This window comes from Pantoea sp. SGAir0183 (genome assembly GCF_043545505.1).
In genome coordinates, this window is the sequence record NZ_CP028053.1 from 2641378 (window position 1) to 2699048 (window position 57671).

Here is a 57671-nt window from a genome sequence, read left to right on the forward strand (position 1 = left end):
AAAATTACAGCTAATTATTACATAGCAATGTAACGCCCTTTTCTTCTTTTGGACCTTTTATGTCAGTCCGCTCCTCGCTCATATGGGACAACCATAATCACATCTCCTAACCAAAGGAGATTGAGCATGACAACATCCCCCTGGAACAAGGGCCGTATTATTGGCCAGAAACGGCCTCTTCAGATCTCTCATATCTGGGGTATCCGTATCAGACTTGAGCTGGAAGGAAAAGTACGCGATTTAGTTCTGTTTAACATGGCTCTGGACAGTAAACTTCGGGGCTGTGATCTGGTAAAGCTAAAAGTTTCTGATGTAGCCTATGGGCACTCTGTTTCGAGCAGAGCGACAGTGCTGCAGCAAAAAACTGGAAGTCCTGTACAGTTTGAACTTACTAAAGGAACAAGAGAGGCTGTAGCAGCCTGGATCAAAATGGCTCATCTACATAGTAGCGACTATCTATTCCAGTCCCGCGTCGGTTCTTCACGACATATCTCAACCAGGCAATATAACCGTATTTTTCATGGATGGATTGATAAGCTGGGTCTCGACGAGACTCTGTACAGTACGCATTCTATGCGAAGAACCAAGCCATGTCTGATCTATAAAAAAACGAAGAATCTTCGAGTGAACCAGCTACTTTTAGGTCACAAAAATCTCGAAAGTACCGTCCGTTATCTCGGTATTGAAGTGGATGATGCCCTGGAGATATCTGAGTCTATTGAAGTTTGATTTAGGAGGGCTGCAACAGCAGCCCGGTGCCAAAAGGAGACATCATTCGAGGAATATACAAATTAAAAAATGAAAGCACGGTTAGATATGCTTTCATGCAATCCAACTGGCAACGATTTTAATCAACCTTACCAGCAATCCGGTCAAATAAGACCTCAGGATCTATAGTTTGAGTTCTGGTGCGCATCAGTGACAGTTGTCTGAAATGCGGGCTGCCATGAGCTATTACGGGCAAAAGCGCAGCGCCAATTGCAGGGGCCATAGCTCCAAGACGCGCACTTTCTAACCGCGACGTGTCTCTTGTTTTTCGGGCAGAGACAGAAGGAAGTAATGGATAGGTGCGATCAACCAGCGAGGAAAACAGCGCTGAAGGAAGATAGCCCCCAATCAAAATTTTCTGCGGATCGAACATGTTTTCAATGACTGAAATAAGGATACGTAACCGCTTACTGTTGCATTCCAGCCATGACATCAGCTGACTGTCTCGTTGAACGTACAATTTTTCAAGATAGCCGGGCTTTTCAACCGCATCCAGGTCAACGTTCAACGTGGTTGCCAGCTCCTCTAATGAGAAAGGGGGAATATCGCGGGGGCACTTCGTTAACTCAGGTGGCCAGCAGATCATCCCAATCTCACCCGCATTGTTAAACGCCCCCTGAAACGGCAGACCGTCGACAATGATTCCGGCACCCAGTCCGTGACCGACAAAGATATAGACGTAATGCGTCATTCCACTGGCTGCCCCCGCATGGCGTTCTGCTATCGCAGCGGCAGTCGCATCATTCTCAACAATAACCGGTACCCCACAGCGCGCTTCAAGCCTGTCGGCGACGGGAATCTGGCTCCACGACTGCCAACCCGGTGCACCGACGTACTCCTCGTATCCGGCCTCCTGCAGGGTCGGCATCGCGATGCCGGTTCCCCACACAGGTATCCCCTCACACTTCAGCGTCAGATCGGCAATGACGTGGGCGATGGTGTCGAGGCTCGCTTCAGGATTATTCCACTCCATTGGCGCGTGCAGGCTGGCTAACGCATTTGCGGCAAGGTCACAGGCGACAGCAGTAATCCCTTTCCGATCAAGATGTATTCCTAAAGCACAACCTGCGCGATGATTAAGCCGCAACAACTTTTGCGGGGCACCGCGTCGGTGTTGCAGGCGCCCTTCCTCACTGACCAGCCCACGCTCAAGCAAATCCTTTGTGATGTTAGTAATCGTTTGAGGCTGGAGTCCTGTTGCGTTGACCAGGTCCGATCGCGATAGCACACCAGCCGTACGGATCAGATCAAAAACCAGCCTGCGATTATAGCGGCCTGAAAAGGCATGGTTATTACCCGGGTATGCCACAGTGCTTTCGCCTTTTTTAAATCCATTAAATGGATAATAGAATGGAGAGCCTAATCACGTCCAGCGCTCAATTTTTAAAAAAATCGATTTTTGTCATAAAAAAATCATAAAAGCCCCGTTTAATTGCCCACATTCACCATTTAATTAAACCATTAACTGGATTTAAATGCAGGAGTGTGCCGACAATGAGTAAGGTGTTTTATTCCCTGGTCGCGTTGACCGTCAGCGCGTTATTAATGACGGGCACCGCCAGTTCTTCTGAGTTGGTGATTTACACGGCTCACGGTGAAACGACGACATCACCTGTCCTTGAGATGTTTAAAAAAGTGCATCCGGAAATTAACGTCACACTGGTAAGAGGCGGTACTGGCGAAGTGGTCGAAAGGCTGCGCGCCGAGGCAGGCAACCCTTCAGCGGATCTCATGTGGGGAGGCCCCACACAGATTTATGATGAAAATGCGGCTCTGTTCCAGCCTTATGAGAGCAAAACAGACAGTGCAATGGTCACCGCAGATCCACGTCATATCTGGCATCCTTTTACCCTTCTTCTGCAACCCATCATCGTGAGTACGAAGCGTGTCCCTTCAACAGAAATGCCGTCCTCGCAGGCCGATATGGTAACAGGAAAATGGCGAAAACAGGGGACATTGATCATCCCCGATCCGGCCCGTTCGGGAACCGGTTATACCCTGATATCGGCGCTTGCCGGACAGTTTGGTTGGCCGTTTATCTGCAATCTGGTCAAAGGTGCACGGATCGCAGCAGGCTCCGATGATGCCTTCAACGCCGTCCGTGATGGCGAAGCCGCGGCAGGCTGGATAAACGAAGATTTGGGCGCTAAATGGAAAGCCAACGGACTGCCGGTCAGCATTGTTTATCCCACTGATGCGGTGACCGGTCAGATTGATGCACAGGCTGTCGTTCAGGGCGCTCCTCATCCCAATCAGGCCAAACTGTTTATCGACTTTCTCGGACAGAAAGACACGCATGAAAAAGTCAGGGATCTCACGATACGTCGTTCAGCCCGCTCAGATATCGCGCCTCCCGCTGCGCTTCCCGATCTGAGCACGCTCAATATTATCTCGCCACAGGACCCTAAACAGGTTGTCGTCGCACGTTTTCAGGCGGCGTTACCAAAATGAAAGGGCTTCGTGATTCATGGCGCTGGTTCACCGTCCTTATGCTGCTGTTCTGTGGAATAACCATCCTCTGGCCTCAGGCTCGCCTGCTCAGCGCATCATTGCTGAGCGACAGTGGCAAATTTACCCTTGTAAGTCGGGCTGGAGGGCTTGACGCCGTTCCGGAAATGACTCGCGACTATACGCTGAAAACAGATAAGGATGGCGTGACGGTGACAAAACGTGGCGATGAACCACTGCGTTTTGTCGCCTCGGGCACAAATAAAATAGTGATTCACAGTACATCGCCGCTCAGCGTTACCTCTGCAAGCCGCGGAGAAATGCATTTAGGCGTGGGCAGCGACACTTTACTCCTGACTCAGCAAGCGCCGCGAAGCCTTTTCAGTCGAACAGCGGCAAAATCGCTAACGGCTACCTTGCAGCCAGACGGAACAGTCATTCTCGGGCACGCGACGAATGCATTTATCACAGCAGAAAATCCGACGCTGACCTATACGCTCAGCCATTATTTTGCCTTTATTGCCACCAGTGAAACGCTGCACGCTACCCTGAACAGCCTGATGATTTCCTTTTTTGCCACGACGCTCGCCGCGTTAATTGGCGTTTCGCTGGCCTATATGATCGCGCGCTTCAGAATTGCAGGCGCCAACGCGCTTGTTTTCATGGTGACAATGGCATCGGTTTCTCCCCCTTTCCTTGGTGCCTATGCCTGGCGGCTTCTGCTGGGACGCAACGGGATTGTGACGACGTTGCTGGACTTGCAGACGTCAATTGTGGGCATTTATGGGGTCACTTGGGTCATCACCTGGCTGGTTTTTCCGGTTATATTTTTGCTCAGTTACAGCGCCTTTCGGCAACTGGATGCGTCCCATATTGAGGCAGCAGAGTCTCTGGGCGCATCCCCCTTACGTGCCCGTCTGACAGTGGAGATTCCGTTAGCCATGCCGGGAATCGTGACAGGGCTCTATCTGGCGATGATGGCGGCCCTGTCAGACTTCGGCACACCGCGCATCATTGGTCTTGATTTGAATGTCTTACCTGTACTGATCTATAACGCGTTTCTGAGTGAAGCGGGAAGAAACCCTGCACTGGCGGCCACGGGTTCAGTGGTTCTGGTCGCGATTTCCAGCCTTTTTCTTATGATGCAGCAGCTCTATCTTTCACGTCGTGGCTATGCTGCCGTTTCATCACGGCGTCCCGAACAACGCGAACTTTCCCGTGCAGGTCACTGCCTGACCCTTATCCTGAGCGGCTGTGTTCTGCTGCTGGCCTTTGTCCCGCACATCACTGTGCTGGTTACCAGCTTTGTTAAATGGCGTGTGGGCCTGCCAACGCTGACTCCCACGTTGGCTAACTATGTAACCATGTGGAAAAACGGGTTGATGCCCGCATGGGTCACGCTGTCACTGGGTCTTTCGGGCACGCTGGTTGCCTTTGCCGGGGGACTGGGCGTGGCTTACGTTCTGGTGCGTAAACGCTACACATTCCTTGCGCCTTCGCTTAGCGGTCTTGTCATGTTGCCTTATGTTATTCCTGGAACCGTGCTGGGCATCGGGCTGATCCTGATTTTCAATCAGGCACCTCTGCAGCTCACCGGGACGTGGTTTATTCTGGCACTGGCTTACGTCGTCCGAAACCTGCCCTTTACCGTTAAAGCGTCTGAAGCCGCACTTCGCCAGGTTCATCCTGCTCTCGACGAAGCCGCCATCAGCTTAGGTGCCAGACCCGCTCGCGTTTTTCTGACCATCACGGCCCCGCTAATGCTGGCCGGGGCACTCACCGGTGCGACGCTGACGTTTTTACATATCGTCACTGAACTGTCTTCGACAATCGTCCTCTATCGTCCGCCCTGGAAGCCCATGACGGCCGTGATATTTGAAAACACGCTGGTCGATGCCGATTTTGGCATTTCTGCAGCCCAGACGATTTTGCTGATGCTGATTATCTATGTGCCACTTTATGCCGTTGTCCGTTACGGGCAGTCGGAGAGGAACAATTATGTCTGACATTCATCACGACGCAGCATCGCGGCGAGGCTGTGAGGTGACTATTCAGTCTGTGTCAAAACGCTATAGCACGCATCTTGTTCTGGATGATGTCTCAATGACGATCCGACCGGGCGAGTTCTTTACGTTGCTGGGCCCGTCAGGCTGCGGTAAAACGACCTTACTTCGTTCAGTGGCAGGCTTTCACGCGATTAACAGCGGTCACATCTTATTTGACGGCGTCGACGTGTCAACACGCGCCCCCTGGGACAGAAATATCGGTTTTGTCTTCCAGAACTACGCGCTGTGGCCCAATAAAACCATTTTCGATAACGTGGCTTACGGGCTTAAGTTACGGAAAATCAGCAGGGAAGACATTCAAAAACGGGTTCGCCTTGCACTGGCTCAGGTGCAGCTTCGCCATGTGGAAGAACGCTATCCGGCTGAAATGAGCGGCGGCATGCAACAGCGCATCGCAATGGCCCGCGCACTTGTTATCGATCCGCCACTGTTGTTACTGGATGAGCCGATGTCCAACCTTGACGCAAAACTCCGCGTCTCGTTAAGGCAGGAACTGCGCGAATTGCAGCAGCGCATCGGTGTGACCGCTATTTATGTCACACACGATCAGGAAGAGGCGTTGGCGCTGTCTGACCGCATTGCCGTAATGAGGGGGGGAAAAGTCGATCAACTCGCCTGCCCGGAAGCGGTCTATTCCCGTCCCGAAACGCGCTTTGTGGCAGACTTTGTCGGTCAGGCCAACTTTATCGACGGCGTGCTGGAAGACCAGGGCTTCAGACCGGATGAAGGTCCTTTTTTAAACATCATCGTTCCGTCACGAAGAGGACGAGCAACCTTTTTCGTGCGCCCCGAAAGCGTTCACTTTTGTGAGCCGGGCACTGGCGCCTGCGACGTGACCGTCACGGATGTACGTTACATTGGCCGCGCATGGGTTCACATCTTGTCATTCAGCCCCAAGCACAGCCTCTCGGCTGAAGCCAGCGCCCCTCTGCCGCGCGGCAAGCGTGTAGGCATTACGTTTGATAACCCACGTTTTATGAAGGAGGAGGCATGACAAAAAATGACCTAGACAGACCTCGCCTTCTTCTGGCGGCGAAGCGCGCAGCCCGGGCAGGCGGTGCTGAGCTGATTAAGCGCTTTGGCAGCCTGGAAGACACCGACATCTGTAAGAAAGGCACCGCAGATTATGCTTCTGCCGCCGATCTGGCTGCAGAAAGCATCATCTTTTCGCGTCTTAACGAAGACGCGCCGGGTTTTGGTTTCCTGGGGGAAGAAACGGGGTTTACCCGCGGCCATCATTCGCAATACTGGGTCGTCGACCCGCTGGATGGCACCAGCAATTTTATCTGGGGTATCCCTTACTTTGCGGTCAGTATTGCGCTCTGCGATGACGAGGGGGAAATACTGGGCGTTGTATACGATCCGCTTCGGGAAGAGTGCTTTACCGCCATCAGAGGTCAAGGTGCCCGCCTGGATGGTCTGCCGCTTCCGGATTTGACGGCGAAAACACCGGCTGAAGCACTGTGCTCGGTCTCGCTGCCTGTTCCTGGACAGTTAAAGGTAATTGACCAGACGGTACTTTTTAACGGCCTGGCGCGGCTTATGGCTGAAAGCGCAGGCGTCCGGCGACTGGGTTCGGCGGCGCTCGATCTTGCCTATGTCGCATCAGGCAGACTGGACGCGTTTTTTGAGGACGGGTTGAGTTATTACGATATCGCCGCAGGAAAATTGATTGCCCAGGAAAACGGCATTCAGGTCAGGCAATTTTCTGGCGAAGAAGCCCATGAAGGTTCGGTGGTAGCAGCGCGTCCTGAACTTTATGACTGGTTCCATCAACGCTTTTCATAACCCCTCAGTGAGCTATATCTACATGCATATATGAAATGCGCACAGGCCAGATGTGTCAGCACATAGCTTTTAAAACTATTGAGCACCACAGACCTCAAGTATGCATGTCAGTAGGGTTCGTTTTAACTTCTGACCCGACTTTGACCGGTGTCGCACATAACGGACTCAGGTATTCTTTAATGTCCGCTTGGTGCCAAGAGCGGACATTGCAGAAGCTATGTCTCGCGAGGTCAAATATCAAAAAGCGTATTGTCTGCTGTCATTAACTTTTATGCCTTTTTTGACCTCATGTTTTTTAACGTTTTATATGCCTTACCAACGAAGTATCATCCTGATAAATTTATTCTTTTCTTGCTGCGTGAACTTTGGATTAAACTCACAATCAAGAAACTCGCCCTCATCATCTCCAAACTCGTTCTCAAACCCGCAGACGATAAATTTATTGCTAAAGTGTTCAAAAAGATAAACATGATAGCTAATGAAGAAGTTTGTAAAGTTAATGTTATAAAAACATTCAGACAAACGACCAGATTCCGAGTGACTCGCTCGGTTTGAAGTACCATCTACATTATCAAATACGCGTTCTAGATATTACAATGCGCTTCGTTCAATTTTTTCAACCTCGGTTTTCGTAAGATCATCTCGACATTTAAAAGCACAAAACAAATAATAGTTAGGATTGGCAGAACTATATGATCGACTTGAAAGGTCACCCATGGTCAAACCTACCTTAGCAAATCCGCTGTCTTTAATATCAGCTCCAAGGTATAACCATTTTGTTAATGACTCGAAATTTTTTTATCTCTTTCATGAAGCCACTCCATCTTATAATCTGCATTTGGTTCAAGTTCTAAACCATATTCAACCTTTTGTTTTTTCATATTTCCCTCTGAAAAATTGATCTAGAATCGGTATCAATAGGTGGTAAAATAGCTTGAGACTGAGATTTTCAAGACTACCCGGCTAGTTACGATGCAACAGAACGACATCGACTGCAATTCAATTTTGAAAATAACCGGTCTGGCTGAAGGCTAGTTGGTCAGATCCGTTGATTAACACGCGGAAATATTAGTAATGCCCCTTGGTGGTGAGAACAACAATTTCGTACTTCCGCTTCTCGCTCAAAGCGGACCTTCAGCACCGACCGTCCGCCTTGTGCCACAAGCGGACGTTTAGAAATGGACTTTGCTTAGCCATGCAACAAATCCGTATAAGACTGAATCCTGTTCCGCCTGTTAATCCTTAAAAAAGGAAACGATGATTTCCATTATTTGTTGCAGAATCACCGTCTTCTGCCGATAGTGATAATAGTGGATGCGGAGAAGCCGGATATGCCAACACCAGGGCAGAACGATCCGGTTTCCCTGCGGTGCATTAATAATGCTGGCTACCACGTTGAACAGGCGACTGCCAGGCGGTTTTTTTATGTTCTTTTCTGTTGTTCGGTGAAATGCCCACTCTGCGGAAATGAAACGTTATCTCGTGCCTCCCTGTCGCTGAAGCGGCTTTGTACAAACTGAACATCAGGTTGTTCTACAAAATTTTGTTGCGCTTCATATGGTATTTCACCTGGTATTCACTGGGATTCATGTACATGACCGAAAAATCAAGATATTCCCCTTCAGTTGAAAGCGCCAGAGACGTAAGCTGCAGCAGTAGCGCGCCCTTTTTAAGATTCAAATGATAAGCATACGGCTCTGTAGCCAGCGCAGGCGCAAAGGTTTCGATACAGTAGTCAATCACGATGCCGCACTGGTTCTCTATGTAGTCAAATTTTGAACCGCGCATGTAGTGTAAAGAAAGCGTGGGATACAGCCGAACTGGCATATAACTGTCTTCCACCATATACGGTTTGCCGTCTATATAGCGGATGCGCTGAAAAAAATACACCTGGTCGTTCGTCTTGATGCGTAGCTGGCGCGCGATGGCCGGTGGTGCCAGCCTGATGCAAAACTGCACGACTTCATTCCTCAGCTCTCTTTTAATTTCCTTCATATGCTCGGCAAAACTGTTTAGCGCGTAGGTATCGTGCTGCAAATCCTTTTGGACTATATATGTTCCGCTGCCGTGCCTGCGTTCGAGCATGCCTTCTTCAACCAGAATAGTGATCGCTTTACGCAGCGTACTGCGCGAAACACCGGTTTCCTGCGCCAGTACCTGCTCACCGGGCAGCGCATCACCCTGCTTAAACTCATCTGAGTTGATGCGCTCACGTAGCCTCTGTGCTGTCAGCCTAAAAATCACTTTTATACCTCTTGTATGATCGAGGTTGTTAAAACCCGGAAAAGAAAGGACAAAATAAATAACTGATTAAAAATACTATTTTTTTACACAATGATAAATAGCCCAGTAAATCTATACAACTTACACATTTAAAAGACATCTCATCAGCAGTTTTTTTTAGAGCTTGCTCTCAAAATTTCTATCTGACCTGCGCCTTTAAAAAGCCGGGGATTACCTTTCCGTCGGGACATACATTCGCCATCCCCCTTACCCAACGCGATAAAGACGCGAAGGAAAACTTCAATTCAGCCAGTCGCTTGCGGCGGCATCAGATGTTTTGGCGCTATTAATGAGATTGCAAAATGAACACGTTAATCAAGAAAACGGCAACATTACGTATGGGTTGGTTATCTGCGGCGCTGATGGCGGCATTACTGAGCCAGCAGGCAATTGCATCGGAAACGGAGAAGACAATGCCAAAAAACACAGCGGCTCAATCAGTTCCGGGTGAGAATAAATGGTGGAAAGAGGCAGTGGTTTACCAGGTTTACCCACGTTCATTTAACGATACCAATGGCGATGGCATCGGCGATCTGAATGGCATTACCGAAAAACTTGATTACCTGAAAACGCTGGGCGTTAACGTTATCTGGCTGAGTCCACATTTTGATTCACCCAATGCCGATAACGGCTATGACATTCGTGACTACAGAAAGGTCATGAAAGAGTTCGGCACGATGGCAGACTTCGATCGCATGATGGCAGAAATGAAAAAACGTCATATGCGGCTGATTATCGATCTGGTGGTCAATCATACGAGTGATGAGAATCAGTGGTTTGTGGAAAGCCGCAAATCCAAAGACAACCCGTACCGTGATTTTTATATCTGGCGCGACGGTCACAATGGCAAAGAGCCAAATAACTATCCGTCATTCTTTGGTGGTTCGGCCTGGAAACTGGATCCGCAAACCGGCCAGTACTATCTGCACTATTTTGCCAGCAAACAGCCGGATCTTAACTGGGATAACCCGAAGGTGCGGGCTGATGTGTATGACATCATGCGCTTCTGGCTGGATAAAGGCGTATCAGGCTTTCGCATGGACGTCATTCCTTTTATTTCCAAGCAGCCAGGGCTTCCGGATCTGCCTCCCGCTGCGCTGGCTCACCCTGAGTTCGTTTTTGCTAACGGACCTTACGTCCATCAGTATCTGCAGGAAATGAACCGGGAAGTCCTCTCACATTATGACACGATGACCGTAGGCGAGGCGTTTGGAGTGACACCAGAACAGGCGAAGACATTCACCGATCCGCAGCGCCATGAACTGAACATGCTGTTTAATTTTGATTTGGTGAGACTGGACCGTGATGGCTGGCGTAAAACCGACTGGACCCTGCCGCAGCTTAAAGCAACCTATACCAAAATTGACAATGCAGCAGGTGATGATGGCTGGAACACAAGTTTCCTGAGTAACCACGATAATCCGCGTGCCGTATCGCACTTCGGTGACGACGGTCCACTTTGGCGTGAAGCCTCTGCAAAGGCGCTGGCGACCATGATGATGACGCAACGCGCCACACCGTTTATCTATCAGGGTGATGAGCTCGGAATGACTAATTACCCGTTCAGGCGCATTGAGGACTATGAAGATGTTGAAGTACGGGGCCAGTGGAAAGATTTTGTTGTCAGCGGGAAAGTTTCAGCTCAGGAATATCTGCAAAACGTCAGGCAAACCAGCCGTGACAACGCACGTACACCCATGCAATGGAACAGCCAGGCTAATGGGGGATTTACAACCGGTAAGCCATGGCTGGCGGTCAATCCTGACTATGTGCAGATCAATGCCGCATCTCAGGAACACAATCCCGACTCGGTCTATAACTATTACCGGCACCTTATCGCTCTGCGCAGCCAAACGCCGGCGCTGATATATGGCAAATTTAAGGATATCGATCCAGCAAACGATAAGGTGTTCGCCTATACGCGAACACAAGATGACCAACGCTATCTTGTTGTAATCAACTTCACTAAACAACAACTGAAATATTCACTTCCAGAGGGGATAAAAATCAACAGGCTCGCATTAGACAGTGGTTCCGCCCATCCGGCTAAAGAGGGTGCAACCCAACTGGCTCTGCAACCATGGCAGGCTTCCATTTACAGACTCTAAACTACAGCCGAATGACGCCGCCGGTCATGCATCGGCGGTTTGCTCTTCACCACGATTTCCTTCTCCCTCATAGCGGACACTGGTTGATACGGATGTCCGCTTTGTGCCGGAAGCGGACATGGCAAACATCCCACCGTAATCAACCGGGAGCAGGTCAATAGTGAGAGAGCTACATATACATTGATATCCTTCATTGCATTACACCGATACTTACAGTTCTGCCAGCAGTGATTTTAAGCGGTTGAGCCAGGCCTCGGTATCGTTCAGCAATGCACAACTGAGATTTTCAATGGTCATGTGTTGTGCCATTGAGGCGCGGCGCAGCAGGCTATAGGCATCGTCCTCGTCCAGACTGAGCGCATCCATAACCCGCAGTTGTGCGGAAAACAGAAACTTACGTGCCCGAAGTCGCTCTTCCTGCCGCCGGAGTTGCGCGTCGAGTTGGTTGATATGCGAGGCATTGTTAAGCGCCAGGGTAAACGCGGTCATCACGCCATCAAAGCGCACCGGTTTACGCATGTAGCTGTCGATCTTCTGTTCGGCAATCCACTGTAAGCGCGAGGGCGTTTCAACGGCGGTAAGCGCAATCTTAGGTAACGCGGGCCAGGGGAGCGGGTTTGTGGGGTGAAACAGGGTTGAGTTATCGCCGTCGAACACCAGTAACTGCCGATCGGCAAGTTGATGCTCGTCCGGAAACACGGCACAGAACAGGCCCTCAATCCCTATGCGGCTGAACTGCTGTGCCAGATGATGGTTATCGCGGTCGGAACAGCCGATCACACACACTTTTAATCCGCGTAACTGTACGTTTTTTCGGCTCATGCGCCACCTCCGCGCGGCATGAGGCTCGCAAGATCCACCCTGGCCAGCCAGGGATCGGGTTTCACAGCGGCATCTGCCTGCCAGAAACTCTCCAGCCTGCCGTTGTGACATCGTGCCAGATGCGGGGTCAACCAGCAGTGATTGTTGTCGGCGTCGAGGCGGATCCGCCCGGCTGGCGAATCCATTTCATCCTGCAATACCGCATTGCGCACACCTTCAACATCCCCGTTACCATGGCGCGCAATGGCTCTCGCCAGCAAATGTCCGGCCAGCCAGGCACTCTCGCTGTCCACTGACGGCGAAACATGCTCCCCAAAGCGCTGATGATAGCTGCTCAGAAAGCGCCGGTTGGCGGCGCTGTCAATCGACTGAAACCAGCTTGCAGAAACCAGGTATCCCTCTAACGCCTCTGCGCCAATTAACTGAACTTCCGGTTCACACAGCGTCAGACTGAGCTTCAGCACCTCGTTTAACCACGGTTGCTGCTGGCAGGCCTGGTGCCAGGCGCGGTAAAAACTGTAGGCACTTTTGCCGACCATGGTATTGAGGAGGACTGTCGGGCGGCAGGCGATAATATCCGCGATTAACGTCTCCACATTTTCGTCACCCATGGGCAGTAATTTACTCTGCAGCACGCTGCCGCCCGCAGGGATCACGGCTTCACGGGTGATGCGATCCATCTCCCATGACCAGACATAGTTAGAACCGATGTGATAGATCTCCGCCGCCTGCTGCTGTAACAGCCAACTGAGCATCGGCAGAATGTGCTGGTTGGGGGAGGCACCAAGGTAAATCACGCTATTGCTGCTCTCAAAGCCCTCATAGCGTGCAGAGTGCCACAGTAGCGCGTTGGCGCCTTCGATCAACGGCAGAATGGTCTTCCGCGCTGCAGACGTATAGCAGCCAATCACATGACGCACACCATGGCGATAGAGTAAGTCGTGGCAATAGTCGTAATAGAGGTCCAGCGATCCCTGCGGATCGCGGATCACGGGCGCAAGGGTAAATTGATGGGCAGGATTGGCGTTTATCTCCTCAATCGCCAGCAGAATGCCGTTGAGCATCTCGCGCCCGATAACCGCATAATCGCCTGAAACTGAATAGAGAATACCGACCGGAATAACTCGTTTAGGCAGCGGTTGAGTGGCAGTCATCATAGCTCCTGAATCAACGCGGCCCGCAGGCCGCGTCTGTGGCTCATCGTGGTGGCTGAGCAATCAGCGCAGTGTAGTAATGCGGCTGACGCATCAGCACCAGGTCTTTACGCCTTACCACATGGCCGGGATAAGGGGTTCCGGCTGAACCCGTAGAGATAGCCAGCACCGCCAGCCCTTTCGCACCGATCGCTTTCGCTTCCTTACGCGGAAAAGAAAAGGTTTCCGGACCAAATATCCCACTCAGGCCAAAGCTTTCGCCTTCCGCAGCGGGCCAGTTGGCAAAAGCCAGCCAGACATTATTCTCCCCCGCACGGACGCGCGGCAGTAGCCAGTGGTGAGGATCGGCGCCGCGCGGAATCGGCCAGACATGCGGTATCGCCGTGCCCGCATGCGCCATTGGCACAGGGGAATAAAGCTGCGCCGGGCAGGCAATGATGTCGCAGCCTTCCAGCGCCAGAATCCGGGCGGCTTCCGGCACCAGCAGATCTTCACCCAGCAAAATACCAACGCGTCCGCAGGGCAGATCGCACGTCACCCACTGATTGCCTGCGCAGGCCCAGTGCCGATCCTGTTCGCTCAAATGAATCTGGCGATAGTGCGCGTTGACCCCTTCACTGCTCACCAGCACCGCGCTGTTATAGCATCGATTGCCTTCCCGCTCGGCGAACCCTGCGAGCAGCGCGATATTCAGTTCCATCGCCAGCGCGATCAGCGCCTGTACAGGCGCATCCTCCCGCGTCAGTGCAAAGCGGCTACCGTCACTACCGGTCAGCGCGCGCTCCGGCAGGACCAGCAGTTCCACGCCATCTGATTTCGCCTGTTCGGCCCAGTGCCGAATCTGTGCCAGATTGGCATTCACCTCGTTTTGCGGGCGAAACTGCGCCACCGCGATACGGGATACTTTGCCGTCGGGCAGGGGATCACGCCCATACAGGCCAAAAAAGTCCATTGGATTCCAGTGGTAAGTATTGATCATCAAACGCTGATAGAGTTCAGGCCGCCGCTTATTTAGCTGCGAATTTTTCTCAGGAAGGGGTAACTCAACGCTGAGTATCCGATCGCCACTGTCACAACTGGCCAGCACATTCCCCAGACTATCCACAATGCAACTGCCGCCGCTGAACTGTACGCCCCGCTCCCATCCCCAGCGGTTGCTTTCAATCAGCGCACAGCCATTCTCCCAGGCACGGGTGAGCCAGTAAGGCGCGGGCGTACGTTCAGCCAGCCAGTTACTGATGTGGCAGATAATCTGCGCGCCCGCCAGCGCGGCCAGCCTGGCGGTTTCAATAAAGTGAATATCCATACAGATCAATAGCGCGATATTGCCGATCTCAGTGTGAAAGACCTGATGTCCGCCATCACCGTTAGCCGCCCATTTCGGTTCCGAAATATAGGGGTGCGTTTTACGGTGGACGCCAATCACGCCCTGCGGCCCGACAAGAATAGCGCTGTTAAAGTAGAGATCAGTTACCCTGTCTCGCTCCGGCATGCCAAAGACCAAAAAGCAGTTAAACTCACGCGCAATCGCAGCAAATGCCTGGCTGGTAGGGCCGTCCGCCGTTTCTACATAGGGGGCGACTTCCGCGCGATCCAGCCAGCAGTAGCCGGTGGTGGCCATTTCCGGCATCACAATTAAGCGCGCGCCATCACGCGCGGCCTGGGTTGCTAATGCCAGCAGGCGAGCAACGTTTTCCTCTTTTCTGAACTGCGTGGGTTCAAACTGGATGGTGGCAACACTGATGCGCATTATTCTGCCTCCTTGCTCAGTAACGGATTAAAAACCGGTTTCGGCCCCTGGTAAGCATCGGCGGGTTTCCAGCGAGTTTGCATATCCTTCGGGAAGGTTTTGAAGTAATAGCTGCCGCGGGTCGCCATGCTGATAGCCACATGCAGCACAGGACCAACCAGCATGGCAATAAACGAGGCGTACACCATGGGATACAGGCCCAGCACGCCTGCCGCCCCTGTCGCCACCGCGACGCACAACGCAATGACGCCTGACGGATTCCACATACGCAGATACTCTTTGCGAAATTCCACGAAATCGGAAGGCGCAAGGTGCAGCACTTTGCGACAGATAAAGTAATCTGCAAGGATAATAAATACCCAGGTGTTGGTGAGAATGCCGGTAATAGACAGGAAAGTGCCGGTATACTGCAAAATGTTGCAGATATAGAACACTACGCCGAGCAACCAGACCAGCAACATCCACCACTGACGTCCCGGGCGATAGTTAAAGGCCATATCCATGGTGTTCGACAGGGCAATCGAACCAGAGTAAAGATTGAGCACGTTAATGCGAATCTGGGTAATCACCGCAAATAACACACCTGTCAGACCAATAACCAGCGGGAAGACAAAGCCCGGATCCAGCGCCAGCGACCAGACATCTTCGCCCTGAATATGTGGCATCAGGGTATAAGCCATAAATGCGCCAAACAGCATGACCACGACAATCGGGATCAGCATCCCCAGCATGATCGTTGCGGTGCCTTTATGCGTGATCCCCGGACGGGCAAAACGACCATAATCGGTTGCCATCAATCCCTGAAAAACAATTTGCCCGTTGGCCATGTTCATGACCAGCCACAATGCATGACTGTCGACTTCCCCTTTGGGTTGCCAGCCGCTGAAACTGACCGCCTGATAGTGGTGTGTTAATTGCCAGATACAAAAGCCAAACAGCGCAATGAAAATGGGAACACCCCAGGTTTGCAGAAATTGCATTGATGACATGCCTTTCCAGACAAACCAGATGGCGGCCAGCCCCATCAGCGCAAAGATGGCGATACCGGTAATGGAGTTGACCGGCACGCCCGCATAGTTGGCGATGGCGTGAGAAACAATGGTGCCTTCAAACAGAAAATAGAAGATGAAGTTGACGGCGTAAATCAGCGAGGTGAAGGCTGAGCCCATATAGCCAAACCCCAGCCCGCGCGTCATCAGATTGAGTGAGAGCCCCTCTTTACTCGCCATCTTCATAATGCACGAGCCAATCAGGGTGGCGAACACTACCATATAACCAATCGGAAGCAGCAACATTGGCCAACCGACCTGATAGCTCATGTCCGCGCCAAGGCTGAACCAGAACATCGCGGTAGAGTTGCCCAGCAACACCAGAATAATAGCCGGGATGGGCCAGCGATAGTGCGATGGTACACGGCCTACCGCGTAATCCTCAACGGCCTCTGCTTCGGTAATATCCTGCGGCCCCTGAAACCATGCTTTCAACTTATTCATAGATTTACTCCAAAAAAAAGCCCCGCCGACAGCATTGCCGGTAGGGCTTCTTCGCCTGAAATCAATGTAGTGGAGTGGCTGCTCGCCACAAGCCGCTTGCCAGGCTACAGTGCCTGTTCCTGTACGGCAGGATGCGGTAACAGTTAGAAAGCAATTAATGCGCCAACTGTTAAATAAACGGAGGAAGGCGGTATTCAGGCCCGGTGGCGGGAGTAAAGCGCATGATGTCAGTGCAGCACGCACCACGGTGATACATATGAGCTGAGCGTTTTTTATGAACCGTCTTGATTAACGCACGATGAGACTTGAGGCAACTGTCATTGCAACGCAATTGCTTAGTCGACGGATACTGGCCTGATCCCTGCTGGTTCATCCAGAATGCCACCAGCAATATCACCAGACCGCGCAAACAAAACATTGCAGGGCAGAAATGTCACGTCAGGTTCAGTGATTAAGTCGGTTCCCGAGCTCGTCAATGACCTTCTCCCCCTCTTCTTTGGTAAAAGCCCCCTGCTGTGGGTCCGGCAGGAGGTCCAGAACCGCCTCTGACGGACGACAGAGTTTTGTACCAAGAGGCGTTACGACCACCGGACGGTTAATGAGGATAGGATGATCCAGCATAGCATTCAGCAGTTCATCATCGCTGAACCGGTCCTCTGCCAGCCCCAACTGCTCGTACGGTTCCGTATTCTTGCGCAGCAGGTCGCGCACGCTGATCCCCATATCCGCAATCAGCTTTTTCAGTTCGTCGCGCGCTGGCGGCGTTTCAAGATAACAAAATCACTGATGGTTCTGCGCCGCTATTACGTATAAGCGCCAGGGTGTTACGCGAGGTTCCACAAGCGGGGTTATGGTAAATCGTAATGTCAGTCATAAGTAATGCTCCCTTAACGTGCTGGATGAATACAGTACCCGTTATGATTTAAATAGACAGACGCAGGGCCAATACAGCAAGCGTGACAAAAAGCACCGGCAGAATCATCAGGATGCCTGTGCGAAAGTAATAGCCCCAGCTGACAGTGATGTTTTTCTGCGCCAGTACGTGCAGCCACAGCAAGGTCGCAAGGCTGCCTGTTGGGGTGATTTTCGGGCCAAGATCGCAGCCAATGATGTTGGCGTAAATCATCGCCGCCTTTACCGCGCCCTGAGCCGTACTCCCCTCAATGGACAGGGCACCGACCAGAACGGTAGGCATGTTGTTCATCGCTGATGACAGAAAGGCGGTCAAAAAACCAGTGCCGAGCGTGGCCACCCAGACGCCCTGCTCTGCAAAACGGTTCAGGAGGGCTGAAAGGTAATCCGTCAGCCCGGCGTTGCGCAGGCCATACACAACGAGATACATACCCAACGAGAAGATGACGATCTGCCAGGGTGCGCCTTTCAGCACTTTACGCGTGTCAATTACGTGCCCTTTCCGGGCAACAAGCCACAGAATAAATGCCGCCACTGCTGCCACTACACTGACCGGAACGCCGATAGGCTCAAGGGCAAAAAAGCCGGTCAGCAGCAGGAGCAGGACCAGCCATCCGGCTTTAAACGTTCGCATGTCACGAATGGCTTCCTGCGGTGCCTTCAGTTTCACCAGGTCATAAGTGACTGGAAGATCTTTACGGAAAAAGAGGTGAAGCATAACCAGGGTAGCCGCCACGGACACAATATTTACCGGCACCATGACAGACGCATATTCGCTGAACCCCAGCTTAAAAAAGTCCGCCGTCACGATGTTAACCAGGTTCGATACGATGAGCGGCAGGCTGGATGTGTCAGCGATAAAGCCTGCCGCCATCACAAACGCCAGCGTGGCACCGGGGCTGAAGCCCAGCGCCACCAGCATGGCGATGACAACAGGCGTCAGAATAAGTGCCGCCCCGTCATTGGCAAACAGGGCCGCCACTGTCGCACCCAGCAAAATAATATACGTGAACAGCAACCTGCCTTTACCGCCTCCCCAGCGGGCAATGTGCAGTGCAGCCCATTCAAAAAAACCAGATTCATCAAGCAGCAGGCTAATGATAATCACCGCGATAAACGTGGCCGTGGCGTTCCAGACAATCTGCCAGACAACCGGAATATCATCGATATGCACCATGCCGGTCAGCAGTGCCAGCGCCGCCCCGATAACCGCACTCCAGCCAATACTGAGTCTCTTTGGCTGCCAGATAACTAGCACCAGCGTCAGGACGAATACAGCGCCTGCCAGAATCATACTTTCTCCTTTGGATATAAAACCTGTAAACCGAACGCAAGATAATCCAGCAAAAAAATATGAAAAATCATATGTGTTTGGATAAATTTTTTAAATGCAGACAGGCTTGCCGTTGGTGGTCGCGTTATTCCTTTCAGCCTGCCGGGTGAGTTGCAGAATGTCATCGCGCTGACACAGGTAAGCCTGCTCAATCACCGCGGCAGCCCAGGCGGGCATGTGTGGTGATAACCGATAATGAATCCACTTGCCGTCACGTCTGTCCATAAGCAGGCCGGCGTCTCTGAGTAAAGCCAGATGCCGGGAAATTTTTGGCTGACTTTCTTTCAGCATGGACGTGAGTTCACAGACGCAAAGCTCTCCTTTTTCGCGCAACAGCAACACCAGACGGAGTCGTGTTTCGTCAGAGAGATTTTTGAAAAGCTGTAGAGGCTGAAATTGAGGCATGATGACTCCTGAGTCCGGCAGTAAAGCCATTCTCACTGTCTGCAATCTGTGAGTCAATTATATATTCGTTAATTCAGATATGTTAATCCGGCAATGGCGCATCTTGTGACAACTCGTTTACAGTATGCCTGCACAGGTAAACCAGAAGGATGCAATCCATTTCTGAGCACGCATGTCCGCTTTCTGCTCCTGACGGACACTGGTCTGTGCGTGCGTCTCCTCCGGCCAGAAGCGGAAGTACAGCAAATTCTTCAATTACTAAAAATGGTATGTTCAGGCAGCTTACTGTCAGGGGGATTTAAATGAATTTAAGAGTCAATCAGGAAACATTACAGCTTGAAAGTGAAGAGAAAATTTTTGATGTGACCTTATTTCAGGTAAAGGATGCAACAGCGTGTATTCTTTTTGCTGCAGGACTTGGCGGCAGCCCGCTACGGCACATCGGGCTCATAAAGACATTTGCCCGTCACGGCATATGTGTTGTAGCACCGCATTTCGAACGAGTGACCTCGCCCTTTCCGACTAAAGCCGAATTAACAGAACGCCTCCAGCGGCTTGACTTAACGGCTGAGAAATTCTGCACGCATTATGTTTCAGTTTCAGGCGTTGGTCATTCGCTTGGGACAACGATTTTACTTATTCATGCCGGCGCTACAGCATGGACAATTGCAAGAGAACCCGTTTCGTTTGACGGCCAAAAAATCCTGAACCGACTTGTTCTTTTGACACCACCCGCCGATTTTTTTCCAACACATAAGTCATTAGCCGCCATACATGTTCCGCTTCAGATTTGGGCGGGTGATAAGGACTTCATCACCCCACCTTCGCAGGCCACATTTCTTCATCAGTCATTGAGTATCCACACATCCTCTGAATTGCATATTGCTGAGAATGCCGGTCACTTTACCTTCATGGATGAGCTCCCCCCGCAGGTAACTGAGCCTCATCCTTCGCGAAACGATTTTCTTCTGCGCCTGGGAGAAACAGTATCTCAGTTCATTTTATTGCCCGGGACTAAATGATGTCTGATGTTTTTGTAATGGAGGTCCGCTTCTCGCTCATAGCGGACTACGCCCAGTTACCCTCATGAGCGCTTCAGTCGGTAAAGTGTCAACTCAACCTGAGTCAGGAATTCAGCGCAGCACGCGGGCCTCCGTCACAAAAAGCCGTTCCCGTCTTCAGGACGCCATAACACCAGTGAACCAGTTTTCGCATCAGTGCACCAATGGCCACCATCTTGGGTTTTCCCCGCAGGCACATTTCCTCGTAAATGTTACGCATACGTTTGTTATGAATCTTTCCGCACAGAGCTGACATGTAAAGTTTGGCTCTCAGCTGAGGCGGGCCGATTTTAGACATGCGTGGACGTCCCCGGACCGAGGTACCGGAACGCTTCTCGACAGGCACCACGCCCAGAAAAGCCGCCGCCTGGTCTGCTGATTCAAAGTGATGGCTGCGGAGCACAACCAGCATGTGCATCCCCAGTTGGGGCCCGACAGATTTAATAGACGTAAGCAGCGCATAATCTCGTTTAAGGTCAGGACTGGCCTTAATATGCGCCTTTATCTGCCGTTCGATATTTTTTACCTCTTCGCGTAACAGTTGAGCCATCCTGATGCATGAACTGATGACGTCTGCAGGCGTGTCGGTAGACTGATATTTTTCAAGCCTGTTTTCCTCCCGCACGGCGTCAGCGAGTATTACATCCCGCCGACGCAGAAGTGCGCTGAGATGCCTGATATCCGCTGCGGGCGGCTCCCAGCGGTGCGGTTTTTTCAGCAGCGCGTAACAGGCGAGCATATACGCATCCACTTTGTCCGTTTTGGTCATAATCCCCATGCCACGGGCAAACTCCCGGCTGCGGTGAGGGTTGGCCAGAGACAAATAAAAATCCGCATCGTGCAGGGCAGTGGCCAGCCGCTCGTGATAGACACCGGTGGCCTCCATCACCACATGAACATCTTCCGGTCCACAGTGCTGAAGTCTCAGCCAGCGGCTGATGTTCTCAACCGCACTGCGATCATTTTTTATATTACGTGTCTTAACGCGGCCTTTGATGCCGTCATAAAGCATGCAGAGGTCAAGCGTGTCTTTGCTGACGTCAATACCGATTGGAAACATGATATCTCTCCTCTCACATAGACCGTCACGCCTGTTCGCCTTGTACATACGGAGTCGTGCTCCCGGTAACCGTTCAACCTGAAGTGCTGGCGTGAAAGGTGAAGTGGAGGGCCATGTGCTGCTAAGCAGGATCGGTATTTAAAACCGTCCCCAGCTACCGTGTTAAGTTCCGCATCCGTCGCTGAAAGTTATGATGACCCCCCCCTAAGCGTCAGCAGCAAGCTGCCAACGCCAAGTCCCCGGAAATCACGCCCTTCACGTCGCAGACGCCGTGAAGCCCGCTCACCGGGGTTAAAAGGGGTTACCTCAGTTTCTTCATTGCTGCAAGCCCGCAGGGCTATTCAGGGAAAGGTAGGGTATAGCACGATTTATACGTCTCTAACCGGCTACGCCGGGCGTACGGCGCCGTTCAGCTTCTGCGCCATCTTTTACTTCATCTGGCGCCTTCATGCCGCTGAAGCGGCATTCTGAATACGGGTCTCACTACAGCGGTTAATTCAGATTAAAACTTCCGATTTGTGCCATAAGCGGGAGCAGCTGACAACAATCTGTGTTGCCTACGGAGAGAAAAAGGAGGGGGGTCAGGTTCAGGGAGATGGCTGAAAGATAAACATCTTTAGATATATGGCCCGGAAAGGGCCACTATTAAATTATTTCTTAAACATAAATGTCTATCAAGTTGGCGCTGGTGTTATTGATTTTATTCTCAGGCCCGGATTGGCTGTCTTTATCCTTTTTCTCAGCTTTCTCTGCCTGCTTTCTCTGCAACTGGGCCATTTCAGCCGCCAGACTTTGTATCTGCTTCTGGATCATCCTTGCCATTTCTTTTTTCTGTTCAGGAGTAATACCGTCTTCTGAAGGGATTTTGGCCAGCTTCTCTGTCAGTTTCTGAATCTGTTTAGCTATTTGCGCTATTTGCGATGAGAGGTCCTGACCAGAGTTGTCTGAAGCCCCTATGCCAGTATTGGTGGTGGTTTGAATTGAGACAGACATACAGTCCTCCTTTGTCCTTGTTAAACCTCATTTGTTATCGGCATTGCGTCGTGAAACTTTAACGTAACGTTACTATTCGGTACCCCGCCAAGTGTATTTGCTTTGAATTTACTTCTGGTTACGCAGAATGAAATGATAAAGCCATCGTCTTCTTTCGGCACAGCTAGTAAGCTGTCTCTCTTCTGACCTGCGCATCAACTGGCAACTGAGACAGTTTCTCTGGTGACTGGACCGGATAGATAAAGAGGCCGTTACACTGGTTACAGAATCGACATATGTCGGTTTAATGGGTGACATTGTTGGCATGGGCTGTGTTGTGCTGATTGACAGTCGACTGCGTAAAAATAATATTCACTGGCTTAAGGAAACTTCAAATGTCCTCTATAGCCAGAAGCGGACACAGGAAAGCCCGCACTTCATAAGTTTTGAGAGTGGATCAGGGAACGCTGAAGAAAATATTCATGCTAAAAATCAGACAGCAAAAAAGTTCGTATACCGGTTAGGCCTGCAGGAAGAATGCCGGGACGACTCAGTTTTCGGATTTACTCAGTTTACTGATATGTATACCAAGCCAGGTCAGTTCATCATTAGAAATAACAACGCTTAAGTTAGTGCGGATATAGTCACGTACTGACTCTGCTATCTCCATTGATTTTGGGTGAAACCTGACTAATTCATGATAAAAATCATCGGTTTCCTGCTGTTCAGTCCTGCCATTCAGCACGCGCTCGGCAAAGTACCGTAAATGGGTAATAAAGCGAGCATAGTGAGTAGAATCAACGTCTATATTTTTATTGAGTTTGTAGCGGACGATTTCGGCGACCCTGTTTACCAGTTCGACCTGCTTGTGCGCATTAGTTTCATCACTTTGCGAACGCGCATTAATGAGATGGAAAGCAATGTGTACCGCCTCATCCTCTGGAAGATTTACAGAAAACTTATCAGACACCATATCCCTTGCGAGTTCACCTATCCGGTATTCTTTTTTGTAGTAACGCTTTACTTCCCATGTGAGCCTGTTTGCTATGTTGGTATTTGTCTTACAACGCTCCAGGGCATAAGAGAGATGTTCTGCAAGTGTAAACAGAAGCACAGAGTTAAGCTTTTCGCTGTAATAACTTTGAGCAATTTTAACGATCTCGTGGGTGATTTCAAAAAGCGCCGCAGGGATCGTGTCCGTCAAGGCCAGATAGTGCTTTGACCTCAGTGTCTGTAAAGGGATAAATACCTGTTCTACGTCCTCCAGATTGACCGTAGTGCCCGGTCTGGTACTGAAGCCCAACCCCTTACCAAACAGTATTATTTCCCTGCCATCACTTTCAACGAGCAACATACTGTTATTGAGAGACTTTTTAACTTTCATCATTTATCCCTGCGGCTTTTGAGTATCAGCTTAAATCCATTCCGTTTGTCTTTATAACCTTCGAATACCAGTAGAAAGAATCTTTACGTAGCCGGTTCAGTGTTCCATGGCCTTCATCATCCTGATCCACATAGATAAATCCATAGCGCTTGGTCATTTGTGACGTTCCTGCACTGATGATATCTATGGTTCCCCAGCTTGTGTAACCCATCAACTCCACACCTTCCTTTACCGCCTCAAGCATATGTTCGAAATGGGCGCGGAAATAGTCAATACGGTAGTCATCATGAATGCGGCCATCGACAACGGTGTCTTTTGCTCCGAATCCATTCTCAACAATAAAAAGAGGGATTTGGTAACGGTCATACAGCTCCAGCAGGGAAATTTTGAGTCCTACAGGGTCAATTTGCCATCCCCATTCTGACGCGGGCAGGTACGGGTTTTTCACACCCATAATCGTGTTTCCTGCCGTCCGTTCAGCGTCCGGTTGCACACTTTCGGTAATGGACATGTAATAACTGAAAGAAAGAAAATCGACCGTGTTGTGACGTAAAATATCCAGGTCGTCCGGCTGCATGTCAATGCTGATCCCGCGCAGTTCAAGATCCCGTTTGATCAGGGGCGGATACTCTCCCTTTACCTGAACGTCAGCGTAAAAATAGTTCTCGAGATTTTTTTTCAGCGTGGCTTCAACGTCGTCAGGATGGCAGGTAGAAGGATAAGTGGTGAGCTTTGTCAGCATGCATCCGACCTGGCTTCCCGGGATCTTTTCATGGCAGTCACGCGTGGCCAGAGCGGATGCTACAAACTGATGATGAAGAGCCTGATATATATCCTGCTTACTCTTTCCGGGCAGGCTTTTTTCTTCGCGTATACCGGCCGTAGTAAAAGGATGACGGTGAATACTGTCTATCTCATTAAAGGTCAGCCAGTAACGCACCAGGTCTTTATAACGGTCAAAGCACACGTTGCAGTAACGAAGGAAGGCATGAATGACGTTCCGGTGCACCCAGCCGTTATATTTCTCACTCAGCACCAGAGGCATTTCATAGTGCGACAGCGTGACCAGCGGTTCAATGTCGTGTCTGCGCATCTCTGTGAACAGATTTTCATAAAACTTCAGACCTGCTTCATTTGGCTCATCGTCTTCTCCGGTCGGGAAAATTCTCGTCCAGGCTATAGAGATGCGCAGGACTTTGATCCCCATTTCAGCCATAAGCGCCAGGTCCTCCCTGTAGCGGTGATAAAAATCGACCCCACGGCGCTTTGGATAATTGTTATCGTGCCTGCCGTTCAGAGCATCGCTGACGTTTTCATCCGACACGGCACTATGTCCTGCATAATCACTCGTACTCAGATGAGCCTTGTACGCTACAGCATCTGCAACAGATGGCCCTTTACCATCCACATTCCAGGCGCCTTCAGCCTGGTTAGCTGCAATAGCCGCACCCCATAAAAAGTTGTCGGGAAGAATTGACTGAGACATAATCATTAAACCTCTTTTAACTTCAGAACCGTTGACTGATGTGAAATATCAGGCGTTAAGGGCTTCATCCTGATTTTAAACTGGTCACTGTTTGTAACGACCATCACCACGACAGGGTCGAAACCCGCCTTCATGATGTCATTAATATCGAATTGAATAAGAAGATCCCCCGTTTTTACCCGCTGCCCAGAAGTGACCTGAGGGGAAAAACCCGCACCGTTCATTTTTATCGTGTCAATGCCGATGTGAAAAATAAGTTCTGCCCCTTCATCAGTTTTCATGCTTGCGGCATGGCCACTTTCAAAAAGGTGTTCAATGACACCATCTGCCGGCGCGTATAAGGCCCCGAGATCCGGGATTACCGCGATACCTTCTCCCATGATTTTTGCAGAGAACACGCTGTCATTGACGTCTTCAATGGGAATAATCTTCCCCTGAGCAGGGCTGGTAAATGAATGTTCTCTCGCCGCAACCGGCGGGACACTCTCGCTCACTGACTGATGCTCAGTGATTGCCGCAGCTGACGCTCTGACTGGTTTTTTTTCTTTCCAGAAAAACAGTGTTGAAATAAAAGCAATGCTGAATGACATTGCTGCGCCTGTGAATGCGTACATCAGGCTGGTCGGGTTTTCTGGTGAAGCAAAAATTGAAATGCTGGCAAGGCTGGGGGCGACTATGGCATAGGCTGAAACCATCATCATGCCCATAAAGCACCCTCCGGTGGCCGCGCCGAGTATCACTGAAATAAGCACAGGCCTGTTGAGCAGCGTAATGCCGTAAAGTGCGGGCTCAGTAATGCCAAACAGAGCCGAAATCCCGGAGGTCATGGCTGTGCCTTTAAACATCTTATCTTTAGCCTTCAGTGAAACGGCCAGACATGCGCCTGCTTCAGCAATGTTGTGCGCCAGCGAGGCAGGGTTATAGAGGGATTCTTTCCCTGACTGACTCATCGACATAATGGCGTAGGGTAAAAACGGTTTGTGCATACCGGCAGCAACAATAAACGGAAGACCGCCGGCCAGTAAGCCCGTGGCGATAAATCCAAATTTGTTGTGCATCCACAGTATGCCCTGTGTGAGCAGGGAGCCTGCCTCGAATCCCAGGGGCCCCAGAACAAGCAGGGTTACAGGAACGGTCGTCACCAGTGAAAGCATGGGTGATAAAAATCCACGTAATGCGCTGGGCGTATATCGGTTGAAAAGGGATTCAGTCCTGGCATAAAAAAGTACACAGAGTATTGCGGGAAAAACCTGGGCGGCATAGGAGACATTTGTAATGTCGAGCGTCAGAAACGTTGTGCCCTGCTTCGATAGGGTCGTGAAAGCGGGCAGCAGCAGTACAGAAACAGCGGTTAATGCAACCAGCACATTAACTTTCAGTTTATTTGCCGTGGTAACGGCGATCAGTAAGGGCAAAAAATAGATGGGGGCAGTACCTATGCAGTCCAGCACTTTATAGGTTGGCGTGTCTTTATGAAGCCACCCGCACATATCCATGACAATCAGTAATGATTTCAGTACGCCACCACCCGCTATGGCCGGAATGAGTGGCTGAAATATACTGATGACAAAATCAATGAGCCGTGCACTCCACTTTTGCCTGACTGCGCGCTCCGGATTATCACGCACAGCAGATGGCATCAATGTCTTAATGGCATCACACACCTTTACCACGTCTTTACCAATGACAATCTGGCACTGAACATTGAGCACCACTCCGATTACGCCCGGAATGCTCCTGAGCCTTTCAACCTGAACTTTAGCGTTGTCATAAAGACTCAGCCGGAGCCTCGTAGAACAATGCTCAATATTTTCAACATTATCCGCCCCGCCGACCAGGGCAAGTATATTACGGCCAGTATTAATGTGATCCATCGCAACCCCTTCCCCAAAAAAAAAGACCTGAAGCCCCTCTTACGAGGAGCTTCAGGTCTTGCCTGCATTACCAGTAACACGCCTGTGTGTCGTTCAGCTCATCAATAGCGCATTGGGGAACAACAGGCAATCAAAATGAGCCTTGTGACTGACAAAACGTGATGTACACGACATCTTTTACTCCTTCGGAGCAAGCTGTCTTTATCCGGTGAATGAGCATATTTTCATAATGTAACCTACACCCTGATCGGTGATTTGAATTGCCACTGTCCGCTTTGTGCTGTGAGTTCAACCGAGGGATGCAACACACTGATTGAACCGCTCTGCGGGTGATTCATAGTCTGACGTTTTTCTCGGCCTTTCGTTGAGCTGTCTGGCAACACTGTTAAGTCTTTGCTGGCTGTGAACCGATAAGTTAGTTCCTTTTGGAAAATATTGTCTGAGCAATCTATTCGTATTTTCATTTGAGCCACGTTGCCAGGGAGATTGAGGATCGCAGAAGTAAACCTGAATTGATCTGCCCCCTAAGAATTGATACACCATCAGTCAGTAATGTCGGTTGGTTTTTCTTGATATTTCCCGTTTCGCCAGTCCGCTGGAAATTCAGACAGCAGAACTACAGTATCGTCATAATTCGACGTCCGCTTATCGCTCAAAGCGGACACTGTCTGATGAAGACCAGAAACTTGTTTCATAAACCAACACTGACGAGACTTACTGCAGGATTTTTACGTCGTACCGCGCCAGTCAGCAGCGCGGTACTCCGATCAGAAATGCTTCCAGCCTTCGTCCCTGTTCGTTACGCCAGTGCCTGTTTCCGGCGTACTGAATTTCTGCCCTACGGGTTCATAAGCCGCATTAACAGAAGACCTAATGACCTGATTACCCAGACTGAAAACGGATACGGCCTGGAGAAGCCGTTCGGCCTGATCTTTAAGGCTCGCAGACGCTGAGGCAGATTCCTCGACCAGCGAGGCATTCTGTTGCGTGGTGCTGTCCATCTCCGTTACCGCAATGCCTACCTGTTCAATACCACGGGCCTGTTCGGCGCTTGAGGAGGTGATTTCCTCCACGGTGTCAGTCAGCTTTCCGACCGCAGAGAGGATGCCTGACATTGTTTCAGAAGCGTGTAACACCAGTTTGTTACCTTCTTCGACGCTGTGCGCATTTGCCTCAATAAGCTGACGTATTTCACCGGCAGCTGTTGCGCTGCGCTGCGCCAGAGACCTGACCTCACTGGCCACCACGGCAAAACCCCGGCCGTGTTCACCCGCCCTTGCTGCCTCAACCGCGGCGTTGAGCGCAAGGATATTCGTCTGGAATGCGATTCCGTCAATCACGGCAGTAATCTCGGCAATACGGCCGGAGCTTTCGCTGATGGATTTCATGGTGCCGGTAATGGCCGTGGTGGCATCGCTGCCTTTATTTGCAACATCCCGAACGCTTACTGCAAGCTGGCCTGCCTGACGGGCATTATCTGCGTTATTCTTCACCGTCACGCCGAGCTGCGTCATGGTTGCTGATGTTTGTTCAAGGGCGCTGGCCTGCTCCTCGGTACGCTGTGACAGGTCTGAGTTACCCTGGGCAATCTGGGTACTGGCGGATGCCACACTTTCTGCATTGCTTCTCACGAGGCTGACCGTGTTAATCAGCGAGGCCTGCATGTCACTGATGGCAGACAGCAGTATGCCCGTTTCGTCTTTACGGTCTGCACTGACGCTACCAGTCAGGTCACCGCGGGCCACCCGGCGGGCGGCCTCAACGGCCACACTGAGCGGCCGCGTGATACTCCGGGTGATAACCCAAGCGGATATCGCGGCCAGTAACAGCGCAACCAAACCGGCAACAACCAGCATCATCAGTGCACCAGAACGGTCGGCGCGAGCCTGCGCAGCGGCAGAGCTCATTCGGGTCTCCTGGAAGGTCTGCATCTCTTTCAGCGACGCCATAAAGTCTCCCTGAGTCTGGTAACGGGGGCCAAACAGGAGTTGGGTGGCATCATCGCTTTTTCCCTGTTGGGCAAGTGCCACAACCTCATCAATGAAAGGCAGAAAAAGTTCTGCACGGGCTTTGAGCCGGATAAAGATTTCGTTTCCCTGGGGGGTGTTCACCTACGTGCCGATAAGGCTGATTAACCTGTCAACCTCGCGTCTTTCGTCGCGGTAATCGCTTATAGCTTTTTCCCTTTTTGGAGCGTCTTTAAGGAGAATCGCATTACGCGCAAGCCGGCTCATGTCTGATGTGTAGTAACGGATTGACAGAGAAGTGGAGGCTTTGGTGTAAAGACTCCCTGATATGTCATCGTTGGCATTCCCGAGAGCGTTAATTTTTATGATGCCGATGAGCACCATAAACATGACAAGGAGAGCCATAAAGCCGAAGGTGATACCGAGACGAACTCCGATTCTTATGTTATTCATATTTATTCCTAGGTTAGGGCGTCAGCATTAATGCATGGCGCTGACGAAAAAGACTTCCACTGAGGGGAAGATGAGCAATGTGTACGGAGCCGCATAATTTGTTTGCGGTATATGTTTTATCGGCAATTTTCAAAAAAAGGTTCATGAAGCAAGGTGCAGATCAGATGAGAGCATCAAGGAAGGAATCCACTCATTGAGAAGGGTAAGCACGGGGTTGTGCAGTACAATATAAGCCTTCTGAAGAAGGATATTTCCAAAAGAATAAAACAGGCCGCTCAGATCCAACCCTCAATTTATTGGGGGCAAGTTCCGCGTTCCCGGAAATGAATTACCTGAGGAGAGAAGCCTCATTTTTGGCGATGAGCTCTAAATTTCTGGCCGTTGATCGGATATCCTGAATGTCCGCAGATCGCTCATGGCGGATTTAAGCTCCATGTCAGTCCGCTCTTTACCAGAAGCGAATGTCAACAACCTCACGTTCTCGCTAATTAACACGCTACAACCGACTGGCGTCCCAGGCCTTCATCGCGAAGGTTACCGCAACATTCAGTTCCTCGTCTGTTGCCCCATCACATGCTTCGGTTGACAGACCTGCCCGGCGTCCATCCGGTGCTGTGCACTCTCTCAGAACTCAGCACCGGGCGGCGGGTAAAAGACCAGCCAGCCTGTATCCTTCAATGAGTTCATCAAAAAGCTGAATAGTGTTTCGACTTCTGGCCATCAGCTGCGCGCCGGCGATGGCAGAAAAAATCGCACCGGCACGGATTCTGCTGTCTTCTGACGATGTAATCCCCGCTTCCAGAAGCTGTGTTTCCAGCCAGTCGATGTTGACGTCCGCAAACTTTTGCACCTCAAGCTTGACCGGTTCTGGCAAGTCATCGTACTCAGCCGACATAAAACTTCCCATACAGAGCCGGTTACCACTTTCCAGCGAACGGCGAAATATCTGCGGATAGCGGCCCAGGCTGTTTATCGCATCGCCCTCCGTTTCCCGTAATGCCGCCAGGTCTCGTGCCGTGTCCTCCCAGTAACGCTGGGCCACTGCCGTGCCCAGTTCAGCCTTACTGGGAAAATGATAATAAATACTGGCTGCTTTAATCCCCACCTCGTCGGCCAGTCCACGAATATTTAATCCTGTATAACCATGCGCCTGTGCCGCCAGCCTGGCGGCGTTGAGGATCTCGTCGCGTGATGTTTTGCTCATTGCCCTGCTCCTCCGGAAACCTGAAAAACAATTCTAACATTTGTTAGGTAGGTATTGACAGTGCGATTTTTCGCGCCCACAATTCAACTACCAATCGTTAGGTAGTTTTTTTTCAACGAGGATTAATCATGAGCAAAGACATTTATTATTCCGACGCAACTCATCTGGCCAGCCTGATCCGCAACCGCGATATTTCGCCGGTTGAAGTGATGCAGGCACATCTTGATCGCATTGCTACCACGAATCCGGACGTTAACGCTGTCGTCACGCTGGCAGATGACGCTCTGAAACAGGCGGCCATCGCTGAAGCCGCCGTGATGAAGGGAGAGAAACTTGGCCCTCTTCATGGTGTTCCCTTCACCGTAAAGGATTCCATTGATACGGCTGGTGTACTGACCCAGCGTGGTTCGCCCATTTTTGAAGGCCGACTTCCTGATGAAGACGCGACCAGCGTGGCACGGCTTAAAAAAGCAGGCGGTATCCTGCTGGCTAAGACGAACCTGCCGGAATTTTCATACTGGATCGAGAGCGATAATCTGCTGTCCGGCCGGTCAAATAATCCCTGGGACCTGACCCGGACGCCCGGCGGCTCCAGCGGCGGTGAATCTGCCGCGATTGCCGCAGGAATGTCTCCGCTGGGACTGGGAACAGATCTGGCCATTTCTGTACGAGGACCCGCCGCCCAGACCGGCATCACGTCGATGAAAGCCACGCACGGCAGTGTGCCGATGACGGGCATCTGGCCGCGCGCGCCCCGCCGCTTCTGGCATGTTGGTCCAATGGCCCGCTCAGTTCGCGATATTGCGCTGGCCTTCTCTCAGCTTTCCGGACCGGACGGTCATGATGCATTCTCAAGCACCGCGCGAGTCCATGCTAACGGGCTACCGCCGGTAGCATCACGTTCGCTGCGTATTGGCTGGATGACCGGTCCGGGTTTTGGCCCGGTAGACCCGGAAGTGGCCGCCGTGGTGAAGACGGCCGCGGAAGCGTTAAAAGCCCCTGGCGTTGAGGTTGAACATGTCGGCATCCCTGCTCTGGAACAGGACTTTGCGCTGGACGTGTTTAACCGCCTTCACGTTATGGAGATGAAGCCTGCCTTTGCGGCGGCAACGGCAGGTCGCCACCCTGATGAACTCTACAAAATGGCAAAAACCATGCTGTCTCTGCCAGATAGCTCGATGACGGATTTTATTGATGCGGAGCAGGCCGCCGAAAGGTTACGGGATGGCTTTGCAGCATACTTTTCACGTTACGATGCGCTTATCACGCATGTCCTCCCCATTACGGCGCATAAACATGGCGTAGACAGATTTGTGATTGACGGTCAGGACGTTGACGCCACTTATCTGCAGGGTGCGACGGTGCCGCTGAATATCACCGGCCTGCCTGGCGTCGCGCTGCCGTTCGGTAAGAGCCGTGACGGATTACCGATCAACGTACAGATTGTCGGCAAATGGCACGATGAGCATGTCATTCTTCACATTGCTTCCCTACTGGAAGCCGTAAGCCCGATGAAAGGCGCACATCCGTCACTGTAAAAGCAAGAAGCCCCGCCAATGCCGCGGGGCTTCTTGCTTTCGTTTTACCCGCCTTGTACATGCGGATTGCGCCGCACAGCGCTCATTGTCCTGGCTGAGGCTTCCCACTCACAGACAGGCTTCGGACACGGCATAGCTGTCCTCAAACATGCGGAAACGCGTAATAAGTCCCTGTTCGATGTACATATCAAGGACAAACTCAGTCTCAATTAACTTACCGGTTTTTTTGACACGCGTGGCAAGTTCCCCCGTAGCAACAACATGGTTACCATTGATAAGCATATCGTTAAGATCGAATTTTTCGGACGTCGTCTGCTCCCGGATTTGTGCGTAGAATTCTGCCACACCCGTTCTGCCACATTTGCGCCCAATCCAGGGAACCACCTGCGTATTACCAGCGATGAACCAGTCTACCTTTTCACTGACCAGTTCCGCGATCTCGCTTACCGACTCTGAGGTGGCGATACGATGAAAGAAGGTTTCGACTACAGCCTGAGGTGTTGGCGTCGTCATAAAGTGTCACTCCCGTTAACTGAAGCCCAGGCCCTCAAGATTAATTTAGTGTTCCGGCAAGCGGCTTATCTGCAGATGCGGTTATATGGTGCAGGTCAAAACTCGGGTTACTGACGTGATCGTGTTTCGAAGAGCATGTTGCATAACGCGGGCGGTTTCCCCTTTAACTCGTCACTTGAGATAATGTCGCGATCATTAACGCGGTTTTATTCAGGCAAAATGAAGACGAACCGCTTTCCAGACCTGTTCGCTTTGTTCTGAAAAAAACATTTAGTCATGCCGGGCGAGTTATTCTGGATAATCCCTCCACAGGGTAACGCCGCATAATCGCTTTTACCGCTCTCTCTGAGATGAAATGCAGCTTATTGTAATAGTGAGCTGACTGACTTAACAGCAATGTAATGCCAGCGTATTCCGTCACAGAGAAAGGGGATTGCGTCAGCCATATAGTCACTAACAGTGATTATACGAGAAGCTCTTTAATAGCGGCAGGTTAACGCCCTCTGAAAATCTTATCCCGCGCTTAGTACACCATTCTATTTTCTCTAGCGAAAAATATAATTCTGTTCCTTTCGGGTTATTTACCCTCCTTTTCCCCAAAATCACAAATTACAAATAACCCCTTAATAATAAAGGCAAAAAACACCTGGAAATCTTTTATTGATGGACGCAAACTGTTAAAAGTGAAAACCGGTGAAACAGCTCTTTACATTTCTCGCCTGGCCAGTGCCGAATATAAAAGCATTTATTCACCCTGTTTCTCCAGCCATTTTTGAAATACGCTTCAGTCACTCGCGCTTTGAACAGGGTGCCATATACTTCAGGCATATTCTCATTCGGAATATAAAACTCATTTCAATTTATGGCAGCGCAAACGGCCCTGTAAAGTCGTCTGTGCAAGGAGACAGTATTATGGATCAAACCGCATTTTTGATCGGGTTTTCGGTCATGGCAATTGCGTCACTGGCGATTTATGCCACCGGCAAAAAAACCTTCCCCTTCCGACATCATACGTTAATGCATGCCTCGGTCCCTTTTATTGCTGCCACCGCTTATCTGGCCATGGCCTTTGGTTTCGGAAATCTGGCCACAGAGAGTGGCAGCATCGTTTATCTGGCCCGCTACGCAGACTGGTCCGTCACCACGCCTGTTTTACTGGCAGGGCTTGTTATGGTTGCCTTTCACGAGCAGAGTAAACCGGGTGAAATGGGCGGCTTTTTAACAGCCATCATCATTCTGGATGTGATGATGATTATCACCGGTCTGGTCTCTTCGCTGGCGGCAACGTTCGCCGCAAAATGGGTCTGGTATCTCTGGTCATGTGCTGCGTTTCTTGGCGTGGTTTACCTCCTGTGGGGGCCGCTGCGGACGATTGCCGCGGAGCGCGGCAGGGCGATAGCGGACGCTTACAACAAAAACGTCGCATTACTGACGGTGGTCTGGTTCATCTACCCTATCGTTTTCCTTGTCGGTCCGGAAGGGTTAAAAATCATCACCGATCCTGCGTCCGTATGGGCATTCCTGGTTCTTGATATCATCGCCAAGGTGTTTTACGCCTTTTACGCTGCATCCAGTCTTGAAAAAGCGCTGCGCCATACCACATTTGATGGTGCTGTGCGGGTATGACTCTGCGGCAGACTGCCGGCTGGACAGGACTTTGGGGGGCAGCGCTGGCTGCCTCTTTCAGTCCGCTGTCCGTGCAGTTAATATTTGCCATTGTCGCAATAGGTGTTATTGGCATGGCACACGGTGCCAGCGATCTGGCCGTAGTAAAACGCGGGCGTAAGTTGCCGTTCCTGGCTGCTTACGGCGTGATCATCCTGCTTTGCCTGTTCTGGTGGCACTGCTCGCCGGCACTGGCATTACCCGGTTTCTTGCTGGCATCTGCGCTGCATTTTGCCCTTGAGGATGCGCCAAAGGGAAGGATGACAGAACGCCTGGCCAGAGGCGTCAGCATGATAGCGACGCCCGCCCTCTTCCACCTGCAAGAATACAACATCATTCTTCACCAGGCAGGACTGGCACCCGCTCTGCTCAGTTCTGTGACGTTATGCATGGCGATTGCGGGCGCACTTTGTGCCATTAGCCTGATGATCACCGGCTTGAGGCGTCACGATGTGCGGCTCATTACCGGGACGCTGGCGTTACTGCTCCTTCCCCCTTTTGTCGGCTTTTCCATGGGTTTTTTAATTTTGCATGCCCTGCCACAAACCCGGTTACGTCGTATTCAGTTGGGTTATGCGCATTACACCGGCTACCTTTATGCGACCTGGCCGGTGCTGGCAGCGGCCATTCTGCTGGCGGTCGCGACAACCTGTATGATGTATCCCTCCAGTGACGCAGACATAAAATCGCTGTTTGCTGCGCTCGCTTCACTCGCTATTCCCCATATGCTGATTACCCCTTACTTCGAGCCGGGTAAAAGTGAATAACGTCAGAAGTAACAGGAACGCTTCGCCGGACGCAGAAGGTTAACTGTGGCGTCAGCATGTAGATGCCTGACTTTCAGGCATGATAATCAGCGCGGCCCTTTCTGACGTTACCCACCGCACACGTTGCAACGTTCCCCTGAACATCCCCTGACCCCGGCGCTGAGCGCGTGCGTAATAATGGCGTAAGGTTATGCCGCCGGAATCATGCAGCGGCAAAAGGGGTGAACGTCAGGGAAACGAGGGGAAAGACGAGTATCGGGATTCAGCCTGGCAGTCGTGGGGGATCAGTTCCCGGATTTACGACCGAACAAAAGACCCAGGAGTTCACGGTAGTGCTGCTCTTCTTCTGCACTTCCTGCCAGCTCCAGGCGGCGGACAAGTTTGCTGCATATGGCCGTGCGGTTCAGGCTTTTTCCTGCGCGAAGAATTTCTGACGCGATGCTCCCCAGCGTTTCCTGCTGAGTGGGCAGTGACGCACTGTCGAAGTAGCGGGCAATGGCGCTCATGGCGTCGGATTTGGACGAGTTTTTGTACAATGTTGGCTCTGGGAAAATGTTTAATGGGTTTACTATTACTTGTGGGTAAAGTTATAGACTTGATGGTCCGCTGTACAGGTGTATTTTGGGAAACGCTCGTTTTCTTTTGCAAAACGTGCTTTTACTATTATTCTGAGGATGATGATGAGAGTCTGGCAGACTTTCGGCCCTGACCCAGGCTGATTCAGTAGCATAACAAACGCCATGGCCGCATCCCTGTACAGGTGCTGCTTTCCGTGACAGAGATGAAATGAGAGCGGTAAAGGCACGCTAAGCGAAGGGGATTTTGCGCCATTATTCCCGGTCACTGTGCTGAAAACGTCGAAGGAGATCGGCAAAGATTAACCCATTTCCGCATCAGGATTCAGGGCCCGCAATTGTTTTGCATCGTGGCTGCAAAAGAAGGTGATTTCCTGATGATAGTGACTTAACAACGCACGAAGCTGCCGTTGCGTATCCCGTCTGGTTTTATTATCCATTGCCATCATCCACTGATAGAAACGTAGCCCTGGCGTACAGTGGGGTTTATGCAGTGCCATTTCTTCCCGATAGAACCAGGCGTCCCCGCCATGAAGCAGCCATCCTTCCGCCCCGCGAACTGCAATGCCTGCATGCCCTTGTGTATGACCGGGCAGTGGCACAAGCAGAATATCAGCGGGAAGCCCTGTCAGAGATGTTACGGCATCGAAGCCGTACCACCGCTCTCCCTGAACCTGATAGCCCGTCCAGCCGGAAACGCCTGTCCATTGCCCCGGTCGATAGCGCTCACGGGCCAGCCAGCTGTGCCGTTGCTGTGACGTATCGATTTCGGTTTGCAGCAGATGTATCTGCGCACCAGGAAAATCAGTGAGCCCGCCTGCATGGTCAAAATCGAGATGAGTAAGAACGATGTGACGGACATCTATAGCGTCAAACCCCAGCGCCTCAATGCGAGAACGTGCGGTAAGATCTTCACGTCGTTGAATATTGTTCAGCAGTCGAAAAAAGCCAGAAAGGCGTTTTTCTGGCTGGCGCATATCCTCTCGTCCAAAACCGGTATCAACCAGTACAAGGCCGTGCCGGTCTGTTTCTATCAGCAGACAATGGCACACCAGATGCGCATACAGACCTTTACTGAAACCGTCAAACAGCGCTCCACCTACGGGGCACATACATCCACAGTTGAGATGATGAATTTTCATAAATTATCCAGTTTTAAGGTGTAGTCAGGCATTCTGACGACCCCTATCTGTAGGCCTGCTTGCTTAAGGACCTAACGCAGGAAGCAGAATGGCTGAATATTTTTTGTCGCTTCCCTGATGATTGACGCGTCAGAGGCAAAAGCAGAACTGGCGAAAAGCCGCCCTTCAGGCGGGTTACGATGACTGTATTAATGGGGCTCACTGTTCTGTGCAGCAGCACTAAGCCTGTCATCCTGCCCGTCACCCGACGCTCGCTTCAGTGATTTCATCAGACATGAATGGTCAGAGGGGTTATCAACCTGACATGCCGGACTGTCTGCCATAAATAATGCTGTTCATGCCAGGCAGAGATAAAAAATTCCCCACCTGAATAGCGGGGAGCGAACTAACTAAACAGTTCCAGGCTACTTTAGCTGCAGGCGCCAGCAGCTCCCACGTTAATGAATTATTGTACTGATATCTGAGCGTTGCAAACGAGACGGTGACACGACGCTAATTTACATACCGGTTTCTTTTTACTTAGTCAGAATCCGACAAGATCTAAAAATATCAGGACAGCCGCTTCGTTAAAATTAACATCAGAGGAAAACATGACAGACACAATATTGCGCTTATTTGCAAACCAGACAAGAAACGCAAGGCGATTTTATATACGTTTAATAGGATGCCTGCTCCACTAACGCACCCCTTTTACGCCATTTCTTGTTGAAACCCTTAAAATCACCCACACTCTTTTTATACCAAAGCAAATAAAATTAAATGTATAAAATTCAAAGTCTTAATTAATTAATCAACCCAAAAACCTTTGGTTAAACGATAAAGTAGATTTCATATAATAACGCCTGAAATAATGAAATGCCTGATTTTAATCCAATGAAAACGGGCGTGATTAGGTTGATCAAAATCAAATAAATTTAAAAATAACGGGCAAAAACCAAAAGAAGCATAACGAATGTATCTTTTGTGCCGATATACGATTACCGCCTGAGAAACCTAAGACTCGGGGTAACGTTCAACACAGGGTTAATTAAATGAAAATTATAAAAAGCTTTTACAATTTAAAGATAGGCGGTAAACTGGTTCTGGGTTTTCTGTTAGTTATTCTTGCCTCACTGATTATCTCTTCGCTGGCGCTCAAATGTTTTTTAAATATCAAAGAGAACTCTGCCAAACGTGACATTACCGTACAAATGCTGGATTCGCTGGCTAAAGCCCGGCTTAACCGCACACTTTTTCAGTATACTCGTGAGACGAAGTTTATCGAAATCAATGGCGAGGCAATGAACCAGCTTTCGGGTTTACGGCAAAGCCTGGAGCACTACTCCTGGTCCACGGCCGGGCGTGAAAAGCTTTCTGTTCTCAGCGTTGCCCTGAATCAGTATCGGGAGAAACGGCAGACTTTTCTTGCGAGTACAGACAAAACCGTCTTCGCCTTAAATGAACTGAACCGCCTGGAACTGGCCGCGCTGTCAGAAAAACTGGCAGCCCGACAGACGTCCGTTCCTGCTGACGCTGCTCAACTGCTCACGCTGAGCCTGAAGATCGAACAGGCCGCGTTTTATGTGCAGGCATTTATTAAAACGCCAGATTCGTCATCGCTGGATAAATTTGCTGGCATCAGGGATACCCTGTCATCGCTTAAGACCCAGCTGTCCGTTCCGTCCGCTTCAGAATTCACTACCTTGTTAGCCGAAGTGGAGCAAAAAACAACGTCCGGCCCTGTGCTGTTGAACAACTATCTTCTTGCCGTTAACGCAGAGAAACACGCCTCAGACGACATGACGGCCGCCGCAGGCAAACTTAATCAGTCCATGACAGATTTGGCTTTCTTCCAGTCTCAGATGGCTGAAGAGTACATACATACCGCCCTCTGGCAGATAGGTTTCACCACGATTACCTGTATTATTCTTAGCCTTGTTGTCGCCTGGAGAATGACCCGTAGCATTACCGTTCCCCTGAAAGAGACGCTTTCTTCAGCAAAACGCATTTCAGCAGGCGACCTGACGTCAGAAATAACCAGTTCGCGTACTGATGAACTGGGCGAACTGATGACCGCCGTCGGTGCCATGAATCACAGTCTGCGCACTATCATTTCGAAAGTCCGGGACGGTGTGAACAGCGTAGCACGCGCCTCCTCTGAAATTGCAGCAGGTAATACTGACCTTTCCTCACGAACAGAACAGCAGTCCGCAGCCGTTGTAGAGACCGCTGCCAGTATGGAAGAGCTGACCTCCACCGTAAAACAGAATGCTGAAAACGCCCATCATGCCAGCCAGTTGGCTACCGAAGCATCACATAACGCCAGCCGTGGCGGGGAAATTATCAGCGACGTGATCGCCACGATGGGTGGGATAAGTCAGAGCTCGGGCAAAATTGGAGAAATCATCACTGTCATTAACGGCATTGCTTTCCAGACGAACATTCTGGCGTTGAATGCCGCGGTCGAGGCGGCACGGGCAGGCGAACAGGGACGCGGCTTTGCTGTGGTAGCAGGTGAAGTACGTAGCCTGGCACAGCGCAGTTCTGTTGCGGCAAAAGAAATTGAGGCACTCATTCGCGAATCCCTGGAGCGCGTAAACAACGGTACCGAACTGGTTAACCGTGCCGGTAATACCATGGGAGATATCGTCAAATCCGTCACTCAGGTCAGAGATATTATGGGCGAAATCGCTGCCGCGTCTGACGAGCAGAACCGGGGCATTACCCAGATAGCGCAGGCGATGACGGAAATGGATACCACGACGCAACAGAATGCTGCGCTGGTTGAGGAGTCATCTGCGGCGGCCAGCAGCCTGGAGGATCAGGCGCTGGAACTCGAAAAAACCGTGGCCGTATTTCGGTTACCGGCACCCTCTTCAATGACCGTGACCAGCGCTCCGGTGATCGCGCGCAGTCGGCACATTCCGGCTTCAGTGAAAACCTCAGACGCCAACTGGGAGACATTTTAAGGCATAACGCAAGGCCGTGCTGGGGCGCTGTGTGTGACGCGCCTCAGCAAGGGTTGATGCGCCTGACGGCATCGGGAGGATACGTGACTGAAAATAAAATGCATACCGCTCACATTATCGTTGGTGAGGCAGCCGAAGCCCTGTTTTATGAAGCCGATTCAATCACGCGGAAAACGTTAATTGATAAGCTCTACAGCATTCTGCAGCAGGAAACAGGCAGTCAGCGTAAAGCCGCAATCATCGAAGCAATAAACTGTTCATTTGATTTGTACACTCAGTGCCTGAGGAAATGTGAAAGCCCTTCAGTCAGGAAGCATCCTTACCTTACGAAACGTAAGTGCCACTCAGGCGCGTCATACGCTTGAGGTCCTTCTCACGACCACAAAGGCGAAGAATGGCCGCAAGTTGTGCTTTCACGGGTAAAAACACCTGCTGCGATTTGATACTCACGGTAACGGTTTCGCCTACTGAGAGAGCAGTCCAGCCTTGTTCTGTCAAAATGTGGAAGCCACCGAGGAGTTCAACCGGCACCGGACCAGTCTCAGGTCGCAGCAAAAAGTCGGAGCGGAACCGTAAAGACGTCTCATCAGCATAGTTGGGCCAGGCGTATTTCTTGCTCAGAAAAGCCGCGGCATGCGAAGGCAGGACAATATCGATATCGTTCACCGGCCCCTATTCAAGGCCGTAAAGCACCATGGCCGCTCCCCCGATCACCATCCAGGGCAAAGCGTGCTGATTCAGTTGCTGTGCCATTTTTGCCAGGGTTAATTCTAAATCGTCCATATATCACTATCACTCGGTTGAGCGCGTTTTACGACGTAATGTTTTTTCGTTGTGCTGACGTTGTCTTAACGCAACTGGATAACTGTATGCCAGGTTTATGACATCTGAAGGCAACTGCAAGGAAGAGTCAGAATCGCGACAGGTTGGCTAAACAGCACCATCATAAAGCCCTCTGTCGCCTTACCCGATCAGAAATGACGTAAACCGGTGCAGGAAAAACGGCGCAACCTGTCGTCAGGCCAGCCACAACGCGCATCTGAAAAGCCCGACCAGGGCCGTTCAGGCGCGGCGAAAGGCCTGAACGCAGCTCGTACCACCGTTTATTTGCTCAGTCACAAATAAACTGCGCTTCGCACTGGCGGGCGATTTCCCACAGCCTGTTGCGAATCACCTGCTTAAGTTGCAGCGTGGACTGGGACTGGGGTTGATCACGACGGCTGATCAGCATCACTTCAAACGGCAACGGTTGTGCGACGGGGAGTAATTTTAGCTGTTCGGCATAGCGGCAAGCCGTGAACAGATCCACCACGCCCACACCGCCGCCTGCCAGTACCATATCCGCAATCACCGAGTAGGTTTTAATCGATAACGACACCGCCGGATTCAGCTTTTTATCGCGTAGCGCGCGGTGCAGGACGCGCCCAAGCGGATCCTGGGTCTGCATCATCAGCAGGTTATTCGCGCATAACCATGCCAGCGTAACGGGCTCATGTTGGGGATGATTTGGCGGCAGCAGCGCCACCATTGACGACTGAAACAGCGGTTCCGCCAGCAGCGCTGCATCCACCTGCTGACCAAAGACCAGGGCGAAATCAAGCTGATTCTCCAGGATCATTTGGCATAAGGTACTAAAGTGTTCCGTGACCAGTTCAACGCTGACCGAGGGCACCTGTTGTCGCCAGGTGACCAATGCCGGTGCCAACACCATTTGACCGAAAGCGTGAGCCGCACCGACACGGACGATCTGCCCTTCGCCGCGTCGCAGTTGTTCAGTGAGCTGGGTGATGGATTGTAAGCGTTGGTAGAGATCTTCCACCTCTGGCAGCAGCCTTCGTCCTTCTGCCGTGACGCTCATGCCCTGGATACGCCGCTCAAACAGCGCAAAGCCCAGTTGCTGTTCTGCATGGTTCAGCACGCGGCTGATATTGGGCTGCGATACGTTGAGCAGGCGCGCGGCTGCGCTGATGCTGCCGGTCTGTACGATGGCCTGAAAGACTTCTATGTGACGGAGCCGCATCATTATTTACCCTGTGTGGATTCAGCTACCCGCAGGCCGCTGTGATGCACCCTTTCCAGCGCTTCACTTACAGCACCGCCAACGTCTGAATCAAAATGGAAAACCTGAACCATCTGTCATCTCACCCGCGGTACGGGCAAAGAAACGGCCAGCGCCTGAATCTGTCCTGCCTCGTCGTTATTCCTTACTGCCGATACGATCCGGGCGGGTAAAGACAGGACAATCCCTGCTGCAAAAATTGTACCGTAAAACAGAGGGAGGCGAAGCGACCCGCTACCGCCTTGCGCTGAAATAAGGCGGCGCCGGGCTTATGCAAGGGGAAACAGGTGCAAATCGCACCGGTCTTGGCCCATTTCCCCTCACTGGCTGAATCATTGAAAAGGGTAAAGCCAGGCGTTCGCCCTGCCATGGTGCAGCGGGGAGACGGCCGGGTTATCTCATGAGGGTCAACGGTGCCTGGTGGCGGATTGTCGGTCAGTGCGCACGATCGCGCCCGGCGGCGATGTTTCTGAAAAAAGGAAGCTGCAGGGGCGAAGGTTATCCGCCCCTGACCTCATGGCTGTCCCTGTGCTACGACTGGGTACTCGCCAGGTAAGAAAATGCACTGAGCAAGCTGATCAACGTCTCCATCCGCTCTGCCTGATATCCCACGGTAACCGCATCGATGCGCGTGACGCCGGGGATCAGGCTGAACAGATCGGCCAACACGGGTTTACTGGCCTGAAGCTGCATATGATAAGGCGCGGTCAACCGGGTCGTGCGCGTATCGCGCTGATGCTCAAGCGCGGCGCGTGCAGCACTGCCTATGGCACGTTGTGCCGCTTTGGGACTAATGGATTCCGCGCAGGTATGGGAAATGGCGCGTTTGACACAAACGTAGTCAACCGTTGGGTAATATTCGGCTATCCAGCTCTGTAGCTGATCGTCGCCCGTGACCAGCCACAGTGGCGTGCCCTGCTCAGCGGCGGCAGCGGCGTAAATATCAGTTTCGCCCATCACCAGGCCATTGATATGGATACGCCAGAATGCACGGCCATTAATGGTGTGCGCCAGTACGCCGGGTTCGCCTGCTGCGCTGTGATAGCCCACCAGAAATAATCCGTCGAACGTCTGCTGTTCTATGCCTTCAACCATCGATAAGCCGCGCGGTTTGCCCTGCACCAGCCGGGCGCGGGGATCAAGATTTTCCGCCCGCAGATTGGTCATTTGCGCATGGCTGTCTGCGACGACCACCTCCGTTGCGCCTCCCGCGAACGCCCCCTCTATCGCGGCATTCACTTCCTGTTCCATCAGACCGCGGGCCAACTGATATTCCGGGTTGCCGGGTGTGCATTGCTCCGGGCGCATAACGCCCGCGATACCTTCAATATCGGCAGAAATAAAAATTTTCATGTGGTTAACCTGTCCAGAATCTGAGTCAGTGAGGGACGATGGTGACCCCGAAAGCCGGTAACAGGCTCTGCGCTCAACAAGGCATCGAGTACAGCCTGTTCGGTGGCATCTGCCGCGGCGGAAAGCAGCGGCTCCAGCATGGCGTCCTGCGGCGGTTGTGGCAGCGGTTGCGTTGAAAACGCTACGGCGATATCGCCCGAGCCGTGGCCCCAGTAGCTGCCCAGCCGCCCGAGGCCGGCACCGGCACGCTTCGCGATACGCTTCAACTGACGCGCATCCAGCGGCGCATCCGTCGCCATCACGATGATGACAGAACCGGCATCACGCTGCGGTGCCTCTCCTGCCAGCAGCGGTGCAATCACTTCACCGAGTCGCACACCGTCAAGCGTGAGCGCGCTGAGCGCGCCAAAATTCGCCAGCACCAGCACTCCCAGCGTGGCATTGAGCGACGGAATAACACGCGAGGCCGTGCCGATCCCGCCCTTCAGATTAAAACAGCTCATCCCGCGTCCTGCGCCAACGCTGCCGCGGGAAAAGTCCGCTGCGGCTGCATGCAATGCTTCCTGCGCCATCGCCTCACTGATGGCCAGCGCCTGAATATCATTGAGCCAGCCGTCGTTGCACTCCAGGGCCAGCGGGTTCACCGTCGGTAGCGTCCGCCCGAGTTCCGGGTTACGACGGATGGCGTCCCGTACCAGCGCGGTAAACAGCGTGCCCACCGCCAGCGTGTTACTGAGCAGAATCGGCGTGTGTAACACACCCAGCTCCTCGACCTGTGTCAGTCCGACCGGTTTCGCAAAGCCATTCAGAACCTCAGCCCCGCACGGCAGCGGCGTGAGAAACAGGTTATCACCCGGCGGAACGATAGCGGTGACGCCAGTCTGCCGCTCTCCCTCAGCCAGCGTGACGTGGCCGACGCGCACACCAGCCACATCGCTGATGCGATTAGTGGGGCCACATGCGCTGCGCGGCTGCCCCAACTGACGCTCGTTACGCCAGCGATCCAGCAGCAGTTCGCACTGCAGTTGTTGAAAGTCCATCATCAGCCCTTGAGTTTCGGGTCGAGCGTGTCACGCAGCGCGTCGCCGAGCAGGTTAAACGCCAGCACCGTGATAAAAATCGCCAGCCCCGGAAACACGCTCATGTGCCACGCGCCCGCCATCATCATGCTCCGGCTCATGGCCAGAATATTGCCCCATTCAGGCACATCCGGCTCCGGTCCGAGGCCAATAAAGCTTAAGCCTGCCGCTGTGAGAATACTGGTGCCAATGCGCATCGTAAAATAAACAATGACGCTGGAAAGCGTGCCCGGCAGAATATGGCGCAGGATAATGATTCGGTCGGGTGCACCGGCACAGCGCACGGCTTCCACATAGGCAGCCTGTCTCAATGACAGCGTGGAGGCGCGAACAATCCGGGCAAAGACGGGCACGCTGAACACCGCGACGGCGATGATGACATTGTTCAGGCCCGTTCCCAGAAGCGCCACCACCGCAATGGCCAGCAGCATGCCGGGAAACGCGAATAACACATCAGCACCGCGCATGATCAGCATATCGACCCAGCCACCGTAATAGCCCGCCAGCAACCCCAGCACGACGCCGACAATCATGCCGAGCGTCACGGACAGCACGCCGACATACAGCGAAATACGCGCCCCATAGATAATACGGCTGAGCAGGTCGCGCCCCAGTTCATCGGTGCCCATCCAGTGTGCTGCCGAAGGGGGCGAGGATAACGCCATCCAGTCGGGCGCCATCGGATCCCAGGGAGCCAGCCAGGGCGCAAAGATCGCCACCAGAATCAGCAGCAGGACAAATCCGCCTGAAACCAGCGCCAGAGGATTGCGCACAAAAGCATGCAGGAAATCGCGCCACGGCGAGCGAATAACCTGAGGCGGGTTATCAGTCAGCGATTGATGACTCATCTCGGCTCCTGTCGCAGACGAATTGCCGGATTGACGACCGCGTAAAGCAGATCCACCAGCAGATTAATGACGATAAATTCAAATACAAACAGCATCACCAGCGCCTGAATGACCGGCTGATCCTGCGCTTTGATAGACTCAATTAACAGCCAGCCTAACCCTGGCCAGTTGAAGACGCTTTCCACGACAATCGAACCGCCCAGCAGAAAACCAAACTGCAACCCCAGCATGGTGATCACCGGGATGAGCGCATTACGCATCACGTGTTTCCACGTCACCAGACGGTTACGCAGCCCTTTCGCTTTCGCGGTGCGTACGTAATCTTCCTGTGCCACTTCAAGAAAGGCCGAGCGGGTAAAGCGTGCCATGACCGCCGCAACGGACGATCCCAGCGTGATGGCGGGCAGGACAATATCGCTGGCCTTGTTAAAGCCGCTGACCGAGAACAGGCCAAAAGGCATCGCAACGAACTGGATTAGCAGCAGCCCCAGCCAGAACGCCGGCATCGAGATACCGCCCACCGCCACGCTCATTAGCGTCCAGTCTTGCCATTTCCCTCGTCTCAGGGCCGCGAGTACGCCAAGCATCAGGCCGAGAAGCACAGACCAGGCGAAACCGGCTAAGGCGAGCCACAGTGTGGGCAGGAAGCCCTGCTTAATCACCTGCAGCACCGGTTGCTGGGTGCGGTACGTGGTGCCAAGATCGCCATGTAACAGGTTGTCTATCCAGTTAACATATTGCTGCGGCAACGAGTCGTTGAGCCCGAGGTGCTGACGTGCCGCTTCGACCGCTTCAATCGGTGCATCCGGTCCGGCATAAATGCGCGCCGGATCGCCCGGCAGCAGCTTGATGAAACCGAAAACCAGCAGCGAGACCACCAGCAAAACCGGGATCATCTCCAGCAATCGGCGAATGATGTATGCAAACATGCCATTCCCTGAAATAAAGGTGAGACGGGGAGCCTCACGTGCCACCGCAACCGGCAAAGGCACGTGAGGGACATCCGCGACTTATTTAAACGACGCCTGAGTAAACAACAGATTGCCATCAGGCAGCATCGAAACGCCGCTCAGGGTGCTGCGTTTGCCTACCAGATTGTCTGGCGTGCCAAGGAACGCCACGGGGGCCTCTTTCCACAACAGCTTTTGCGCTTGTGCATAGGCGATACCACGTTTTGCCGGATCGGCCGTCGCCAGCCCGGCAGCAATCGCCTTGTCGACGTCAGGATTGCTGAAATAGGAGACATTGTACGAGGTAGGTACCCATGATTCGGTGGCGAACAGCGGACGCAGAGCCCAGTCGGCATCGCCGGTAGACGTCGACCAGCCGCCATAATAGAGGTCAAATTCGGCTTTTTTCGGGTCCTGAACGCCCCACAGCTTCGCGTTGCGCGTTCCGGAATCCATCGGTGTCACCGTGGCGCGAATACCCACCGTGGCCAGTTGCGCCTTCAGCACCTGGGCGGCGCGCACGCTGGCGGTCGCATTGGTGACCCAGAGCTTGAGATCCAGCCCATTCGGGTAGCCCGCCGCCTTCAGCAACGCTTTGGCCTTATCCGGCGCATAGTGGTAATCGGGATCGCTCTGCTTCTCATAGAACTGCACCCCTTCCGGCATCGCGGAGGTGGCCGGTTTACCCAAACCGGCAAAGGCCACCTTCAACCACAGATTACGGTCAATCGCATAGTTGATTGCCTGGCGCACGCGGACATCGGCCAGAGGTTTATGCTGCGTATTGATCGCCATGTAATAGAGATAGATGCTCGGATCGCGCTGAATCGCGAGGTTGCTGTCCTGCTTCACCGCCGCGATCAGATCCGAAGGCAAAGGCCAAATGGCATCCACCTGACCCGATTTCAACGCGGCAACCCGTGTCGCATCTTCCGGGCTGGGTGAGAAAATCACCTGATCGACTTTGGGCCAGCCCTGCCGCCAGTAACCGTCATACTTCGCCAGCGTGACCGCTTTGCCCGGAGTCCAGTTTACGAATTTAAATGGCCCGGTCCCCACCGGATGCAGCCGCAACTGGGCCTCGTCCGGATACTGTTTCAGAACCGACGGGCTCCACATCACCGCCGAAGGGTGCGCCAGCGTATTAATAAAAGCACCAAATGACTGATTGAGTGAGATTTTCACCTGATCGGGTGCCAGCACCGTCACCTTATCGATCATTTTGTACAGGCTGTTGCGCTTCAGCCCTTTTTTCTGGTCTGCCAGACGATCAAGGTTCGCTTTGACCGCTTCCGCATCAAAAGGCGTACCATCCTGAAAGGTAACGCCTTTACGCAGCGTCAGCGTAAATTCCGTCGCACTGTCGTTGGAGGTGTAACCGGTCGCCAGCCAGGGCTCCAGCTTCATCTGGGGATCAAACTGAAACAGGCGCTCAAAGATACCGCTCTGCACCGAGTAGCTGACATTATCCGAGGTATCGTGCGGATCGAGCCCCGTAATATCGGCATACATTGAAATGCGCAGATCCTGTGCCTGCGCAGTCATGACCAGTGTCGTCGTTAAGGCGAGGGCGAGTGAAGTACGGCGGAACAGCGTTTTCATAAAATCTCCTGGTCGTTAAGGATTATCGCAATGCAATGCCGTCAGCGACCCAGTGTTGCGGTGCAACCTGCCGATAACGGGGTTTCGTGACCGTTTCGCCCACCTTTCGCAACGGCGAAGGAATTTCGCTGTCATCAAAACGGCGAGGCTGACGGTTCTCGGGATCCGCCACCGGCACGGAGGCCAGCAGACGTTGGGTATAAGGATGTTGCGGTTGATTAAAGACCGACTGGCGCGGTCCGAGCTCGACAATCTGGCCGAGGTACATCACCGCCACGCGGTTGGCAATGCGCTCGACGACCGCCATATCATGAGAGATGAATATCCAGGCTACGCCCGTTTGCTGCTGGAGATCCATCATCAGATTCACCACCTGCGCCTGAATTGAAACGTCAAGGGCCGATACGGCTTCATCAGCAATAATCACTTTCGGTTTCAGGGCCATCGCGCGGGCAATGGCAATACGCTGGCGCTGACCGCCCGAAAATTCGTGCGGATAACGACGCGCGTGCTCCGGCAACAGCCCAACGCTTGTCAGCAGCGCATCAATGTGTGGAGAAGCCTGTTCCAGTGAGTCCACCATGCCATGCAACAGCAACGGCTCGGCAATGGTAAACCCCACCGTCAGACGTGGATTCAGTGACGCATAGGGATCCTGAAACACCATCTGAATTTCACGGCGCAGCGGCTGGAATGCCGTCTCTTTCAGATGAGAGATTTCCTTTCCTTCAAAGTGGATGCTTTCCGCCTCACTGGCGATCAGGCGCATCAGCGCACGCCCGGTGGTCGATTTACCGCAGCCGCTTTCACCCACGATGGCCAGGGTTTCACCCGGCCACAGACTGAAATCAATCTGCTCAACCGCATGCACATGATGCGTATGGGTCGAGAAGATGCCGCTGCGGATGGGGTAATACACTTTTAACCCACGTACATCGAGTAGCGGTTCGCTGTCGTAGCGCGCCGTCAGCTGTTCGTGTTGCGCCGCCTGTTGTGCACCCAACAGAGGAAAGCGTTGCGGCCACGCGTATTCGCGCATATCGCCCAGTTTTGGCACGGCTGCCAGCAACGCTTTGGTATACGCATGCTGCGGGGCGGCAAAAATCTCTGACACGGTGCCCTGCTCGACCACTTCGCCACGCAGCATGACCACAACACGATCCGCAATTTCCGCCACAACGCCCATATCATGGGTGATAAATAACACCGCCATGTTCTTCTCGCGTTGCAGCTCACGCAGGATATGTAAAATGCGCGCCTGTACGGTGACGTCCAGCGCCGTCGTGGGTTCGTCGGCAATCAGGAGTTGCGGATCACAGGCCAGCGCCTGAGCAATCATTACGCGCTGGCGCATCCCGCCGGACAGCGCGTGCGGATAGCTTTTCATGACGCGATCGACATCGGCAATACGTACCTGTCGCAGCAGTTCACGTACGCGCGCATGAGCCTGTTTCTTGTCGCACTGATGATGGTCGCGTAACGCTTCGGTGAGTTGATCATCGATACGCAGCACCGGATTCAGTGAGGTCATCGGCTCCTGAAAGATCATCGCCATTTCACGGCCACGCAACGTGCGGCGCTGACTGTCATCCAGCGTTTCTAACGCATGAACTTCTCCGCGGCGATCGCGAAACTGCATGCTGCCGCGATCGATACGACCGCTGCTCGCCAGCAAGCCCATCACGGCCAGCGACGTGACTGATTTACCTGAGCCGCTCTCGCCCACCACGGCGACAATTTCGCCTGGATAAATGGCGAAACTGATGCCTTTCAGCGCCTGATTCTCAGCACTGCGTCCACGAAATGAGACGCTAAGGTCCTGAACAGCAAGCACCGGTGATGCACCGTCAGCACGTGTGGCAGAAGAAGTGAGTCGTGTGTCCGTCATCAATGCCTCGTCGCGTTACAGCCAGATACGGCCATCGGAGTAATTCAAAAAAGGAGAGCTGTCAGCCGCCAGCCAGATCGGGCCATCTAAATCGACGTGCTCTGCGTGCACCGCCACGGGCAATGCCGCTTCCATCGCCAGGGATGAACCCAGCATGCAGCCGACCATGATGCGCATGTTCTGCTTGTGCGCTTCATCGACCATCGCCAGCGCTTCCGTCAGACCTCCGCACTTATCCAGCTTGATGTTGATCATCTCGTAGCGATGACGCAGGCTGGCAATATCCTCTCGCGTGTGGCAACTCTCGTCCGCACAGACGGGAACAGGATGACGGAAGCGTTGCAGGTCATGATCCTGACCTGCGGGAAGCGGTTGCTCGACCATCGCGATGTTAAAGGCCTGAAGCGCCACCAGCAGGCTTTCCAGATCCATTCCCGACCAGGCTTCATTGGCATCGATAATGAGCGTCGCACGCGGGGCCGCCGCACGAATCGCCGCCACTTTTTCCAGAACCGCATCGCGGTCAAGCTTGATTTTGAGCAGGATGGCACCCCGCGAGACGGCATCCGCCGCCGCCAGCGCCATGTTTTCCAGCGTATCGAGGCTGAGGGTTTCCGCCGTGACGACCGAGCGTGGCGGCGGGCATGCACTTTGTTGCCAGAGCGTTTGACTGGCCCGTGCGGCGTCAAGTCGCCACAGTGCGCAGTCCAGCACATTGCGCGCGGAACCGGCGGGCAAACGGTGTTGCAGATCATCGCGGCTCAGGCCTGCTTCCACGTCAGCACGTACCGCCTCAAGCTGGGCCTGAACGCTGTCTGGCGTTTCATCGTAGCGCGCCGTTGGTGTACATTCGCCCTGCCCAATAAAGCCGTTTTGCTCAAGCGTGACACGGATAACCGTCACGGCGGTACGCACACCGCGCGAGATAGCAAACGGTCGCGCCAGCGGCAGTTCCACCACGTTGATCTGCACCTGTCTCATCTCAGCCCCGCTCCTGAAGCAGCGCGGCGATGTCATCGATACCAAAACGCACCGGATCGGTTGCCGGTAAACCGAATTCGGCACGGATTTCAGCACAATAGGCGCGCGCGTCTTCTTCCGTGTAGTTTGAGGTGTTAATTGCAAAGCCAGCCAGTTGAACGGACTCACTGGTCACGTGGGCGGCGCGCAGATTGGCTTCCACGCAGTCTTTCAGGCTGACCATCGGTTGATGCGGCAAATGGCGCATATGCGGACGGCCCATTTCATGGCACATCACCAGCCAGTGCGGTTGCGCACCGTGCATAAGCCCCATACTGACGCCCGCGTAAGAGGGATGGAACAACGATCCCTGCCCTTCCACGATATCCCAGTGATCATCATCGTTGGCAGGAGACAGGGCTTCCGCCGCACCGGCAATAAAGTCCGCGATTACCGCATCCACAGCAATGCCTTCCCCTGCAACCAGAATCCCGGTCTGTCCCGTGGCACGAAAATCCGCTTTCATTCCGCGCGCACGCATTGCCGCTTCCAGCGCCAGTGAGGTGTACATCTTGCCCACTGAGCAGTCGGTCCCCACCGTGAGTATCCGCTTACCTGAACGCTTCTTACCGCTACCGACACTCAGCTTCGGACGCATATGACGTAAATCGAAAAGCGCAACACCAAACGTCTCTGCCAGCGTGACCAGCTCGGGCTCATCCACCAGACGATGATGTAATCCACTGGCCACGTTCATGCCGGCTTTGATGGCACTTTTCACCGTATCCAGCCAGTGTTCGGGCAGATACCCCCTGCGTTGGCGGTGCCCAGCACCAGCGTTTTCGCGCCGCGCGCTTTGGCGCTGGCGATATCAAGTTCATCCAGCCCCAGGCTGACCGTACAGCCCGGCAGTTTAATTTCGCCAACGCACTGTTCCGGTCGCCAGATATGAATACCGCGCGCCGTTTTTGCCGCGAGGGGATCGGTAACATCGCCAAGAAAAAGTAAATAGGGTTGTGGGATTAGCATGAGAGTTCTCGTTTCAGACAAAGGTAAGGTTCTGAAACCACTATTTCATGCGTGTTGAAAGGTGACGAATGCTTGTTTGGTGGCGGGGTATAACGGCAGGCTATAGTCAGATAAAAAAGTGATGGCAACCGCGTTATTTCAACGAATCCGGGTGAAATCGGCCCCGGTGCCGGGACGAGTCATAGGAAAAGGCTAATATCCGCCGGAGAGTTAATGGAGAGATATCGTTTAATGTCAGTCAACGGGAAGCAAGGCCGTTTACTTCGACGCTGTCTTTCATAATGCCCCGGCGTGGTATCGGGTACCACAGATAACACGCTTTGGGGCGTGGTGAGGATGTTATCTTTCCTCTCAAAACGCTGTGACTGACAACCGAGAGGAAACGCGGTAATTACAGCTTTCCGGTCAGATACTGTGCTTCACCATCCGCAAAGCTCCAGTCACCCGGCGCATTGGTAATAAAGCTGATCATCAGATCTTTTCCATCCACCCCACAGTGCTCTGCCAGCTCCCGTGCCAGTTCCGCCATGAAACGCGTTTTTTGCTCTTCACTTCTCGGGCTGGTAAACACCCGGACCATCACCAGACGGTCGCTGCGTTCAAACCCCAGCCCGGTATCCTGGAACACCATCTGATAATTTTTATTTTCGTGAACAATCTGATAACGGTCACGTTCGGGAACGTTAAACGCGGTGAGCACAGCCCGATGTGCAGCGTCCAGCATTGTTCTGATTTCCGTAGCAGAACGTCCCTCAATGATGTCGAATGTCAGCAATGGCATAAATAAACCCTCGGTTGGTCTGAATCGTAAGTGTATGATGTCGCGCTATGTTGACGACTGCTGTTGAAAAGAAAAAGAGACAGGACTGAAATGATTATTCGCTATTTTGAACAATCCCGATGAAAGCATTCCGCACGGATGAACTGTGGGTGCATTTGTACTGGCTGACGGTACTCGCTGAATCGGGAAGTTTTACCCGCGCGGCTGATCGGCTGGAGGTCAGCAAGGCAGCCATGAGTCAGAAAATCAAAGAGCTGGAGAATATGGCCGGCACAGCACTGGTGCAGCGCACTACCCGCAGCGTCCGTCTGACCTCGGCGGGCGAAAAACTGGTGGATAACTTGCGCGATCCTTTTGCGCAAATTGAGCAATCCTTTTTACGCATTCGTGATGAAACCGGCCCGGTGAGAGGCCTGGTGCGTGTCAGTGCGCCGGTAGCCTTTGCGCGCCAGCAGCTCGTCCCGGTTATTGGCGATTTTGTCCGGGAGTACCCGCAGGTCACTATTCAGCTGGATGTCAACGACCGTCTGGTATCACTGACTCGTGAAGGTTTTGATTTGGCCATCCGTCACAGCCAGACACTTCCGGAGACCCACATTGCGCTGAAGTTGTGTGACACGCATGCGGTTCTGGTTGCCTCCCCCGCTTACCTGGCGCAATACGGCACCCCGCAAAAGCCCGACGACCTTGAGCGGCATAACTGTCTGTACTATCTGCGCGGACAGGAACCGCCGCGATGGCATTTCCATAAAGTGACGGGCGGAGAGGAAACCGTAATGGTGAAGGGACAGGGAAACTTTGCCACTAACAACAGCGAATCCGTCCGCGATGCGGCATTACAGGGACTCGGTATCGCCCTGCTTCCTGATTTTAGTGCGCGAGCCGCGCTGGCTGCAGGGACACTAACGCAGGTTCTGCCCGCATGGCGAACGGTAGACGCATTTGCCGAAAGCTTATGGGTAGTACGTCCGCATACTGCGCAGGTTCCTAAGGCTGTGACCACGTTTATTCGGTGGCTGCGGGCGAGGTTTGCGGAGTAGAGTTTAGTAGAATGGTGATGGTGATTATGTGCGGATGGGCTGCATTGTGCCAGGAGCGGACGTTGGCGTGTTATGACGATTTCAGGATTACTCATAGAATGGCTTTGTAGTTGAGATTAACGTGTTCGGAATATTATTCCGCTGTATCCTGACCAAATTGTTTTTGATATCACTCACGCAAAATGTTTTGCGTAGTTGAAAAGAAGGAATTCGTATAATATGTCTCAAATTAAATTTGAACTGAGTCGTGGAAGCGACATATTACGTGATGGTATGTTTCTGGAATTATCTGTCAGCGAGACATCTCCTTTACGGCAAATTGCTGAAGTTTTCTATTCGGATGTTACGCACGAATTCTTTTTGACCTGCTACGAAGAGAATATCCCTCTGGAAGCAGTGGAAAAACTGATTTCGGAGGCGAGGATATCTCTCCCGCCAGTGAAGCAAGAACAATCCACATAGCACAGACCACATATCAATGTCCGCTCCTCGCTCAAAGCGGACCTTCATCTTAGTCAGCTCGTTCGCTCTGCGCCAAAAGCTGAAGGACTTAAATCAGTCTGGTATTTTTATCGTTGCTACCGTTCATCCTGTACAGGAGTAAACGAATGAAAACAGACTGGCACGGTTCTTCATTGACTCGTAACACTGTCGTGAATAACAACTACAAAAACACACAAAACGTTCGTCGTTTCATGACTGATGAATGTGGGCCAGATTTTAGATTTGATCGTGCTTTTATGGCCTGGATTCGAAACGATATCCCTAAAAATTTAGGTGATGTGGTGGATGAGTGGAAACGCAGACATTGCCTTTAAAAGTTACCCAACTGGTTACTCTCAGCTTAAATTGTACCGTGATACTGCCCGTTACGTGCAAAGAGCGAACCTTGCTAATGTTCTGCCATATCGATCAAATACGAGTCGGTCACCTCAGGCGTACAGGTACCTGTTTACGTACCGCATTCGACAGAACTAAGGATGTCGTCACTGAACCATGAACTGCAAGGGCATCGACAATGGCCTCCAGATCAGTCGGTTGAGAAAAAACGCAACGTACGATGAAGCAGTCCTCTCCTGTGATTCTGTCAGCTTCTATCACTTCAGGAATAGCGTTAAATAACGCCAGATATTGTTTGATGTATTGGTGGGTGGTGCGCACTCGCAGGATCGCCTGTAATCCCAGTCCAATCTCTCGCAAACTGACGCGGGCACCGTAACCTTCAATGACGCCTGCACTTTCGAGTTTTTTGACCCGTTCGCTCATCGCTGGCTGCGAAAGTCCAATGCATTTGCCCAGAGACGCCAGACTCTGACGTGCGTTCGTTTGGAGTGCTTCCAGAATTTGCCGATCTTTACTGTCAAGCTCCATGCTGATCCTTTGCCCAAAACAGAGATGAATCATCGGCTAATCGGGCTGTATTTCGATGATTTGCCATTCAGGAACGATGTGGCATTTGACTACATTATGTGAACACCTCTTTGGGAATCAAGACATGACATCTCCAATATTGCTTCTTCCGGGAATTGGCAACTCGGGCTCCGGACACTGGCAAACGCTATGGGCAAAAACTGACGCGTCAATGACCCTCATTTCGGGACAAGACTGGGATCACCCGATTTGCGAAGAGTGGGTCGAAAATTTAGAAACTGCCGTCAGAAAGATCGGGCCAGACGTCATTTTGGTCGCCCATAGCCTTGGCTGCCTGCAGGTTGCGAACTGGGCACAACATAGCCGCACAGTTGTGAGAGGCGCTTTGCTGGTCGCAGTGCCAGATCCCACACGCGATGCGTTTCCAGAAGAGGCTCAGGGGTTTAGTGTTTCCCGAAGTGAAAAGCATCTCGCATTTCCGAGCATAATGATTGTCAGTTCCAATGACCCTTATGCCGATATCCATTACAGCCAGTGCCGTGCCAATGCCTGGGGCAGTCGTCTGGTCAATATCGGTGAGCGAGGGCATATCAACGCAGCCAGCGGACTCGGTGACTGGCCTCAAGGGAGAGCATGGTTAAAAGCGCTTATTGCCAAGTCCACAATGCCGAACTGATCGTGAGTATGCCGCCCAAAAGAGATATCGCTGCTGGCGTTCACCGCCTCGATACCCGCTACAGTAAAAGCCAGAAGCTGAATGGCATGTTGGCGCACGATGTCAGGATTTTTACTGCCGCAGTTGGTCGTGTTGCTCGAGTTCATAATCAATAAACGCACCGATCATCGCCCGGTAGACCTTTTCGATAATCACTTCGGGAAGTCCTGCTTCAGTTGCCTGTTTACTGACTTTGTCGATTACCTGCTGGACGCGGTCTGGAGCACGCACAGCTGAGTGGTCACTTTTAAAAGCTGCTGCAGCTTTAACACATCGGCCACGTTGCGCGATCATTTTAACCAGTTCACTGTCAATTTGATCGATACGATTTCTGACATCATCAATTGATGAAAAATCCATTTCAACCCCATATAGCTAGTACATGAGTACGTCAGGTTACACAAATTTTCGATTAAAAACAGTCTTCAATTTTGACCTGTTCCCTGAAAATGAATATACGGCCTCATTCGCAAATTCCTCCTCCACGATCTTATAACCGCGAACGTCCGCTTCTCGCTCATAGCCGACGTTCATTTTTTAACAGCCATCACGTATCTTCTCATTCCCGAGCTGCCTGCTACCCAACACCTCTGCCCCTCACCTGCCAGCGCACTAACTCCCCGGCATCGCCCATTCCCCCCGATCACGTAACGGCTTTATCTATTACTTTTCGTAAAGCGGATCACAAATCAGCGCGCCAGATGACTCACTGCACAATTTCATATTGAATATCAATTTTCCAGGTGCCAGGATTAACCGGCATCACGCTTGTTACCGATTATCGGGCAAAACCTGAATGCAGGCTGAGGGATAATCCCTTCAACGCTGTATTTATGTTTTGCCCGATTGTGTTTCAGGAATGAGCGATGCTGGTAAGACAAATACTGAATAATAATGTGGTCAGTGCCGTAGATGATAACGGCCTTGAAGTGATTTTAACCGGTCGGGGGCTGGGATTTAATACACGCAACGGGGCCCGTATTCATCTGCACGAAGCAGAAAAGATATTTCGGCTGCAAGATTCAGGCATCTCTGCACGCTTTAAAGATCTGGTCAGTGAAGTTCCCATCGATATTCTCCAGTTGACCGCCGATATCGTCAGCCTGGCGCATGAAACGCTGAAGCATAAACTAAGCGAAGGGCTGTATGTCACGCTGGCCGATCACCTCTACTTTGCGCTGGAGCGGCATAAAAATAACGCGCTGCTCGCCAACCCACTGGAATGGGAAGTCCGTCATTTTTACACCGCAGAATATGCGATTGGCCGCCAGGCACTGGGCATGGTGGTGGCCCGCACCGGCACCGTGCTACCAGACAGCGAAGCCTGCAGTATTGCGCTGCATATCGTGAATGCCGGGCTCAATGATAACTTAGGCAAAACCACTAAAATCACCCAACTCCTCTGTCAGTTACAACAAATCGTAAAATACTTTTTTACGCTGACCCGCGATGAACACAGTCTGAATTACCAGCGCTTCATTACCCATTTAAAATTCTTTGCGCAGCGGGTCATTGATGGCGAAGTATTAAATAACGACGACGAGGAATTATTCACGCTGGCACAACAGCGATATGCCCGAACGTTTGAGTGCGTAGAAGCCATCAGCACCTTCGTAAAAAAACATTATCACCACAGTATGAGTCACTCAGAAAAACTCTATCTAACGGTACACATTGAAAACATCGTGCAGCGCAGTGCGCATGATGTTGACACCCCATAATGCATTACTGAATTGCTTTACCGGCTTGTGACTGTTTAATCAGGCAAACCCCAGAAAATATGCCACCCGGTTTATGCCGGTCATTGTGGATGACGTCATATCGACTTCAGTCTGGAGGGATTTATGAATTATCAGGACACCGCACAGCAAATTATTCCCCTGATAGGCGGAAAAGATAACGTACAGTCTTTATTTCACTGCATTACCCGCCTGCGTTTTTTACTAAGAGATAACAGTAAAGCCGACCGTCACGCGCTTGAAGCACTGGATGGCGTGATCGGGGTTAATATTTCTGGCGACCAGTTTCAACTCATCATCGGTAATGATGTCAAACCA

Annotated in this window: 46 protein-coding genes and 4 pseudogenes (1 of these 50 running past the window's edge); 17 read left to right on the top strand and 33 right to left on the bottom strand. The window is 52.1% G+C overall.

The window, feature by feature from the left end:
• Window positions 1-126: 126 nt before the first annotated feature.
• On the top strand, window positions 127-729 hold the full coding sequence (locus tag C1N59_RS12270) for a tyrosine-type recombinase/integrase (protein ID WP_394549614.1): 603 nt from the start codon (window positions 127-129) through the stop codon (window positions 727-729).
• A gap of 118 nt (window positions 730-847) precedes the next feature.
• Here the strand turns inward: C1N59_RS12270 and C1N59_RS12275 are convergent, their stop codons facing one another.
• Window positions 848-2077, bottom strand: a complete 1230-nt coding sequence (locus C1N59_RS12275; protein WP_022623068.1) for an ROK family transcriptional regulator — start codon at window positions 2075-2077, stop codon at window positions 848-850.
• Between the two features lie 185 nt (window positions 2078-2262).
• Here C1N59_RS12275 and C1N59_RS12280 point away from each other — a divergent pair, with 185 nt between their 5' ends.
• The 4 genes from C1N59_RS12280 to C1N59_RS12295 are packed head-to-tail and all read left to right on the top strand — an operon-like array spanning window position 2263 to window position 7070.
• Window positions 2263-3219: an extracellular solute-binding protein gene (locus tag C1N59_RS12280; RefSeq protein ID WP_394549616.1), complete on the top strand. Its 957-nt coding sequence runs from the start codon at window positions 2263-2265 to the stop codon at window positions 3217-3219.
• Entirely contained in the window at window positions 3216-5222 is a 2007-nt protein-coding gene (locus tag C1N59_RS12285; protein ID WP_394549617.1) for an ABC transporter permease, read from the top strand. The genes C1N59_RS12280 and C1N59_RS12285 overlap by 4 nt, the downstream gene beginning before the upstream one ends.
• Window positions 5215-6276, top strand: a complete 1062-nt coding sequence (locus tag C1N59_RS12290) for an ABC transporter ATP-binding protein (protein ID WP_394549618.1) — start codon at window positions 5215-5217, stop codon at window positions 6274-6276. The genes C1N59_RS12285 and C1N59_RS12290 overlap by 8 nt, the downstream gene beginning before the upstream one ends.
• Complete coding sequence (locus C1N59_RS12295) at window positions 6273-7070, top strand: inositol monophosphatase family protein (protein ID WP_394549620.1); 798 nt, start codon at window positions 6273-6275, stop codon at window positions 7068-7070. The genes C1N59_RS12290 and C1N59_RS12295 overlap by 4 nt, the downstream gene beginning before the upstream one ends.
• A 1533-nt stretch (window positions 7071-8603) precedes the next feature.
• Here the strand turns inward: C1N59_RS12295 and C1N59_RS12300 are convergent.
• On the bottom strand, window positions 8604-9314 hold the full coding sequence (locus C1N59_RS12300; RefSeq protein WP_394549621.1) for a GntR family transcriptional regulator: 711 nt from the start codon (window positions 9312-9314) through the stop codon (window positions 8604-8606).
• A gap of 341 nt (window positions 9315-9655) precedes the next feature.
• Between C1N59_RS12300 and C1N59_RS12305 the strand changes: the two genes are divergently transcribed.
• Window positions 9656-11461: a glycoside hydrolase family 13 protein gene (locus C1N59_RS12305; RefSeq protein WP_394549622.1), complete on the top strand. Its 1806-nt coding sequence runs from the start codon at window positions 9656-9658 to the stop codon at window positions 11459-11461.
• Window positions 11462-11671: 210 nt separating this feature from the next.
• On the opposite strand, the gene C1N59_RS12310 is transcribed toward C1N59_RS12305, so the two are convergent.
• The 7 genes and pseudogenes from C1N59_RS12310 to C1N59_RS12340 form a co-directional block, all read right to left on the bottom strand.
• Window positions 11672-12283 carry an ANTAR domain-containing response regulator gene (locus tag C1N59_RS12310; protein ID WP_375097295.1) on the bottom strand — a complete coding sequence of 204 codons (612 nt, stop codon included), beginning with the start codon at window positions 12281-12283 and terminating at the stop codon, window positions 11672-11674.
• Window positions 12280-13440, bottom strand: a complete 1161-nt coding sequence (locus tag C1N59_RS12315; RefSeq protein ID WP_259018990.1) for a transporter substrate-binding domain-containing protein — start codon at window positions 13438-13440, stop codon at window positions 12280-12282. The genes C1N59_RS12310 and C1N59_RS12315 overlap by 4 nt, the downstream gene beginning before the upstream one ends.
• A gap of 40 nt (window positions 13441-13480) precedes the next feature.
• Complete coding sequence (locus C1N59_RS12320) at window positions 13481-15187, bottom strand: nitrilase-related carbon-nitrogen hydrolase (RefSeq protein ID WP_394549625.1); 1707 nt, start codon at window positions 15185-15187, stop codon at window positions 13481-13483.
• Entirely contained in the window at window positions 15187-16680 is a 1494-nt protein-coding gene (locus C1N59_RS12325) for a purine-cytosine permease family protein (protein WP_394549626.1), read from the bottom strand. Before C1N59_RS12325 ends, C1N59_RS12320 begins: the two co-directional genes overlap by 1 nt.
• A 444-nt stretch (window positions 16681-17124) precedes the next feature.
• Window positions 17125-17554: pseudogene (gene arsC, locus C1N59_RS12330) on the bottom strand (glutaredoxin-dependent arsenate reductase).
• 48 nt (window positions 17555-17602) lie between these two features.
• Entirely contained in the window at window positions 17603-18886 is a 1284-nt protein-coding gene (locus tag C1N59_RS12335) for an arsenic transporter (RefSeq protein WP_394549627.1), read from the bottom strand.
• A 90-nt stretch (window positions 18887-18976) separates the two neighbouring features.
• Window positions 18977-19330 carry a metalloregulator ArsR/SmtB family transcription factor gene (locus C1N59_RS12340; RefSeq protein ID WP_394549628.1) on the bottom strand — a complete coding sequence of 118 codons (354 nt, stop codon included), beginning with the start codon at window positions 19328-19330 and terminating at the stop codon, window positions 18977-18979.
• 302 nt (window positions 19331-19632) lie between these two features.
• Here C1N59_RS12340 and C1N59_RS12345 point away from each other — a divergent pair, with 302 nt between their 5' ends.
• Window positions 19633-20352 (top strand): alpha/beta hydrolase, encoded by a 720-nt coding sequence (locus C1N59_RS12345; protein WP_375097289.1) that lies wholly within the window; start codon window positions 19633-19635, stop codon window positions 20350-20352.
• Window positions 20353-20455: 103 nt separating this feature from the next.
• On the opposite strand, the gene C1N59_RS12350 is transcribed toward C1N59_RS12345, so the two are convergent.
• The 8 genes and pseudogenes from C1N59_RS12350 to C1N59_RS12385 all read right to left on the bottom strand — a co-directional run bounded on the left by C1N59_RS12350 (window position 20456) and on the right by C1N59_RS12385 (window position 30791).
• Window positions 20456-21451, bottom strand: a complete 996-nt coding sequence (locus C1N59_RS12350; protein ID WP_394549629.1) for an IS110 family transposase — start codon at window positions 21449-21451, stop codon at window positions 20456-20458.
• Between the two features lie 657 nt (window positions 21452-22108).
• A complete protein-coding gene (locus C1N59_RS12355) occupies window positions 22109-22444 on the bottom strand; it encodes a FlxA-like family protein (protein WP_394549630.1) in 336 nt (111 codons plus the stop codon).
• Window positions 22445-22973: 529 nt separating this feature from the next.
• Window positions 22974-23807, bottom strand: a complete 834-nt coding sequence (locus C1N59_RS12360) for a PRD domain-containing protein (protein ID WP_081011375.1) — start codon at window positions 23805-23807, stop codon at window positions 22974-22976.
• A 25-nt stretch (window positions 23808-23832) separates the two neighbouring features.
• On the bottom strand, window positions 23833-25293 hold the full coding sequence (locus C1N59_RS12365) for a glycoside hydrolase family 1 protein (RefSeq protein ID WP_394549632.1): 1461 nt from the start codon (window positions 25291-25293) through the stop codon (window positions 23833-23835).
• 5 nt (window positions 25294-25298) lie between these two features.
• Window positions 25299-27167, bottom strand: coding sequence for a glucose PTS transporter subunit IIA (locus C1N59_RS12370; RefSeq protein ID WP_054634114.1), 1869 nt, complete (start codon window positions 27165-27167; stop codon window positions 25299-25301).
• Between the two features lie 288 nt (window positions 27168-27455).
• Window positions 27456-27680: pseudogene (locus C1N59_RS12375) on the bottom strand (IS30 family transposase); the annotation flags it as partial.
• A gap of 254 nt (window positions 27681-27934) precedes the next feature.
• Window positions 27935-29587: pseudogene (locus tag C1N59_RS12380) on the bottom strand (methyl-accepting chemotaxis protein).
• Between the two features lie 631 nt (window positions 29588-30218).
• On the bottom strand, window positions 30219-30791 hold the full coding sequence (locus C1N59_RS12385; protein ID WP_054634115.1) for a TetR/AcrR family transcriptional regulator: 573 nt from the start codon (window positions 30789-30791) through the stop codon (window positions 30219-30221).
• 128 nt (window positions 30792-30919) lie between these two features.
• On the opposite strand from C1N59_RS12385, the gene C1N59_RS12390 reads away from it, so the two are divergent.
• On the top strand, window positions 30920-32329 hold the full coding sequence (locus C1N59_RS12390) for an amidase (protein ID WP_054634116.1): 1410 nt from the start codon (window positions 30920-30922) through the stop codon (window positions 32327-32329).
• 108 nt (window positions 32330-32437) lie between these two features.
• Here C1N59_RS12390 and C1N59_RS12395 read toward each other — a convergent pair whose 3' ends face one another.
• Complete coding sequence (locus C1N59_RS12395; RefSeq protein ID WP_054634117.1) at window positions 32438-32842, bottom strand: nuclear transport factor 2 family protein; 405 nt, start codon at window positions 32840-32842, stop codon at window positions 32438-32440.
• Between the two features lie 912 nt (window positions 32843-33754).
• On the opposite strand from C1N59_RS12395, the gene C1N59_RS12400 reads away from it, so the two are divergent.
• Window positions 33755-34468, top strand: a complete 714-nt coding sequence (locus tag C1N59_RS12400; RefSeq protein ID WP_054634118.1) for a bacteriorhodopsin — start codon at window positions 33755-33757, stop codon at window positions 34466-34468.
• On the top strand, window positions 34465-35274 hold the full coding sequence (locus tag C1N59_RS12405) for a Brp/Blh family beta-carotene 15,15'-dioxygenase (protein ID WP_394549634.1): 810 nt from the start codon (window positions 34465-34467) through the stop codon (window positions 35272-35274). Before C1N59_RS12400 ends, C1N59_RS12405 begins: the two co-directional genes overlap by 4 nt.
• A gap of 284 nt (window positions 35275-35558) precedes the next feature.
• Here the strand turns inward: C1N59_RS12405 and ycgZ are convergent, their stop codons facing one another.
• Entirely contained in the window at window positions 35559-35780 is a 222-nt protein-coding gene (gene ycgZ / locus C1N59_RS12410) for a regulatory protein YcgZ (RefSeq protein ID WP_054634120.1), read from the bottom strand.
• 371 nt (window positions 35781-36151) lie between these two features.
• A complete protein-coding gene (locus tag C1N59_RS12415; protein ID WP_394549636.1) occupies window positions 36152-36991 on the bottom strand; it encodes an MBL fold metallo-hydrolase in 840 nt (279 codons plus the stop codon).
• Between the two features lie 1031 nt (window positions 36992-38022).
• Between C1N59_RS12415 and C1N59_RS12420 the strand changes: the two genes are divergently transcribed.
• Complete coding sequence (locus C1N59_RS12420; protein WP_394549638.1) at window positions 38023-39939, top strand: methyl-accepting chemotaxis protein; 1917 nt, start codon at window positions 38023-38025, stop codon at window positions 39937-39939.
• Window positions 39940-40263: 324 nt separating this feature from the next.
• Here the strand turns inward: C1N59_RS12420 and C1N59_RS12425 are convergent, their stop codons facing one another.
• The 11 genes and pseudogenes from C1N59_RS12425 to C1N59_RS12475 all read right to left on the bottom strand — a co-directional run bounded on the left by C1N59_RS12425 (window position 40264) and on the right by C1N59_RS12475 (window position 52488).
• Window positions 40264-40605: a hypothetical protein gene (locus tag C1N59_RS12425; RefSeq protein WP_394549639.1), complete on the bottom strand. Its 342-nt coding sequence runs from the start codon at window positions 40603-40605 to the stop codon at window positions 40264-40266.
• 445 nt (window positions 40606-41050) lie between these two features.
• Window positions 41051-41959, bottom strand: a complete 909-nt coding sequence (locus C1N59_RS12430) for a LysR family transcriptional regulator (protein ID WP_032413424.1) — start codon at window positions 41957-41959, stop codon at window positions 41051-41053.
• A gap of 570 nt (window positions 41960-42529) precedes the next feature.
• Window positions 42530-43351, bottom strand: coding sequence for a M55 family metallopeptidase (locus C1N59_RS12435; protein ID WP_015065586.1), 822 nt, complete (start codon window positions 43349-43351; stop codon window positions 42530-42532).
• Window positions 43348-44391, bottom strand: coding sequence for a DmpA family aminopeptidase (locus C1N59_RS12440; protein ID WP_394550850.1), 1044 nt, complete (start codon window positions 44389-44391; stop codon window positions 43348-43350). Before C1N59_RS12440 ends, C1N59_RS12435 begins: the two co-directional genes overlap by 4 nt.
• Window positions 44392-44393: 2 nt before the next feature.
• Entirely contained in the window at window positions 44394-45278 is an 885-nt protein-coding gene (locus C1N59_RS12445; protein WP_033737479.1) for an ABC transporter permease subunit, read from the bottom strand.
• Entirely contained in the window at window positions 45275-46207 is a 933-nt protein-coding gene (locus C1N59_RS12450; protein WP_172912366.1) for an ABC transporter permease subunit, read from the bottom strand. The genes C1N59_RS12445 and C1N59_RS12450 overlap by 4 nt, the downstream gene beginning before the upstream one ends.
• 81 nt (window positions 46208-46288) lie before the next feature.
• A complete protein-coding gene (locus C1N59_RS12455) occupies window positions 46289-47830 on the bottom strand; it encodes a glutathione ABC transporter substrate-binding protein (RefSeq protein ID WP_015065582.1) in 1542 nt (513 codons plus the stop codon).
• Between the two features lie 22 nt (window positions 47831-47852).
• Window positions 47853-49718 (bottom strand): ABC transporter ATP-binding protein, encoded by a 1866-nt coding sequence (locus tag C1N59_RS12460; protein WP_394549640.1) that lies wholly within the window; start codon window positions 49716-49718, stop codon window positions 47853-47855.
• Window positions 49719-49733: 15 nt separating this feature from the next.
• Window positions 49734-50699 carry an N-acetyl-D-Glu racemase DgcA gene (dgcA, locus tag C1N59_RS12465; protein ID WP_023328925.1) on the bottom strand — a complete coding sequence of 322 codons (966 nt, stop codon included), beginning with the start codon at window positions 50697-50699 and terminating at the stop codon, window positions 49734-49736.
• Window position 50700: 1 nt separating this feature from the next.
• A pseudogene (dgcN, locus tag C1N59_RS12470) lies at window positions 50701-51707 on the bottom strand (N-acetyltransferase DgcN).
• Window positions 51708-52098: 391 nt separating this feature from the next.
• Window positions 52099-52488, bottom strand: a complete 390-nt coding sequence (locus C1N59_RS12475; RefSeq protein ID WP_058701352.1) for a tautomerase family protein — start codon at window positions 52486-52488, stop codon at window positions 52099-52101.
• A gap of 119 nt (window positions 52489-52607) precedes the next feature.
• Here C1N59_RS12475 and C1N59_RS12480 point away from each other — a divergent pair, with 119 nt between their 5' ends.
• The 3 genes from C1N59_RS12480 to C1N59_RS12490 all read left to right on the top strand — a co-directional run bounded on the left by C1N59_RS12480 (window position 52608) and on the right by C1N59_RS12490 (window position 54346).
• Window positions 52608-53528 (top strand): LysR substrate-binding domain-containing protein, encoded by a 921-nt coding sequence (locus tag C1N59_RS12480; protein ID WP_033737487.1) that lies wholly within the window; start codon window positions 52608-52610, stop codon window positions 53526-53528.
• A 219-nt stretch (window positions 53529-53747) separates the two neighbouring features.
• On the top strand, window positions 53748-53990 hold the full coding sequence (locus C1N59_RS12485; protein ID WP_394549641.1) for a hypothetical protein: 243 nt from the start codon (window positions 53748-53750) through the stop codon (window positions 53988-53990).
• Between the two features lie 146 nt (window positions 53991-54136).
• On the top strand, window positions 54137-54346 hold the full coding sequence (locus C1N59_RS12490; RefSeq protein WP_394549643.1) for a DUF6434 domain-containing protein: 210 nt from the start codon (window positions 54137-54139) through the stop codon (window positions 54344-54346).
• A gap of 109 nt (window positions 54347-54455) precedes the next feature.
• Here the strand turns inward: C1N59_RS12490 and C1N59_RS12495 are convergent, their stop codons facing one another.
• Complete coding sequence (locus C1N59_RS12495; RefSeq protein WP_033737491.1) at window positions 54456-54899, bottom strand: Lrp/AsnC family transcriptional regulator; 444 nt, start codon at window positions 54897-54899, stop codon at window positions 54456-54458.
• Window positions 54900-54975: 76 nt separating this feature from the next.
• On the opposite strand from C1N59_RS12495, the gene C1N59_RS12500 reads away from it, so the two are divergent.
• Window positions 54976-55575: an RBBP9/YdeN family alpha/beta hydrolase gene (locus C1N59_RS12500; protein ID WP_394549644.1), complete on the top strand. Its 600-nt coding sequence runs from the start codon at window positions 54976-54978 to the stop codon at window positions 55573-55575.
• Window positions 55576-55686: 111 nt separating this feature from the next.
• Here the strand turns inward: C1N59_RS12500 and C1N59_RS12505 are convergent, their stop codons facing one another.
• On the bottom strand, window positions 55687-55974 hold the full coding sequence (locus C1N59_RS12505) for a chorismate mutase (RefSeq protein WP_033737493.1): 288 nt from the start codon (window positions 55972-55974) through the stop codon (window positions 55687-55689).
• Between the two features lie 506 nt (window positions 55975-56480).
• Here C1N59_RS12505 and licT point away from each other — a divergent pair.
• Window positions 56481-57335 (top strand): BglG family transcription antiterminator LicT, encoded by an 855-nt coding sequence (gene licT, locus C1N59_RS12510; RefSeq protein ID WP_033737497.1) that lies wholly within the window; start codon window positions 56481-56483, stop codon window positions 57333-57335.
• A gap of 123 nt (window positions 57336-57458) precedes the next feature.
• Window positions 57459-57671: the 5' portion of a beta-glucoside-specific PTS transporter subunit IIABC gene (locus C1N59_RS12515; protein WP_394549646.1), read on the top strand. 1635 nt of this gene lie beyond the right edge of the window; only the first 213 of its 1848 coding nucleotides appear in the window; it begins with the start codon at window positions 57459-57461; its stop codon lies beyond the right edge, outside the window.

What these genes read in the sequence shown, in the direction of transcription:
- C1N59_RS12270 (WP_394549614.1), top strand. Translation starts at nt 127, where the DNA reads ATGACAACATCCCCCTGGAACAAGGGCCGTATTATTGGCCAGAAACGG.
- C1N59_RS12280 (WP_394549616.1), top strand. Translation starts at nt 2,263, where the DNA reads ATGAGTAAGGTGTTTTATTCCCTGGTCGCGTTGACCGTCAGCGCGTTA.
- C1N59_RS12285 (WP_394549617.1), top strand. Translation starts at nt 3,216, where the DNA reads ATGAAAGGGCTTCGTGATTCATGGCGCTGGTTCACCGTCCTTATGCTG.
- C1N59_RS12290 (WP_394549618.1), top strand. Translation starts at nt 5,215, where the DNA reads ATGTCTGACATTCATCACGACGCAGCATCGCGGCGAGGCTGTGAGGTG.
- C1N59_RS12295 (WP_394549620.1), top strand. Translation starts at nt 6,273, where the DNA reads ATGACAAAAAATGACCTAGACAGACCTCGCCTTCTTCTGGCGGCGAAG.
- C1N59_RS12305 (WP_394549622.1), top strand. Translation starts at nt 9,656, where the DNA reads ATGAACACGTTAATCAAGAAAACGGCAACATTACGTATGGGTTGGTTA.
- C1N59_RS12310 (WP_375097295.1), bottom strand. Translation starts at nt 12,283, where the DNA reads ATGAGCCGAAAAAACGTACAGTTACGCGGATTAAAAGTGTGTGTGATC.
- C1N59_RS12315 (WP_259018990.1), bottom strand. Translation starts at nt 13,440, where the DNA reads ATGATGACTGCCACTCAACCGCTGCCTAAACGAGTTATTCCGGTCGGT.
- C1N59_RS12320 (WP_394549625.1), bottom strand. Translation starts at nt 15,187, where the DNA reads ATGCGCATCAGTGTTGCCACCATCCAGTTTGAACCCACGCAGTTCAGA.
- C1N59_RS12325 (WP_394549626.1), bottom strand. Translation starts at nt 16,680, where the DNA reads ATGAATAAGTTGAAAGCATGGTTTCAGGGGCCGCAGGATATTACCGAA.
- C1N59_RS12335 (WP_394549627.1), bottom strand. Translation starts at nt 18,886, where the DNA reads ATGATTCTGGCAGGCGCTGTATTCGTCCTGACGCTGGTGCTAGTTATC.
- C1N59_RS12340 (WP_394549628.1), bottom strand. Translation starts at nt 19,330, where the DNA reads ATGCCTCAATTTCAGCCTCTACAGCTTTTCAAAAATCTCTCTGACGAA.
- C1N59_RS12345 (WP_375097289.1), top strand. Translation starts at nt 19,633, where the DNA reads ATGAATTTAAGAGTCAATCAGGAAACATTACAGCTTGAAAGTGAAGAG.
- C1N59_RS12350 (WP_394549629.1), bottom strand. Translation starts at nt 21,451, where the DNA reads ATGTTTCCAATCGGTATTGACGTCAGCAAAGACACGCTTGACCTCTGC.
- C1N59_RS12355 (WP_394549630.1), bottom strand. Translation starts at nt 22,444, where the DNA reads ATGTCTGTCTCAATTCAAACCACCACCAATACTGGCATAGGGGCTTCA.
- C1N59_RS12360 (WP_081011375.1), bottom strand. Translation starts at nt 23,807, where the DNA reads ATGAAAGTTAAAAAGTCTCTCAATAACAGTATGTTGCTCGTTGAAAGT.
- C1N59_RS12365 (WP_394549632.1), bottom strand. Translation starts at nt 25,293, where the DNA reads ATGTCTCAGTCAATTCTTCCCGACAACTTTTTATGGGGTGCGGCTATT.
- C1N59_RS12370 (WP_054634114.1), bottom strand. Translation starts at nt 27,167, where the DNA reads ATGGATCACATTAATACTGGCCGTAATATACTTGCCCTGGTCGGCGGG.
- C1N59_RS12385 (WP_054634115.1), bottom strand. Translation starts at nt 30,791, where the DNA reads ATGAGCAAAACATCACGCGACGAGATCCTCAACGCCGCCAGGCTGGCG.
- C1N59_RS12390 (WP_054634116.1), top strand. Translation starts at nt 30,920, where the DNA reads ATGAGCAAAGACATTTATTATTCCGACGCAACTCATCTGGCCAGCCTG.
- C1N59_RS12395 (WP_054634117.1), bottom strand. Translation starts at nt 32,842, where the DNA reads ATGACGACGCCAACACCTCAGGCTGTAGTCGAAACCTTCTTTCATCGT.
- C1N59_RS12400 (WP_054634118.1), top strand. Translation starts at nt 33,755, where the DNA reads ATGGATCAAACCGCATTTTTGATCGGGTTTTCGGTCATGGCAATTGCG.
- C1N59_RS12405 (WP_394549634.1), top strand. Translation starts at nt 34,465, where the DNA reads ATGACTCTGCGGCAGACTGCCGGCTGGACAGGACTTTGGGGGGCAGCG.
- ycgZ (WP_054634120.1), bottom strand. Translation starts at nt 35,780, where the DNA reads ATGAGCGCCATTGCCCGCTACTTCGACAGTGCGTCACTGCCCACTCAG.
- C1N59_RS12415 (WP_394549636.1), bottom strand. Translation starts at nt 36,991, where the DNA reads ATGAAAATTCATCATCTCAACTGTGGATGTATGTGCCCCGTAGGTGGA.
- C1N59_RS12420 (WP_394549638.1), top strand. Translation starts at nt 38,023, where the DNA reads ATGAAAATTATAAAAAGCTTTTACAATTTAAAGATAGGCGGTAAACTG.
- C1N59_RS12430 (WP_032413424.1), bottom strand. Translation starts at nt 41,959, where the DNA reads ATGCGGCTCCGTCACATAGAAGTCTTTCAGGCCATCGTACAGACCGGC.
- C1N59_RS12435 (WP_015065586.1), bottom strand. Translation starts at nt 43,351, where the DNA reads ATGAAAATTTTTATTTCTGCCGATATTGAAGGTATCGCGGGCGTTATG.
- C1N59_RS12440 (WP_394550850.1), bottom strand. Translation starts at nt 44,391, where the DNA reads ATGGACTTTCAACAACTGCAGTGCGAACTGCTGCTGGATCGCTGGCGT.
- C1N59_RS12445 (WP_033737479.1), bottom strand. Translation starts at nt 45,278, where the DNA reads ATGAGTCATCAATCGCTGACTGATAACCCGCCTCAGGTTATTCGCTCG.
- C1N59_RS12450 (WP_172912366.1), bottom strand. Translation starts at nt 46,207, where the DNA reads ATGTTTGCATACATCATTCGCCGATTGCTGGAGATGATCCCGGTTTTG.
- C1N59_RS12455 (WP_015065582.1), bottom strand. Translation starts at nt 47,830, where the DNA reads ATGAAAACGCTGTTCCGCCGTACTTCACTCGCCCTCGCCTTAACGACG.
- C1N59_RS12460 (WP_394549640.1), bottom strand. Translation starts at nt 49,718, where the DNA reads ATGACGGACACACGACTCACTTCTTCTGCCACACGTGCTGACGGTGCA.
- dgcA (WP_023328925.1), bottom strand. Translation starts at nt 50,699, where the DNA reads ATGAGACAGGTGCAGATCAACGTGGTGGAACTGCCGCTGGCGCGACCG.
- C1N59_RS12475 (WP_058701352.1), bottom strand. Translation starts at nt 52,488, where the DNA reads ATGCCATTGCTGACATTCGACATCATTGAGGGACGTTCTGCTACGGAA.
- C1N59_RS12480 (WP_033737487.1), top strand. Translation starts at nt 52,608, where the DNA reads ATGAAAGCATTCCGCACGGATGAACTGTGGGTGCATTTGTACTGGCTG.
- C1N59_RS12485 (WP_394549641.1), top strand. Translation starts at nt 53,748, where the DNA reads ATGTCTCAAATTAAATTTGAACTGAGTCGTGGAAGCGACATATTACGT.
- C1N59_RS12490 (WP_394549643.1), top strand. Translation starts at nt 54,137, where the DNA reads ATGAAAACAGACTGGCACGGTTCTTCATTGACTCGTAACACTGTCGTG.
- C1N59_RS12495 (WP_033737491.1), bottom strand. Translation starts at nt 54,899, where the DNA reads ATGGAGCTTGACAGTAAAGATCGGCAAATTCTGGAAGCACTCCAAACG.
- C1N59_RS12500 (WP_394549644.1), top strand. Translation starts at nt 54,976, where the DNA reads ATGTGGCATTTGACTACATTATGTGAACACCTCTTTGGGAATCAAGAC.
- C1N59_RS12505 (WP_033737493.1), bottom strand. Translation starts at nt 55,974, where the DNA reads ATGGATTTTTCATCAATTGATGATGTCAGAAATCGTATCGATCAAATT.
- licT (WP_033737497.1), top strand. Translation starts at nt 56,481, where the DNA reads ATGCTGGTAAGACAAATACTGAATAATAATGTGGTCAGTGCCGTAGAT.